53 protein-coding genes and 6 pseudogenes (1 of these 59 running past the window's edge) are annotated in these 57,671 nt (G+C 38.2%); 29 read left to right on the top strand and 30 right to left on the bottom strand.

All coding sequences use genetic code 11. The annotated features are described in order from the left end of the window. Positions 1-436: 436 nt before the first annotated feature. Positions 437-832, bottom strand: a complete 396-nt coding sequence (locus F6K06_RS09200; RefSeq protein ID WP_161564387.1) for a hypothetical protein — start codon at positions 830-832, stop codon at positions 437-439. A gap of 100 nt (positions 833-932) precedes the next feature. Here F6K06_RS09200 and gcvT point away from each other — a divergent pair, with 100 nt between their 5' ends. The 4 genes from gcvT to F6K06_RS09220 all read left to right on the top strand — a co-directional run bounded on the left by gcvT (position 933) and on the right by F6K06_RS09220 (position 4,239). Then, complete coding sequence (gcvT, locus tag F6K06_RS09205; protein WP_287245258.1) at positions 933-2,087, top strand: glycine cleavage system aminomethyltransferase GcvT; 1,155 nt, start codon at positions 933-935, stop codon at positions 2,085-2,087. Between the two features lie 411 nt (positions 2,088-2,498). Continuing rightward, positions 2,499-2,951, top strand: coding sequence for an ATP-dependent zinc protease (locus tag F6K06_RS09210; protein WP_287245261.1), 453 nt, complete (start codon positions 2,499-2,501; stop codon positions 2,949-2,951). 27 nt (positions 2,952-2,978) lie between these two features. Next, complete coding sequence (gene rimK, locus F6K06_RS09215) at positions 2,979-3,884, top strand: 30S ribosomal protein S6--L-glutamate ligase (RefSeq protein WP_287245263.1); 906 nt, start codon at positions 2,979-2,981, stop codon at positions 3,882-3,884. Between the two features lie 103 nt (positions 3,885-3,987). After that, positions 3,988-4,239 (top strand): hypothetical protein, encoded by a 252-nt coding sequence (locus F6K06_RS09220; protein WP_287286734.1) that lies wholly within the window; start codon positions 3,988-3,990, stop codon positions 4,237-4,239. A 165-nt stretch (positions 4,240-4,404) separates the two neighbouring features. Here F6K06_RS09220 and F6K06_RS09225 read toward each other — a convergent pair whose 3' ends face one another. From F6K06_RS09225 to F6K06_RS09265, 10 genes are all read right to left on the bottom strand, one after another. After that, positions 4,405-5,271, bottom strand: coding sequence for a NifU family protein (locus F6K06_RS09225; RefSeq protein WP_124143867.1), 867 nt, complete (start codon positions 5,269-5,271; stop codon positions 4,405-4,407). 16 nt (positions 5,272-5,287) lie between these two features. Then, positions 5,288-5,512: a hypothetical protein gene (locus F6K06_RS09230; RefSeq protein WP_124143866.1), complete on the bottom strand. Its 225-nt coding sequence runs from the start codon at positions 5,510-5,512 to the stop codon at positions 5,288-5,290. A gap of 650 nt (positions 5,513-6,162) precedes the next feature. Then, positions 6,163-6,273 carry a zinc ribbon domain-containing protein gene (locus tag F6K06_RS33855; RefSeq protein ID WP_124143865.1) on the bottom strand — a complete coding sequence of 37 codons (111 nt, stop codon included), beginning with the start codon at positions 6,271-6,273 and terminating at the stop codon, positions 6,163-6,165. Further along, on the bottom strand, positions 6,266-6,556 hold the full coding sequence (locus F6K06_RS09235) for a hypothetical protein (protein ID WP_124143864.1): 291 nt from the start codon (positions 6,554-6,556) through the stop codon (positions 6,266-6,268). The genes F6K06_RS33855 and F6K06_RS09235 overlap by 8 nt, the downstream gene beginning before the upstream one ends. 13 nt (positions 6,557-6,569) lie before the next feature. Then, positions 6,570-7,568 carry a hypothetical protein gene (locus tag F6K06_RS09240; protein WP_124143863.1) on the bottom strand — a complete coding sequence of 333 codons (999 nt, stop codon included), beginning with the start codon at positions 7,566-7,568 and terminating at the stop codon, positions 6,570-6,572. An 890-nt stretch (positions 7,569-8,458) separates the two neighbouring features. Further along, positions 8,459-10,105, bottom strand: a complete 1,647-nt coding sequence (gene hcp / locus F6K06_RS09245; RefSeq protein ID WP_287243521.1) for a hydroxylamine reductase — start codon at positions 10,103-10,105, stop codon at positions 8,459-8,461. A 516-nt stretch (positions 10,106-10,621) separates the two neighbouring features. Further along, a complete protein-coding gene (locus F6K06_RS09250; RefSeq protein WP_124143862.1) occupies positions 10,622-10,948 on the bottom strand; it encodes a hypothetical protein in 327 nt (108 codons plus the stop codon). A gap of 290 nt (positions 10,949-11,238) precedes the next feature. Beyond that, positions 11,239-11,502: a hypothetical protein gene (locus F6K06_RS09255; RefSeq protein ID WP_124143861.1), complete on the bottom strand. Its 264-nt coding sequence runs from the start codon at positions 11,500-11,502 to the stop codon at positions 11,239-11,241. A gap of 273 nt (positions 11,503-11,775) precedes the next feature. Then, the gene (locus F6K06_RS09260; protein ID WP_124143860.1) at positions 11,776-12,237 is read right to left on the bottom strand and encodes a hydrogenase maturation protease; all 462 of its coding nucleotides are present in this window, start codon (positions 12,235-12,237) and stop codon (positions 11,776-11,778) included. Positions 12,238-12,817: 580 nt separating this feature from the next. Next, positions 12,818-13,840: an AraC family transcriptional regulator gene (locus F6K06_RS09265; RefSeq protein WP_287243507.1), complete on the bottom strand. Its 1,023-nt coding sequence runs from the start codon at positions 13,838-13,840 to the stop codon at positions 12,818-12,820. 271 nt (positions 13,841-14,111) lie between these two features. Here F6K06_RS09265 and F6K06_RS09270 point away from each other — a divergent pair, with 271 nt between their 5' ends. Together F6K06_RS09270 and F6K06_RS09275 are read left to right on the top strand one after the other, a co-directional pair. Further along, complete coding sequence (locus F6K06_RS09270; RefSeq protein WP_287243508.1) at positions 14,112-15,779, top strand: hypothetical protein; 1,668 nt, start codon at positions 14,112-14,114, stop codon at positions 15,777-15,779. 148 nt (positions 15,780-15,927) lie between these two features. Then, complete coding sequence (locus F6K06_RS09275; protein WP_124143858.1) at positions 15,928-16,167, top strand: hypothetical protein; 240 nt, start codon at positions 15,928-15,930, stop codon at positions 16,165-16,167. On the opposite strand, the gene F6K06_RS33860 is transcribed toward F6K06_RS09275, so the two are convergent. Both F6K06_RS33860 and F6K06_RS09280 read right to left on the bottom strand, forming a co-directional pair. After that, a complete protein-coding gene (locus F6K06_RS33860; protein WP_240038826.1) occupies positions 16,132-16,239 on the bottom strand; it encodes a hypothetical protein in 108 nt (35 codons plus the stop codon). The genes F6K06_RS09275 and F6K06_RS33860 overlap by 36 nt on opposite strands. Positions 16,240-16,252: 13 nt before the next feature. Continuing rightward, positions 16,253-16,566: pseudogene (locus F6K06_RS09280) on the bottom strand (AAA family ATPase); the annotation flags it as partial. 311 nt (positions 16,567-16,877) lie between these two features. Here F6K06_RS09280 and F6K06_RS09285 point away from each other — a divergent pair. The 6 genes and pseudogenes from F6K06_RS09285 to F6K06_RS09310 all read left to right on the top strand — a co-directional run. Then, the gene (locus F6K06_RS09285) at positions 16,878-17,153 is read left to right on the top strand and encodes a hypothetical protein (RefSeq protein WP_124143857.1); all 276 of its coding nucleotides are present in this window, start codon (positions 16,878-16,880) and stop codon (positions 17,151-17,153) included. Between the two features lie 107 nt (positions 17,154-17,260). Next, on the top strand, positions 17,261-17,479 hold the full coding sequence (locus F6K06_RS09290) for a hypothetical protein (RefSeq protein WP_124143856.1): 219 nt from the start codon (positions 17,261-17,263) through the stop codon (positions 17,477-17,479). 308 nt (positions 17,480-17,787) lie between these two features. Beyond that, positions 17,788-18,009: a hypothetical protein gene (locus F6K06_RS09295; RefSeq protein WP_240038825.1), complete on the top strand. Its 222-nt coding sequence runs from the start codon at positions 17,788-17,790 to the stop codon at positions 18,007-18,009. Further along, a complete protein-coding gene (locus tag F6K06_RS09300) occupies positions 18,006-18,899 on the top strand; it encodes an SUMF1/EgtB/PvdO family nonheme iron enzyme (protein WP_124143855.1) in 894 nt (297 codons plus the stop codon). The genes F6K06_RS09295 and F6K06_RS09300 overlap by 4 nt, the downstream gene beginning before the upstream one ends. Positions 18,900-19,532: 633 nt before the next feature. Further along, positions 19,533-21,875: a TIGR03032 family protein gene (locus tag F6K06_RS09305; RefSeq protein WP_124143854.1), complete on the top strand. Its 2,343-nt coding sequence runs from the start codon at positions 19,533-19,535 to the stop codon at positions 21,873-21,875. Positions 21,876-22,049: 174 nt separating this feature from the next. Continuing rightward, a pseudogene (locus F6K06_RS09310) lies at positions 22,050-22,238 on the top strand (IS1634 family transposase); the annotation flags it as partial. 16 nt (positions 22,239-22,254) lie between these two features. On the opposite strand, the pseudogene F6K06_RS09315 reads toward F6K06_RS09310, so the two are convergent. The 3 genes and pseudogenes from F6K06_RS09315 to F6K06_RS09325 all read right to left on the bottom strand — a co-directional run bounded on the left by F6K06_RS09315 (position 22,255) and on the right by F6K06_RS09325 (position 25,337). After that, positions 22,255-23,593: pseudogene (locus F6K06_RS09315) on the bottom strand (IS701 family transposase). A gap of 380 nt (positions 23,594-23,973) precedes the next feature. Further along, on the bottom strand, positions 23,974-24,705 hold the full coding sequence (locus F6K06_RS09320; RefSeq protein WP_161564386.1) for a tetratricopeptide repeat protein: 732 nt from the start codon (positions 24,703-24,705) through the stop codon (positions 23,974-23,976). A gap of 41 nt (positions 24,706-24,746) precedes the next feature. Further along, complete coding sequence (locus F6K06_RS09325) at positions 24,747-25,337, bottom strand: hypothetical protein (RefSeq protein WP_287323224.1); 591 nt, start codon at positions 25,335-25,337, stop codon at positions 24,747-24,749. A 1,004-nt stretch (positions 25,338-26,341) separates the two neighbouring features. Here F6K06_RS09325 and F6K06_RS09330 point away from each other — a divergent pair. The 3 genes from F6K06_RS09330 to F6K06_RS09340 all read left to right on the top strand — a co-directional run bounded on the left by F6K06_RS09330 (position 26,342) and on the right by F6K06_RS09340 (position 27,394). Beyond that, complete coding sequence (locus tag F6K06_RS09330) at positions 26,342-26,509, top strand: hypothetical protein (protein ID WP_205127273.1); 168 nt, start codon at positions 26,342-26,344, stop codon at positions 26,507-26,509. 82 nt (positions 26,510-26,591) lie between these two features. Beyond that, entirely contained in the window at positions 26,592-26,762 is a 171-nt protein-coding gene (locus F6K06_RS09335) for a hypothetical protein (RefSeq protein WP_161564385.1), read from the top strand. A gap of 437 nt (positions 26,763-27,199) precedes the next feature. Then, on the top strand, positions 27,200-27,394 hold the full coding sequence (locus F6K06_RS09340; protein WP_124143851.1) for a hypothetical protein: 195 nt from the start codon (positions 27,200-27,202) through the stop codon (positions 27,392-27,394). A gap of 456 nt (positions 27,395-27,850) precedes the next feature. On the opposite strand, the gene F6K06_RS09345 is transcribed toward F6K06_RS09340, so the two are convergent. Continuing rightward, positions 27,851-28,024, bottom strand: a complete 174-nt coding sequence (locus F6K06_RS09345; protein WP_161564384.1) for a hypothetical protein — start codon at positions 28,022-28,024, stop codon at positions 27,851-27,853. A gap of 110 nt (positions 28,025-28,134) precedes the next feature. On the opposite strand from F6K06_RS09345, the gene F6K06_RS09350 reads away from it, so the two are divergent. Continuing rightward, positions 28,135-29,535: a serine/threonine-protein kinase gene (locus tag F6K06_RS09350; protein ID WP_240038824.1), complete on the top strand. Its 1,401-nt coding sequence runs from the start codon at positions 28,135-28,137 to the stop codon at positions 29,533-29,535. A gap of 187 nt (positions 29,536-29,722) precedes the next feature. Then, positions 29,723-30,397, top strand: a complete 675-nt coding sequence (locus tag F6K06_RS09355; RefSeq protein ID WP_287243513.1) for a DUF1295 domain-containing protein — start codon at positions 29,723-29,725, stop codon at positions 30,395-30,397. A 37-nt stretch (positions 30,398-30,434) separates the two neighbouring features. Here F6K06_RS09355 and F6K06_RS09360 read toward each other — a convergent pair. After that, a pseudogene (locus tag F6K06_RS09360) lies at positions 30,435-30,791 on the bottom strand (hypothetical protein); the annotation flags it as partial. Here F6K06_RS09360 and F6K06_RS09365 point away from each other — a divergent pair. Continuing rightward, complete coding sequence (locus tag F6K06_RS09365; RefSeq protein ID WP_287243514.1) at positions 30,776-31,006, top strand: hypothetical protein; 231 nt, start codon at positions 30,776-30,778, stop codon at positions 31,004-31,006. The pseudogene F6K06_RS09360 and the gene F6K06_RS09365 overlap by 16 nt on opposite strands. A 70-nt stretch (positions 31,007-31,076) precedes the next feature. Here the strand turns inward: F6K06_RS09365 and F6K06_RS09370 are convergent, their stop codons facing one another. From F6K06_RS09370 to F6K06_RS09385, 4 genes and pseudogenes are all read right to left on the bottom strand, one after another. Continuing rightward, the gene (locus tag F6K06_RS09370; RefSeq protein ID WP_124143849.1) at positions 31,077-31,988 is read right to left on the bottom strand and encodes a spondin domain-containing protein; all 912 of its coding nucleotides are present in this window, start codon (positions 31,986-31,988) and stop codon (positions 31,077-31,079) included. 396 nt (positions 31,989-32,384) lie between these two features. Then, positions 32,385-32,558 (bottom strand): hypothetical protein, encoded by a 174-nt coding sequence (locus F6K06_RS09375; protein ID WP_287243516.1) that lies wholly within the window; start codon positions 32,556-32,558, stop codon positions 32,385-32,387. Positions 32,559-32,627: 69 nt separating this feature from the next. Then, positions 32,628-33,518: pseudogene (locus F6K06_RS09380) on the bottom strand (transposase). 2 nt (positions 33,519-33,520) lie between these two features. Continuing rightward, positions 33,521-33,724 (bottom strand): hypothetical protein, encoded by a 204-nt coding sequence (locus tag F6K06_RS09385; RefSeq protein WP_287308832.1) that lies wholly within the window; start codon positions 33,722-33,724, stop codon positions 33,521-33,523. 197 nt (positions 33,725-33,921) lie between these two features. On the opposite strand from F6K06_RS09385, the gene F6K06_RS09390 reads away from it, so the two are divergent. Beyond that, positions 33,922-34,050 (top strand): hypothetical protein, encoded by a 129-nt coding sequence (locus F6K06_RS09390; protein WP_282433592.1) that lies wholly within the window; start codon positions 33,922-33,924, stop codon positions 34,048-34,050. A 76-nt stretch (positions 34,051-34,126) separates the two neighbouring features. On the opposite strand, the gene ureC is transcribed toward F6K06_RS09390, so the two are convergent. From ureC to F6K06_RS09405, 3 genes are all read right to left on the bottom strand, one after another. After that, positions 34,127-35,836 carry an urease subunit alpha gene (gene ureC / locus F6K06_RS09395; protein WP_124143848.1) on the bottom strand — a complete coding sequence of 570 codons (1,710 nt, stop codon included), beginning with the start codon at positions 35,834-35,836 and terminating at the stop codon, positions 34,127-34,129. A gap of 305 nt (positions 35,837-36,141) precedes the next feature. Further along, positions 36,142-36,432, bottom strand: coding sequence for a hypothetical protein (locus F6K06_RS09400; protein ID WP_205127272.1), 291 nt, complete (start codon positions 36,430-36,432; stop codon positions 36,142-36,144). A gap of 35 nt (positions 36,433-36,467) precedes the next feature. Then, the gene (locus tag F6K06_RS09405; RefSeq protein ID WP_205127271.1) at positions 36,468-36,794 is read right to left on the bottom strand and encodes a lysozyme; all 327 of its coding nucleotides are present in this window, start codon (positions 36,792-36,794) and stop codon (positions 36,468-36,470) included. 716 nt (positions 36,795-37,510) lie between these two features. On the opposite strand from F6K06_RS09405, the gene F6K06_RS09410 reads away from it, so the two are divergent. From F6K06_RS09410 to F6K06_RS09420, 3 genes are all read left to right on the top strand, one after another. After that, complete coding sequence (locus F6K06_RS09410; protein ID WP_124143847.1) at positions 37,511-38,233, top strand: pyridoxine 5'-phosphate synthase; 723 nt, start codon at positions 37,511-37,513, stop codon at positions 38,231-38,233. 195 nt (positions 38,234-38,428) lie between these two features. Next, the gene (locus F6K06_RS09415; protein WP_124143846.1) at positions 38,429-38,770 is read left to right on the top strand and encodes an MgPME-cyclase complex family protein; all 342 of its coding nucleotides are present in this window, start codon (positions 38,429-38,431) and stop codon (positions 38,768-38,770) included. A gap of 293 nt (positions 38,771-39,063) precedes the next feature. Continuing rightward, positions 39,064-39,687, top strand: a complete 624-nt coding sequence (locus tag F6K06_RS09420; RefSeq protein WP_192901065.1) for a hypothetical protein — start codon at positions 39,064-39,066, stop codon at positions 39,685-39,687. Here F6K06_RS09420 and F6K06_RS09425 read toward each other — a convergent pair. From F6K06_RS09425 to folD, 3 genes are all read right to left on the bottom strand, one after another. After that, the gene (locus tag F6K06_RS09425; RefSeq protein ID WP_124143844.1) at positions 39,677-40,132 is read right to left on the bottom strand and encodes a divergent PAP2 family protein; all 456 of its coding nucleotides are present in this window, start codon (positions 40,130-40,132) and stop codon (positions 39,677-39,679) included. The genes F6K06_RS09420 and F6K06_RS09425 overlap by 11 nt on opposite strands. A 9-nt stretch (positions 40,133-40,141) precedes the next feature. Beyond that, positions 40,142-41,083 carry a geranylgeranyl diphosphate synthase CrtE gene (gene crtE, locus F6K06_RS09430; RefSeq protein ID WP_240038834.1) on the bottom strand — a complete coding sequence of 314 codons (942 nt, stop codon included), beginning with the start codon at positions 41,081-41,083 and terminating at the stop codon, positions 40,142-40,144. Between the two features lie 767 nt (positions 41,084-41,850). Further along, complete coding sequence (gene folD, locus F6K06_RS09435) at positions 41,851-42,714, bottom strand: bifunctional methylenetetrahydrofolate dehydrogenase/methenyltetrahydrofolate cyclohydrolase FolD (RefSeq protein ID WP_124143843.1); 864 nt, start codon at positions 42,712-42,714, stop codon at positions 41,851-41,853. A gap of 1,012 nt (positions 42,715-43,726) precedes the next feature. Here folD and F6K06_RS09440 point away from each other — a divergent pair. From F6K06_RS09440 to F6K06_RS09455, 5 genes and pseudogenes are all read left to right on the top strand, one after another. After that, positions 43,727-44,212, top strand: a complete 486-nt coding sequence (locus F6K06_RS09440) for a DNA-binding protein (protein WP_124143842.1) — start codon at positions 43,727-43,729, stop codon at positions 44,210-44,212. Continuing rightward, on the top strand, positions 44,199-44,639 hold the full coding sequence (locus F6K06_RS09445; RefSeq protein WP_124143841.1) for an NUDIX hydrolase: 441 nt from the start codon (positions 44,199-44,201) through the stop codon (positions 44,637-44,639). Before F6K06_RS09440 ends, F6K06_RS09445 begins: the two co-directional genes overlap by 14 nt. A gap of 240 nt (positions 44,640-44,879) precedes the next feature. Then, positions 44,880-45,032, top strand: a complete 153-nt coding sequence (locus F6K06_RS09450; protein WP_205127270.1) for a hypothetical protein — start codon at positions 44,880-44,882, stop codon at positions 45,030-45,032. Positions 45,033-45,184: 152 nt separating this feature from the next. Then, positions 45,185-45,364 (top strand): annotated as a pseudogene (locus tag F6K06_RS33865) (DUF4351 domain-containing protein); the annotation flags it as partial. Positions 45,365-45,462: 98 nt separating this feature from the next. After that, positions 45,463-45,750 (top strand): DUF4351 domain-containing protein, encoded by a 288-nt coding sequence (locus tag F6K06_RS09455; protein WP_124143840.1) that lies wholly within the window; start codon positions 45,463-45,465, stop codon positions 45,748-45,750. Positions 45,751-45,817: 67 nt separating this feature from the next. Here F6K06_RS09455 and F6K06_RS09460 read toward each other — a convergent pair whose 3' ends face one another. Both F6K06_RS09460 and F6K06_RS09465 read right to left on the bottom strand, forming a co-directional pair. Continuing rightward, positions 45,818-49,084 (bottom strand): AAA-like domain-containing protein, encoded by a 3,267-nt coding sequence (locus tag F6K06_RS09460; protein WP_287243519.1) that lies wholly within the window; start codon positions 49,082-49,084, stop codon positions 45,818-45,820. 119 nt (positions 49,085-49,203) lie between these two features. Further along, a complete protein-coding gene (locus F6K06_RS09465; RefSeq protein ID WP_240038822.1) occupies positions 49,204-50,799 on the bottom strand; it encodes an AAA-like domain-containing protein in 1,596 nt (531 codons plus the stop codon). A 224-nt stretch (positions 50,800-51,023) separates the two neighbouring features. Between F6K06_RS09465 and F6K06_RS09470 the strand changes: the two genes are divergently transcribed. Beyond that, the gene (locus tag F6K06_RS09470) at positions 51,024-51,323 is read left to right on the top strand and encodes a hypothetical protein (protein WP_240038821.1); all 300 of its coding nucleotides are present in this window, start codon (positions 51,024-51,026) and stop codon (positions 51,321-51,323) included. A 630-nt stretch (positions 51,324-51,953) separates the two neighbouring features. Then, on the top strand, positions 51,954-57,671 hold the 5' portion of the coding sequence (locus tag F6K06_RS09475) for a CHAT domain-containing protein (protein WP_287323226.1). Its footprint extends 2,151 nt past the window's final position; 5,718 of the gene's 7,869 nt are visible here — the first part of the coding sequence; it begins with the start codon at positions 51,954-51,956; its stop codon lies beyond the right edge, outside the window.

Here is a 57,671-nt window from a genome sequence, read left to right on the forward strand (position 1 = left end):
AGAAAAGTATCTGGAAAGCTTGGTCTTGACTTGAGCCAACTAAGTAGAGGCGCTTTGACAACGCCTTTAAGAGTTCATTTCTGGACGAATTAAGAATCTGCGCGTCTTTAGACCGCAGAGTGTCAAAATTATTGTCCTGCCTATTTACATACTTCCGATGTTGCGCTTACACGACTACACGGGACTCCTTAACCTGGGAAATCCCGACTGCTGGTTTGAGGTGAGGTGAGGTGGTATTCTCCCCCTGTATTTTTTTATGATCATAAAAAAATACCTCCTGCTTGTCAAGGGAAGCAGAACATTTTATTTTAGGAGGTGAAAAGTCCTCTTGATTCTTAGAATTTCAGTCTTATGGTTAAATCAAATACTAATGCTAAAGACTAGAACTACCATCAATCGAACGCAAAGCAAAATATAATAATGACATTGCTGATAATCACGGTATTCCTCTAAATAATTTCAATAAACAATAATAACCATAATAACTATGGCACAAACATTCAATCCGGCACAGGTCATTGCCGTTCAAGAAGACCTTGTTACCATTAAAAGGACATCCACTCATGCAAGACCTCTGATCAAAAATGAAGTGGTTTATATCTGTCCGCAACGACAAACGGAAGGTCGTGCCGAATCCAGGGGCAGCAACGACTGTAACCGCAGCATCAGCCTCCGCTACAGCTACACCAGCGCAGGCTGTACCATGATTACTATTTATTTCATACATACTATTTCGATGAGCACCATAACCTTGATCTGTATATAGTCTTCTTCCCCTAAAGTAGCCCCATCCGGCAAACTTACCTGGTGAATTGAAATCAGGATGATCCATGACTATTGACTCTTCCCTCCTGACTCATGACTCATAACCTCTGTAAATAACCACAATATCCTAAAATCAATAAAGTTTATTCTAAATTAGGGACATACCAGTGGCCAAATCAACAGAATCTAATACACAACCTCTCTCCCGCACCCCTTTATATGACCTATGCAGCGAACTCAAGGCCAGAATGGTAGAATTTTCTGGGTGGGAAATGCCAGTACAATACACTAGCATCAGCACTGAACATGAGGCAGTACGCACAAAAGCAGGAATGTTCGATATTTCCCACATGGGCAAGTTTATCGCTCAAGGTCACGATCTAATTAAGAAAATCCAATATTTAGTACCTTCCGACTTAAGCAGTTTAGAACCTGGTAGAGCGCAATATACTGTCTTATTAAACTCTGAGGGAGGCATTATTGATGACTTTATTTTCTATCGTCAAAGTGATGACCCCCTTACCAACGAAGCACGGGGTTTTATGATTGTGAATGCTGCCACTAAAGCTAATGATAAAGCATGGATATTAAGTCATTTAGAAGCTAGTGGTGTTAAATTTCAAGATGTCTCTGAGGAAAAAGTGTTATTAGCTGTACAAGGTCCGGAAGCAGAATCTTATGTGCAACAATTTGTCAAGGAAAATTTGGCAGCAATTGGATTTTTCGGACATTCAGATATTACTGTATTGGAGCAACCTGGTTTTATTGCTAGAACAGGTTACACTGGGGAAGATGGGTTTGAAATTATGGTAGATTCCTCCGTGGGTGTGGAGTTATGGCGCAGTTTGTTGAGTGCTGGCGTTACTCCCTGCGGTTTGGGAGCAAGAGATACTCTACGTTTAGAAGCAGCAATGGCACTTTACGGTCAAGATATTGATACTGAGACTACTCCTCTGGAAGCGGGTTTAAGTTGGTTAGTTCATCTGGATAAAAAGGGTGAATTTATTGGTCGTCAAGTATTGGAAACACAAAAAGCAGAAGGAGTCTCAAAACGTTTGGTGGGTTTGGAAATGCTCGATCGCTCTATTGCTCGTCATGGTTATCCTGTTTTGAGTGATGGCAAAGTGGTAGGGGAAGTTACCAGCGGTACTAAGTCTCCAAGTTTAGGAAAGGCGATCGCTCTAGCTTATTTACCTAAAAAATTAGCTAAGGTAGGTCAAAAATTGGAGGTAGAAGTTAGGGGTAAAAATTATGCAGCTATTGTTGTTAAGCGACCCTTTTATAGAAAGAATAGGGAACAGGGAATAGGGAACAGGGAATAGGGAAAAATTACAACTATATTTGGTAGTCCTGCATGGGTTTTGGTGAAGATATATATTTTTTAATTTCTCCCATACTCCCCTCCACGGTCGGGGTTAGGGGTGGGTCCCCTACTTCCCTACTCCCCTACCCCCTAATGCACAGTTTTAGCTGTATCAGTCCAGTAGGGTGCGTGAGGCGCAACCATGTAAATGTGGTTGTACTTCAAAACGTAAAATTGCGCCGTAACGCACCATCTTATGATATGAGTTAAAACTTAAAAGTCAAAAGTAATAGTATGTAGTAGAGTGACACAACTCAAATGGTGCGTTACGACGGATTGTTAAATGTTTTCGCAGTCTAAATTTTAACCGTCTAACGCACCCTACAACTCCTAATCCCTACTCCCTACTCCCTATTCCCTAAAACTCAAAATGAAACATCAAGAATTACCAATTATTGGCTGGCGCGAATGGATAAAATTACCGGAAATTGGCATTACTAAAATCAAGGCAAAAATCGATACTGGCGCTCGTACTTCTAGTTTACACGCTTTTGATATTGAGACCTTTGAAATTGATCATAAACCAAGAGTAAGATTTAAAATTCATCCTAAACAACGAGATACGAATCAAACGGTAATTGCTGAAGCACAATTAATAGATGAACGTCATGTTCGTAGTTCTAGTGGGCAAGCAGAATTACGGCCTGTTATTCTCACAGAAGTACATTTAATGCAAAAAAAATGGCAAGTTGAGTTAACATTAACTAATCGGGAATTAATGGGATTTAGAATGTTATTAGGGCGACAAGCAGTGCGAGAATTTTTCTTGATTGACCCAGGCAAATCCTATTTAGATAAAAACCCAAGAAATAGTCAAAAATAAGAGGAAAAAATTGTAGAAAAGAACAAAATGAAAATCGCTATTTTATCCACTGACCCAACTCTTTATTCAACTAAAAAATTGCTAGAGGCAGGGAAAAAACAAGGTCACAAAGTGCAAGTTATTGATTACTTGCGGTGTTATATGAATATTACTTCAATGAAGCCTCAAGTGATTTATATGGGTGAACCTTTGGAAGGATTTGATGCTATTATTCCTCGCATTGGTGCTTCTAAAACATTTTATGGAACGGCTGTAGTTAGACAGTTTGAAATGATGGGAGTGTTTACCCCAAATCCTTCTCAAGGCATTTCTCGGTCTCGTGATAAATTACATTGTTTGCAATTATTAGCTAGAGAAGGAATTGGATTACCTGTAACTGGGTTTGCTCATTCCACTAAAGATATTGATGGTTTAATTAATACCGTGGGAGGTGCTCCTTTGGTCATTAAACTATTAGAAGGAACTCAAGGAATAGGAGTAGTTTTAACAGAAACTTATCAAGCTGCTAAGTCAGTTATTGAAGCTTTTCGTGGCTTGGATGCTAATATTTTAGTGCAAGAATTTATTGAAGAAGCAGGTGGTGCAGACCTGCGATGTTTTGTAGTAGGAGATAAAGTAATAGCATCTATGAAAAGACAAGGAGCTGAGGGTGAGTTTCGCTCCAACTTGCATCGAGGTGGTAAAGCAGAAAAGATTAAATTAACTCCTGAAGAATGTTCAACTGCTGTGCGTTCAGCTAAAGCAATGGGGTTGAGAGTTGCTGGAGTAGATTTGTTACGCTCTAATCATGGCCCAGTGGTAATGGAAGTGAATTCTTCTCCCGGTTTAGAAGGAATAGAAGCAGCTACAGGAGTAGATGTTTCTGGCAAGATAATTGAGTTTTTAGAGAAGAATGCAGAAAAAGGTCAAGTGCGCGATCGCATTGAAGATTGACAAGTTGTAGTTATATTATGTCCGGATAATTAGCGACCGTAAAGTTATTAGGTGGTAGGTTTCAACAATTAATAATTAATAATTAATAATTAATAATTAGGGTTTGCTGAAAAAGTCTTTTGGCAGGGGTAGGAGTCAGAGTAGATATTCACCCTTAGGTTTACACAAACGATACCAACGGACTCGATCTCCCCATCTCCCCATCTCCTCACACTCCCCATCTCTCCATCTCCCCACCCACTACCCGCTTTTAAAATTAGATAACCAACTTTTAACTACTCTAGAAAATACTTTAGCTAGTCCAGAGCAGATCGCAAGTCGGTTAACTAATATCAGTGATTCTTCTCTCATCTAATTGCTAGATCAAGTGGTTTTCTAGGAGACATAATCTATAAAAATAGGGCACATAAATATTATTGTGCCCCAGCATTTCCTAAAATAATTGTAGGGACGCTCCTTGGAATGTCCTTACATTCTTTTTCACAGATATCTAATTTCAAAACTTGAAACTTTTCTCTACCTAAAACTTAATCAAAATTCGACCGCTTCTTATAGTTACCGGATACTGTTGCAAGGTCATTTCTGGAGCAGTCAAACATTGTCCGGTTGCTAAGTTATATTTAAAGTTATGAAATGGGCAAGTGAGAATACCTTCTATTACTTCTCCTTCATCTAAAGGTTTGGCTAAATGACTACAACTATTACGATAGGCAATAACATCATTACCCACACGAGTCAAAATTAATTTCAACCCATCCATATCAACAGCTAAAATACCACCTTTCGGTATCTGGTCAATATTTGCTAAAGCAACCCAACCTGTTTCCTCTTGTGCAGCAAAGGGACTGGCAATAGTATTGCTTGTTTTTCCACTAACTGGAGTATTGACCGAAACCACATTTTTGATTTCCGGACAGTGGGTTTTAATTGCCTGCTCGACTCCATCTTTCATGGTTAAGGTTGAAGCAGGACAATTACTACAGTTTCCCACTAATTTTACTTCCACGGTATCCGGTAGTTTTATGGCAAGTAATTCCACATTGCCATTATGACTTTGCAAACCTGGACGCACTCTATCTAATGCCTGTTGAACCCTGATTTCTAGAGAAGGCGTAGGTGGTTTAATCAATTCGTGGTAGCGCAGTAGACTATAAACTACTTCATCTTGCACTGCCTGACGCAATGCTGGCATAGATTCCTGTTTAACACTACGAATTAATCGGGTTAAAGCTTCTTTGTGTAATGCTTCTATGGCATTTTTCAACCCTTCAACCACTACTTTTTGATTTTCATCCCAATGAGCGATCACCTGCTCAAAATGATTAATATCAGATACTAGAGATTCTAGACTCACAGACTCTTGCAAGGGAAGTTTGGCTTGAGTCATTTTTATTATTTTCTTCCTATTGCAACTTCAAATCTTTCAGCAAAAATGGCATAGAGATTCCAGTTGCCAAACTAGAAATAATAATTGGAAACAATAGTGTTGTTCCCATTTGTGCCATTACTATTAGTAATAGAGCACCAAAAGAAGTACCTATGGCTACTTGTTTGAAAAAATAAAATGGATTTCGTAGTAGTTTTCCTTTGAATAATAATTTGGTACTAAACCAACCGACTTCTAGCATAATTGTTTATCCTTTTTTCAACTGTTAGTTATTGTAGGGTTGCACGAATATATTCATTTATGTTCATTGCATGGTTTGAAGTTTGTAACAAATACTCAAACATTTAGGTAGTGATGCATTGTAATGGTGGTCTATTTTAATTATTTTGGTCAAGGACAAAAGCAGTGGAAGCATCTTGCTTCCTTGCTCGTATCTTGCTCCCATGAAGCACCATTGTTCATCCCCATCTACCATTACACAAGTAGGACTACCTGATTGTCAAACCTGTCGTTGCCAACCACTAAAATCTTTTCAAAGATTTACAAATATGATGCAGCAGATTTGATATACGAATCCATCAGCGAGGGAGACGCTCAACATCTGTGCATCTTACCTAAATCAATGTCTTGCTGCTTCATAAAACCGATATAAAACGTCTCTCTTGGTGCGCGTTCCCTCTCTTGGTCAGCATTCCCTCTCTTGGTCGGCATTCCCTTGCGTCTGATGCCGACGCGGGTTCCGACCGCAAGCGAGCTGGCATCGTCGCGGGGTCTGACCACTTGCGTCTTGCGCCGACGCGGGGTCGCACCGCATAATTAGTGACATTTTAATGTTTACTTCCTGCTTTCCTACGGAATGCTATGCAAACAACTGAGACCGTTGGCGGTTACTCATACACAGGCATTGACGGTCAAGCGGACCGCATTTTTTAAATTAATACTCGCATTCAGATCGCGGTCTATAGATATCCCACACTCAGGGCAGTCAAAGCTCCTAAACAAATTTTAAAATTGCCAAGCCAACAATAACTGCCGGAATCACACCAGCAGGGCCAAACAATCCACCAATCATGGCAGCTAGACTATAACCTAAATCTTTTCCTGCCAACCATATTCCACCAATAGCACCAGCAATAATCGAAATTCCGCTAGCAACTCCTAGCCAGAATATGGCTGTTAGTATTGTAATCTCTCCAGTAACTAAGTTACTGATAAAAATTTGAAAGCTGGGTATAGCTTCCAAGTTTGTAATCAGAGTATTGACAACGGTAATTAGACCGCTCATTTTGTTTATTCTCCTATCTAGTAGTAACTGCTGAGTCAAAATCAAAAAGTGATAGTTCGCTTTCTACTGCTGCTAATGCTTCGGAAACTATTGTTGCTCTTTCTACTTGGCTATACTGACAAAAAATTGCTTGAGCTTCTTCATAGAGCATTTTTGCCTGGAGTAGATTTTGCTGATTTCCTGTTTCTGGATGTTTTGGATTATCTGGTAAGTTGTATAGCAGGTTGGCTTTATTAGAGATAGTGGCTGCATACTCTAATGGTGTATCTTTTGCTGTACGGACTTTCAAGGCTTCATTGTATGCAGTCAATGCCCGCAAATTATTGTCTATCGGATGCAGACTGGGGAGGTATTGTAAGGCATTGGCCAGATTGTTCTGCAACATCGCGTATTCGTTGGGATGTTCGATGAGGTTAACTACCTTTAATGCTTCCTCAAATGATTGTACTGCCATTGCTTGTCGCATACCCTCTCTTTCTGGAGATAGGGTCATCGAGAGATAAGCGATCGCGATGTTATTCTGCAATATGGCATATTCTTGTGGGTGTTTATCTGCGGTAAATATTAGTAACCCCCGCTGATATGCTTCTATTACCTGTTTCATTGTTGCCAAGTTAAAACTAACTAATGCTTGTAATACCAAGCCTAAATTCATTTCTGCTTCTGCAACTTCTTCAGGTATTCCTTCTTCCCTTAATATTTCTAGGGCAGTTTCATAAGCTTCTCTTGCCTCTAGCAATAGATCGGGTCCTTCTCCTGGCATAGCTCTTAAGGCTGTTGCCATTCCTACCAATGCTCTTGCTTGCAGCAGAGGATAATCGTTGCTGGATAATTCTATCGCTTGTTGATATAGGCCAATAGCATTATCCAGTTGTTTAGGGTCTTTTGGTTTTTGTTGCAACCCATTTGCCATTTCTATCAGCATCTGAATTTTTTCTGAAACATTTGCTGATTCAGATTCAATGGCATTCAGTGCTGCTCTAACGGAGGTATCACTAATAGTTTGAAGCACAATTTTTAATAAATTAGTATTTTTAACAAAAATATGTTGTTTTTTTTATGATTATCCAAGTTTAACTTTCAAGTTATTTTTATTTTATCAATATTCTTAATTCCCCTCTTATTGTTTATACTCTTTTTATATTTTTGCCGAATTTGAGTAATATTATCGATCGCATACTACGCTAAATCCGGCGTTCGACATAACCAATATTGATGAAGGTAAAGAAGAAGGCAGAGGGATTAGAGAGGAAGCAGAGCAGACTAATTTTTTGATGAAAACGATACTTTAAATACCATTTACTACTAAAAAAAACTGTTATCTTGGTTACTTATAGCAATGTGCGCTGGCATATTTACAAATGACAAGAGGTGTCCAATAGCTAAAAGCCTTATATTATCAGTTTTTTATTCCCCCTTCCGGAGCTGTTGCCTTCCGGAGCTGTTGCCTGCGCACAGCGCTATATTTAGATGAAAATAAAATTGGTATTAATAACCGTAGGTTGGGTAGAACGAAGTGTTAGCGGAGCTTATCCGTTAGGATAAACCCAACCTACATTTTTAGGTGTCTCGGTCCACTACCAATAGCTAACTCCTGACTCCTGATCTCTGACTCCTGATCTTAATACAGATATTCTATTAGACATCTCCAGAAAAGAGGCAACAGGCAACAGCCCCGGAAAGCAACAGGGAACCCACCCCGATCCCCTCCTGGGAGGGGAATAATTGATAATTTATGGATAAGAATTGATTTTATTTCTGATTTTTACCAGATGTCTATTTGAATACAAATTTAAAAATTCATGCTATTCAAATCCTTTCTTTACTTCTAACTACTAAATCCTGAATTCTGACTCCTGAGTTCTGACTCCTGACTCCTTAGCTATACGATAAACATCCCAGTCAACCTAAACAAGCAGCTAAATCTTCATCCGGAGTAGCGATCGCCTGTAAATTATACTTTTGGCTTAACAACTGGAACACATTGGGCGAAATAAACGCTGGTAAAGTTGGCCCCAACCGAATATCCTGAATTCCCAAATATAACAAAGTCAACAATACAGCTACCGCCTTCTGCTCATACCAAGACAAAATCATCGACAACGGCAACTCGTTCACACCCATATTAAACGCTTTTGCCAAACCTACAGCAATTTGAATAGCTGAATAAGCATCATTACATTGACCAACATCCATCAACCGAGGAATTTCCCCAATCATACCCATTTCTCGATCGAAAAAGCGGAACTTACCACAAGCAAGGGTCAAAACCACACAATCTTCTGGAACCTTTTCCACAAACTCCGTATAATAATTGCGGTCAGGTTTTGCTCCATCGCAACCACCTACTAAAAAGAAATGACGAATTTTTCCTTGCTTGACCGCCTCTACTACAGTATCAGCAACATTCAACACTGTATTCCGAGCAAAACCAACCATTACCTGTTTTGGTTCTCCATCTTCAGTAAACCCAGGCATCGACAACGCCTTTTGAATTACAGAAGTAAAATCAGGCATACCATCTGTTGTCGCATCTAAATGAGTCATTCCGGGATATCCCACCGGACCAATACTAAACAACTTATCCTCATAATTTTCATGGGGAGGCATCAAACAATTAGTTGTCACAATAACTGGGCCAGGGAATTTAGCAAAATCCTTAGTTTGATTCTGCCAAGCGGTGCCATAATGACCGTAGAAGTGAGAATATTGTTGCTTCAAAAGCGGATAACCGTGGGCAGGTAAAAGTTCTCCATGAGTGTAGACGGTAATGCCAGTATTCGCAGTTTGTTTTAAGATTTCTGCGAGTTGTCTAATATCATGACCGGAAACTAAAATTGCTTTTCCTGTCCGGGGGTTCAACGGTACGGTAGTGGGAACAGGATGACCATAGGTTTTGGTATGACCTGCATCTAAAAGTTCCATTGTTTTGAGATTAATTTCTCCCACTTTCAATGCTAGGTTTACCCAGTCATTAAGGGTAAGGTCTTGGTTATCCAAGGCAACTAATGCTTCGGCGATGAAGTCATAATTTTTTTCATCTTCTTCTCCCAACTCCTGAGCGTGGAAATTGTAAGAGGCAACTCCTTTGATGCCATAAATAACGGTGAGTTTGAGAGAGAAGATATCAACATTACTGCCAGACTGAGTAATAAATTTCAGGGAAGCATTTTCGCCTTGGAGAGATAAGCTTTCTGTATAGTCTGGTTGGTAGTTAGCTAAAGCAGACCATTGAATAGATGTATTAGTTTCTTGAATTTTGGTTTTCAGGTTTTCCCGGTGAGCGATCACCTGCTTGATATATTCAGCAAAACTTTTTTTGTTAAAGTTAACATTTGTCATTGTGGCAAATATTGACTCACAGATGAAAACGTCTATTTCTCTAGTGGGAATATTTAATTCTTTTGCTCGGAGTCTGACTTCTGCCAACCCACGCAAGCAGTAAACCAATAAATCTTGTATGGCGTTGATTTCTGGACTTTTGCCACAAGCTCCCCATTGATGACATCCTTGGCCACTGGCAGTTTGTTCGCATTGTTCGCAAAACATAGACATAATTTTTTTCTCCTATTTGGTGTTCTTTACTGTAGTTTCGTTTCGGTGCGTTACGCTACCGCTAACACACCCTACTGGACTACTGGACTGACACACTTTAAATGTTGCATTAGATGGGAGATGGGGGGATGGGGGATGAGGGGATCAAGACACCTAGAAACAAAAATCTATTGCACAGTTTTAGCTGTGTCAGTCTACTACTGACTAGCTGTATTGACTAGCTATAAACTATTATATTTCTTCAAAGGACTTAATTTCATTAAAACTTAATATTTCTATATACAACAAAATCAAGTTCGATGGATGTATTTTAATAGTAAAAAAATCAGAATAAATAACCGATTTCAACTATTAATATTCCCCAAGATATCGAACTTGATTTAGTATTTTACAGCAGTTTCCGAAGCTATGATGTACAGTTTTTTTATTCTTTTCTGTTCCCTGTTCCCTGTTCCCTGTTCCCTTAAACCTAAAATTTTGTACCTCATAACAACGGGAAACGCTGTATATTCAAACTTTTGCTGTTGCAGACATTTGTGAATTACGCTCAAAGCTAATCATATTAGCAATAGATTCTGGTAATTCCTGCAAATCATCTGTATCTTGAGAACCACTTAAAGGAGAGACAAAAGTATAACAAGGGTCACATTCACCCGTATCATAAACCTGAAGAATCCAATAATCAGGATATCCTTCTATTGCTACTTCCACAATATACCAATTAGGCTCTTGTTTCGTATTTCTAATAGTAAACCATTCTTGTTCTGTCTGGGGAATTTCCCAATCATTCCCCAAAAAATCAATGGCTAATTTTTCTGCTTCTGTCTGAGAAAACATAACATTAACTATCTACATGATCTTTATCAAAATAATATGGGTCGCGCAACCCCGCTTTTTAAGGCGAAATATTTTTGGAGCGAAGCTCAAATTCCCTACTTCCCCTCCTGGATCCCCTCCTGGGAGGGGCGGGGGTGGGTTGGGTTAGGGGGTGGGTTAACTTTTGACTTCATTAACCCTTATGGGTTTAATACCCCACCGTCACCAGGGGTGCAAATGCGGTTGGTGGGGTGAGAATACCCATCAACTCCATTCTCCTGACTCTTGACTCCTGAGGACTGACTCCTTCTTCAATGGGCAGGTGTTGTAGCAGCTTCAGGGTCAGGATATAATCCTAATTGTTTAGCTAATTCACGAGCAAGATGGAATAAAAATTTAGCACCATCTTGATTACCATGATGAATTTGTGCTTGACCAACTTGCATTAAAACTGACACAAAACCAGCATCAACTAATTCAATATTTTCATCTAAAACATCAGGTTCTTTTCCATTAGGACATTTCACTAATTTATCAATTAATTCATAATATTGTTCTGTTCTTTGTTCGTTCATGATAATTTCCTTGTGTTAAAGTAGTGGTCAGCAATTAGCCATCAGCTATCAGCTTTTTCTTTGGCTTTACTTGACTTTCAGAAAAACTGATAGATGGCTAAATTTAAGGAAGAAGAAATAAGCTAAAAAGACAAATTTTCCACTCCTAATTCTCAATTTCCAGTAATTGATAACTAAGTAAATAAGAACAATATTTGTATATTTACTACTCAGTTATATTTCCTGTTCTCTGTTCCCTCATGCCAAAATTTTAAATTAATTTTGCACGGGTACTTAATCAATTAAAGTTGATATAAGTTCTTGAAAAACCTTCTCAGCAGAATGCTGAACTACAGAAGAAAGTTCTAGACCAAAATCCAAATTTTCAGCTTCTATTAAATAGACAATTACATCTTGAGGAAAATCCTCTCGAAATATTTTTCGACCCACCGCCAAAGCATTATCCCAACGAAAATCATGCAAACTATAACTAGGTTCTGGCAGTGCTTCCAACTCCGAACTAGGAACTTTAAATATTGCACCTGGTTCAGAACCTGTAGCACTAGCATCCAGAATAATTAATTGCTGAGTTCCCCGTGCCTGAAACATCACTTCCATTCCCGCAGTACCGCAGTCATAAACCCGGACATTCGGATGAGGATGTTCAGTCAAATATTGCTGCAAGCGTTGAGCAATAATTACTCCTACCCCATCATCACTACGGTTAAGATTACCGCAACCAATAATTGTCAACATTATTTATTTGTTAGTAAGCATTTCCTCCGGAATGCTGCGCAAACAGCCGTCAGCACTTCCCTACGGGATGCTACGCAAACAGCCATCAGCTATTGCTTTGAGTTTGAGATCAAAGCTTGACTAATTGTCAGAATTTATACTTACTATAAAAACTGGCTGAAACAGTCTATATTCATTAAAGCCTCCTCATGAGAGCTGATAGCTGACCGCTGAGCGCTGACTGCTATTTCAAGTGGGGTATTAGATGTGCTGAAAAGTAGATTTTATCTAGATTTATTAACTTTACGTCCTCAACACTAACCCATTTTTTAAACTGTTTTTGTAATCTGGTAACATATATTTGAAGTCAGAATTGGTAGGGGCGTTAGCGGCAGCTCTGCGTCAGTAAATGGCCATTCGCCCGTACAGAAGTCAGAAGTTAATTTATTGCTGTGACTGAAGCAGGAAAATTTGAGAATATTCACGATCGCTCTGTCTACTGAATATATTGGGAAGCAAGCTATAGCATTAAATTGTTAAAAATATAATAATTATAAGAAAAACTTTAGATTTCGAATATATTTATCGCTCAATACTCAAGCTAACTTTTGCAGTGTTTTGCTAAAGTCTCTGAAGGCAACTCCCCAAACATGGCTTTGTAATCTCTAGTAAAATGACTCGGACAGTAGAACCCAAATTCATTAGCAAGGAAGACGATGGAACAATTTTCTGGTTCGCTTGCTTTCAGGCGTTGTCGCACTGCATTAAGTCGTCGTATCTTGAGATAGCGCATCGGACTCACGCCAAATAAGTCTTTAAAACCAAAAGATAACGCACAACTGCTAGAGCCTAAATTTTCAGCTAGTTGTTTTAAAGTCAGAGGTTTTTTCAAGTTTGCTAACATTTTTTGCTCTGCTTGGGCAATCAACTTTGCTCTTCGGGAAGGTTTGAGGAAAGACTTAGAATTTAACTTGATAGGAATCTGACTAATTAACAAAGGAACGAAATCATCAGTAATGAGTTTTTCAATATGAGGGTTTTGAAACCAAGTCGGTTGGTGTACTGCTAACCAAATCAGTGGTTTCAGATAATCTTTAATTTCTTTCATCCCAGTTAGAGGCAAATTCACATGATTTTTATTCCGGAAATTATCGTCTAGATCGTGGCGTTGTAGTTGGTCTGCATAAGTATCAAAAGTTTTAACAGGGATAATAATGTGTGTCAATGCTCCACCTTGAGGAAATATGTCGTGTGCTTCAGTGTTATTGAAACCAAAAACAGTCCTTTGAGGTGCGACAGGGTGACGGAAGGAGTAATATTCCTTTTCATTCTCAGACCAAAGTATCGCAAAAGATATGTATTCCTTTCTACCCTCACCTGAAAATTGAAATCCCTGGTTCACCTGATTACATACGAAAAATAAGTCACCAACCTGAATCGACAAAAACTCAGCTTTAACAGAACCAGGGGTGAGTTGTATTATTTCCTTATTTTTATACTCAAAAAACTCTTTGAAATTCTCCACATCTCTAAAGGATTTGGAGATAATCTTCGGATTGCTCATCCCAGGAGCATCTTCAGCTTGGACAATTCTACTATTGTTTGTATCTCTCAACACACTCATTTTTGGACTACCTTTTCAAAAAAATAATCAAACAACCTATAAGCAAAGCTAATTTTTTGAAAAAATTAGTTATTTAATTTATATAACTGAGAAAGTTATAATTTTCGCTCATTCACAGAGATAGCTTACTACTAAAGTAACTTTTAAGTCACAGAGTAGGGATGACCCACCGTGATTGAATTATGGCCTTGTAAGGCCAGGAAAATTAGCTTTGTTGAAAAGCTAAACAACAAAGTTTCCAAATATTAGTTTTGTTTATCAGGTTTTACCGATGATTTTGAATCGAATTGGGAGAATGATAGTGGTAGTGGCGATCGCTACCTCTCTCCTCCTGGGAAATATCATATTACCCACAGGCCCTGTTCTTGCTGAAAAAACAGAAAATACCTTTGATCGCGATGGAGATCCGGCCAGTGTCGGTCGGGAGTTTGACCCGGGCCTCCCGATAGAAAACTGTTTCTGGAAAACGACTCTTAGTGCCGACCCCTATCACAACGCCTTTTATCCAGATGCACACAGTGCCTATCCCGTTGCTTTATTTTCTCTGCCCGAGAACAGTCACGTTAAAATAACGGGTAAATTTCCTCACGCTCGTTCGATGACTTTTAGCGCCTACTTTTACGATCCAGACTCAGATACCTTAGTTAGCGGAGATCATCAGATCGTCGATTATGAGATCGAACCCGACGGCGGATCGACGAACCCTTTCAGAAAAGGGATGGATCGCACGGCCAAGGATCGTTCCTATACGATGACATGGAAGGCCGAGAACCTGCCAACATTCAAACAACGCTTTGCAGAGGCTTTCCCAAACTGGGGGGAAAAGTTGCAACAGATCCCCGAAAATTCTCCAGACTTCAAAGAGGCACTTGTTAAAGTCTTACCCAAGTTGGTTGAAAAATTGCCCAAGATTCCCGAGGATCTTCCTGAATTTGAAGAATTATTTAGCGATGCTTTCCCCGAGGCAGCAGAACAATTGAAGCTCGAACCCAATACTTTATACCTTGGGGAGAAAGAGTTCCCCAATATTGGGTATATCGTAGTAATGCGACTCTATGTCCCCGATAAGGGAACAAACCTGCTGGGGGATACGGAATTACCCGAGGCGAAAATTATCAGGGAAAATGGTAGGGTCATTGAGGGCGATGCACTCTGCAGAAACAAATACTCCAAGTTCAAAGGCAGTATGGGTAGTGTTTATCCAAGTCCAGCATTCGATCCAGTTGCTTATAAAGCAGAGCGCGATCGCACGGAGTGGTACAACCAAGACAGACCTGATACTTGGCCTGCCCAAGATCCTCCCTACATCATCCGCGAGTGGACTGCAAAGTATAATTTCTGTGCTAACTTTGAGCAAGGCCCCGATAACGCAGATCAGTGCCCTCAACCTACAGATCCGAATGTTGGTTCCGGCGGATTTATCAATTCGACAACGGTTTATCTGACGACGTGGATGGATCGCAATTTTGGGGAAATCTTGGTCTTGCGAGGCAAAAAACCTAAGACTCCCAAGACCTATTTTGGTAATAAAATCTTCAATCGCACGAGGGATGCTGAAATGCGCTATTTTTCTTGGTCTACAGACGAGCCTCTGTCTCGATCACGAGTTATTGATAGCGTCTTTGACGAAGAGATTCCAGTGGATGAAAACGGTTATTACACCGTAGTTGTCAGTCGGCCATCCTATCGTCCGAAGAATGCAAATTATGAATGTGGTTATGCCTGGTTAGAGTTTCCAGCCGCCGGTGATGGGTTTGGGGATATGTACCTAGGCGAGCTCCGGAACCGTTGGCAAATGCAGATGAATGAGTTTGAATACGCACCCCAAAATACCAAAATCCCTGGTGACGAACCGGAGGTTATGGGTGAGTATTTCCCCCAGGGTACATATTATAAGACTCCTGAACAGTTTGACAATGATTTTCCGTGTAAGTCATAACCAGTTCCATTACCTGTTAACTAGCGCGATCCTCTATCGCAATTGCTTGAACTAGCTTTGAGGGTGGGTATTGCCCACTCTCTTTACCAAGACAACATACTTTACAAAAACCGATCTTCAAACAATTTAGTTTTAGGACTTAAAAAGTATGACACAAACAACACAAAAGCTACAAAGTGCAGAAGTTGATTTTGCAACGGTTGCAAATGTCGTTGATTTAGATGTTCTAGTTAAAAATACTCATGAGGGAAAAGGGGTATTTGCAGCTCGAAATTTTCAGAAAGCAGAAGTTGTTGTGATTGGCAAACCTGTTAAGTTTGTTCCTGAAAGAACATGGTTGCAGGACTGCCACTTATTTTTTCCTTTGATCGATCGGTTTAGAAGTTAAAACTAAGTGTAAACGAGCATGAATCAAACTTAACTCCGCCAAACCTAAATCTAGACTGCCATCCAAAACCACCCCAGTATTAATGATAATGATGTTTCAGTTCATCCTCAACTTTTAATACGGTATGGATATAATTATCCACAACTTTTTTCCTAGTATATCCAGATTGATTACCTATTAAATCTGAGGTTTTAAATTCGTCATCCCCAAACATTAAAACAATGGGTTGACGACGTAGATGAGCAAGGTGTAATGCAAGGGTTGTTTTGCCTACTCCTGCGGGACCCCGTAAATGAACTGAATAGCCAGATTTTAAATAACGCAAAGCACGTTGAGCTACACGTTCAACACCGGGGGTGCTGACAAATTGTTGGGTGAGACATTAAGTACAGTAGTCATTTTCAGTTATCAGTTATAACAGGGAATAGAGAATAGGGAATAGGGAATAGTTATGAGATATAGGTTGGGTTGAGCGTTAGCGTTTCGCTGCGCGACATGAAAAGCGCAGCTTATCCGGAGGATAAACCCAACAAAATGTTAGTGGTGTTGGGTTTCATTCTTCAACCCAACCTACGTCTTCTAACAAAACCCCTATAATACCAACAATCAAGGATGAAAAACAACAAGTAATTATCAATTATCCATTATCAATTATCAATTATTTAGACGTAGTCTATAAAAATACTAAAGGATTAATCTATATTCAAGATTTGTACTCTAAAGGCAAAGCAAGTAATCTCTATACCCTAGATATAGAATCAGGAAAAACAGTCTTAATTGGTTCTATAGGTATGCATATAGTTGATATTGCTTTTTGTGTAAATATACTCTATGGTATTCGGTGGCGTGACCAAAAAACAACAGATTTAGTCAGAATAAATCCCACTACTGCCAAAACTACAATTATTGGTAAATTAGGTAATAGTAAAGTAGCTAGTTTAGCTTTTTCTAAACATAGAAAAACTCTCTATGCAATGGGCTATTAAATATTATTAATAGTAAATGTAAAGACTGGTGCAAGAAGAGTTATTAGGTCTGATAAATCTTATTCTCCTTATCTTGGTTACGTTGGTGGGACAAAGATGGTAATTTGTTGTTAACAGGAGCAGAAAGGGCAGAACTAGAAAAAGCTCGTGCTGAACAAGCTGAACAACAGGCTCAACAGGAACGTCAACGAGCTGAACAAGCTGAACAAGCACGAATAAATGCTGTTTCTCAACTATTAGCAACAGGAATGGATGTGGCACAAGTTGCACAAATTCTTAATTTCGCTGTTGAGGAAGTGAGAGAAATTTCTGACAGTTATAGCTGAAGTCAGAAACCAGAAGTCAGAAGTTAAGTTCTTTAGTTTAATAATCAGAACTTGGGCGATCGCTCTATTTTGAGGGTGAGTTGCCACCAAGTTAAATTTTCCTGTACCTAGAAATTATCCTGAAAATTAGAGTAATATAGAATCCTGCTGAAAAGTTGTCATTGTGATGATAGGAAGCAATCTCGCACAACCCCTGAGATTGCTTCCTTCCACGGAGTAACCGTCGCAATGACTTGGAATAACAAATCATCCGGATTTAATATGATGTCCTGGAATGGAATAGCAGTTAAATTTACCAAGAATTATATATGGCCACCAGATTAATTGAATTAGAAGATGGTATTTTAGTTGAGGCAGAAGTCCCAGACAATGAAGCCAAACCTATTTCTACTAATCTTATTAAAGAAGTTAAGTCTAGTTTTGCTAAAGTTAAACCTATATTAATTAGTATTAGTCGTCCTATTGCTGAAGCTTGGCAAGAAATTAATAAAGATATGGAAATTGAACAAGCTGAAAAAGTCAGAGAATGAGTAATTTAGAAGAATTTATTGTTTTAATTACCAGTGCTAGTGACAACTCTTTCAAAGCAGATGTTATTGGCACTGGATTTGCTTTTTATCGAGAGGATAATTATACTTATTTGCTAACCTGCGCTCATGTTATTGAGGATGTGGGTGGTGAGGAAAATGTTTTGGTTAATAATATTCCAGCAAAAGTTTTAGCAATAGGAGATATTACGGGTTTTGATTTAGCAGTGTTGGGAGTTGAAAAGCTGAATGTGCCACTTTTCCATTTAATAAGTTTATCTGAAGCAAAAAATCGAAACTTTCGGACAGCAGGTCATTATCTCTATGGTGAAGAGAAAAAAATCTTGCTGGAAACTGTTGATGGAACTTTTGGGAAAAAGCGTTTCGTTCGTCAAAATGATGAAAGAGTGGCAGTTTGGAATTTGTTAGTTGATGAAGGCGATCGCCTCCGTAGAGGTTATAGTGGCGCACCTGTTGTTGACTGGGGAACTGGTCATGTGTTGGGTATAGCTACCAATATGAAGAAAGATGGAGCGGAGGGGTTAGCTATTTCTATAGAAGCTTTGAAGAAAATTTGGCCTCAAATGCCTCCTGCTATTTCTTATTTTTACCAAGAAAAATTTGATGTGATAACGGTAAATAACAAAGGTGAAGAAATTGAGCGTCGTTCCAATGAAGCAGTATTTTTTACTGAAGATTTGGGTAATGGTATGGTGTTGGAAATGGTGGCTATTCCTGGTGGTACTTTTCTTATGGGTTCGCCGAAAAATGAAGTCGGAATATATGGCGAAAGTCCTCAACATAAAGTTACTCTGCAACCTTTTTATATAAGTAAATACCCTGTTACTCAAAACCAATATCAAGCCATTATGTTTGAAAATCCCTCTCACTAAATAGAAAACTGTTCCGGAACATATTTTGAAGTTGAGACAGCTATAGCTAATCTGCGATAGTAACCTGTTGCGATAAATAACCAAAAATAGAAAACTGTTCCGGAACATATTTTGAAGTTGAGACAGCTATAGCTAATCTGCGATAGTAACCTGTTGCGATAAATAACCAAAAATAGGAAACTGTTCCGGAACATATTTTGAAGTTGAGACAGCTATAGCTAATCTGCGATAGTAACCTGTTGCGATAAATAACCAAAAATAGAAAACTGTTCCGGAACACATTTTGAAATTGAACCAACTATAGTGGATGAGCTATAGTACCCTGTTCCAACAGAGATATTGCTTTGAATTTCAGCACAAATAAAGGAAGAAGTAATAAACAAATCGAGAAAAAAAGGAAAAACAATCGAAATTGGTATTATTAGGATTGGAGAAGTTATTTTTAGATATAATTTGCAGCCTTTTTTTGTAGCATTATTTTTTCACGCTTGGTATTAAGTGTTCTAGAAATTAAAAATCACCAAATTTTATATAGGAATTCGTCTGGAGTTTGGTAATAGTCCGGATTCAGAGTTATTTTTATTGTTTAATATAGTTATACCTATTTTGACCCTAACTTTAGATCACCTGACAATGAATAATCAAACTAATGCTCCTGTTAATACCGACAATTATTTATTAAGAAGCGTACACACAAATAACTTCCCCAAAATTTTAGACCAGTTAGGCATTTCTTTAGTTGTCTCCACTTATCAAGCAGGTAAATTAATCGTATTGCGTGCCGATAATGGGGTAATTAATACTCATTTTCGCACCTTTAATAAACCCATGGGATTAGCAGCAACTCACGAAAAAATTGCCTTGGGAACTGCTTATCAAATTTGGGATTTTCGCAACGTTCCAGCAGTAGGAGAAAAATTAGAACCTGCTGGTAAACATGATGCTTGTTATTTACCTAGAAATATTCATGTGACTGGGGATATTGATGTTCACGAAATGGCTTGGGTAAAGGATGAATTATGGTTTATTAATACTCGTTTTTCTTGTCTCTGTACTCTTGGTCATCCTAATAGTTTTGTACCTAGATGGAGACCTCCTTTTATTAGTGGATATGACTTAACAGACCGCTGTCATTTGAATGGATTATGTTTAAAAAATGACCTACCAAAATATGCTACAGCTTTAGGAGAAACTGATATTGCTGCTGGTTGGAGAAATAATAAAGCTAATGGTGGGATATTAATGGATATAGAAACAAATGAAATATTGATGCGGGGTTTATCTATGCCTCATTCTCCTAGATGGTATCAGGAACAATTATGGTTATTAGAATCAGGAAATGGGAGTTTGGCAAAAGTTAATTTAAACGAGAGAAAATTAGAAACTATTGCTAAGTTGCCTGGGTTTACTCGTGGTATAGATTTTTGGGGAAATTTAGCATTTATTGGTTTATCACAAGTTAGAGAAACTGCTGTTTTTACTGGGATGCCAATTACTCAACTTCAGGAAAGAATATGTGGGGTATGGGTAGTAAATATTTTAACTGGAGAAACTATTGCTTTTTTAAGATTTGAAGAAGGAGTTCAAGAAATATTTTCTGTGGCAGTTTTGCCGAATATTCGCTTTCCTGAAATTATTGAATGGGATGAAAATTTACTTGCTAGTTCTTATGTTTTACCGGATGAAGCTTTAGCAGAAACAGTACAACCAGCTTCAGAAATAGCCAAATCGGAAACTCATTTAATCAAAGGAAATCAGTTCTATCAAGAAGGTAAATTAGTAGAAGCGATCGCTGAGTATCAAGAATGTTTGAAGTTACAACCGGATTTGACGAGAGCTAAATATAATTTGGGGGTAGCTTTAGGAGATAATCAACAGTATGAAGCAGCAATTAATGTTTTACAACAGGTAATTAGGACAGAGCCAGATAATGCGGATGCTCATAACAGTCTTGCTTATGCTTATAGTCAAAAAGGTGAATTAGCAGCAGCAATTAAACATTATGAAGAGGCAATTAATCTTAATGGTAGTTTTGCCAAAGCTCATTTTAATTTAGGCATGACATTGTTGAAAAATGGAGATTTTAAACGGGGATTTGCTGAATGTGAATGGCGTTGGAAAACTTCAGAATTTACTCCCTTTCAATGTCCTCATCCCCGATGGAAAGGGGAAGATATTATGGATAAAACTTTGCTAATTCATACCGAACAAGGAGTAGGAGATGCTATTCAATTTATTCGCTATATTCCTCTAGTGGCAAAACGCTGTCAACAGATTATTTTAGTATGTACGCCAGAGTTAATTCCTATTTTTAAAAGTGTTCCAGGAATTGATAAATTAATGCCACCAGGAGAACTAAAATTATCAGAATTTGATGTTTATGTACCCTTGATGAGTTTACCTTATATTTTTGACACAACTTTAGAAACAATTCCTGTTGAAATTCCTTATTTAAGATACCCCAATACTAACTCTATTAACCTTCCCGACGCGCTATATAAAGTAGGTATTGTTTGGGCAGGGAGTCCTACTCATAAAAATGACCATAATCGTTCCTGTAAATTAACTGACTTTTTACCAATTTTGCAAGTACCTGGAGTAAAATTTCATAGTCTGCAAAAAGGAGAAAGAACTCAAGAATTAACTAAAATATCTGCCAATATTCAGATAGAAGATATGAGTTCTCAGTTAAATAATTATGCTGATACAGCAGCAGTAATAGATCGACTAGATTTGGTAATTACTGTTGATACTTCTGTGGCACATTTAGCAGGAGCATTAGGTAAACCTGTATGGACTTTATTATGTTTTAATGCTGATTGGCGTTGGTTACAGGAAGGAGAAAATACTCCTTGGTATCCAACAATGAAATTATTCCGTCAGTCTCAGTCAAGGGAGTGGCAAGAAGTAGTTGAACAGGTACAAGTAGAGTTATGGGAAATTATGGGAAAAAAAATGATTATAAGTGTGAAGTAGAACCTTAAATTAAGAGATGGGGAGATGGGGAGATGGGGAGATGGGGAGATGGGAGCATTTTTCTACCTGCTTGGTGCGCTACTAGGTGCGCCGTGCGACATCGCGGGACTGCATCCCCTTTTTCCCCTATTCTCGTTCTTGAATTTCCGAAACTTGTGAGGACTGAGGACCCCTGGATATTCAAGAGATAAACGACCCGATTTAAAGCAATTTATCATGGATTTAATTTGCGCAAACGATGGAGATGTACCATTGTGGATGAGAATTGGGTCGGGAAATGAATCTGACCAAAAACAGTTTGTACTAGCCATGAAAGAGTTTAAAAATCAGTTAAATTTTGACAGTTTAATGGTGGCAGATAGCGGGACTTTAGCAAATTTCAAACCCAAACAAACCCCAACCTCTCTTTATGAGCGGTAAATACGTCGATGTTTTCATCTAACCACTTGATAAAACGGTAAGATATCGCTGTATGAAATGCTTCTAAAGTATCAGTAAAGGTCTCTAAAGTTTTGTTAGCCCAACGCCTTCTTATGCCTCCTGTTAACTGATGCCAGATAATAAATGTATAAGCACAAAATACTAAAGTAAAATGCCTTTTCAAGCTTCTTTGATCTCTGACTTGATATTCTCTTAGCCCTAGCCATCCTTTGGCTTCTAATCACGAAAACTTCCACCCAATTTCTCTGAGAGTAAGTAGAAAATATCCAATCTGAAGTTACACATTTGTGTTCTATATTAGTAATATAATAGTTAATATTAGTGGCATCAGAAAAACTTTTGACATTCATAACGATAGCTATAGTTTTTTGACCTGACATCCGAGACAGTTCTACTTTTAATGTGGCCACCAAAACTTCTGTAGTATGATTTGTACTTAGTTGAACTAAGTGAAAAGCTTTTTGAGGTATACTTTATGCTAGCTTGTCTAATCTAATTTCTTCTTTAATGTTATCCTGTTTTTTGATGATTACTTTTCTATTTTTAGCTAATCCTCCTATATAAGTTAAATTTCTTTTCTCTAGTTGATTTAAGAATGATGTATTGTTATAATAGCCTCCATCAATTAACACAATTTCTGGTTGGTTTCCTCTAGACAAAAATTGATCTACTAGAGACATTGCTAAGTCTGGTTTCTTGACAAATTCTGGGTCTTTTTTCCCTTTGGAAAAGAATCAGCTTTCTGATACAAAGCTATGTCTAAAGGTAGACTTTTAACTCCATCATAAAGATGAGTTGTCACCACGACTATACTATTATCTGTTTTTCCTATTTCTCCTATATATTGTCGCCCTACTCCTGCAGTTAAATTACCACTTCTTGCTCCGTCTTTACGCCGAGGTTTCCTCGGCGCAGGCGGTGCGCTTTTTCTGTGGCCTGAATCGTCTATAATTAAAGCAAATGAACGAGAAGGTTTTGTTTGGCGACATTCCCACATCACTTGAAGACGACGCTCCCATACCAGCATCTACTGACCAGTTGGCTCGAACTAGGAAATGTCGTAATTTGTGGTATGACAGACCTATCGTGTTGTTTGATATCTGAGACAAGTTTTTTCTCTGGCTTTCTCCTAATAATCCTCCTATATAGTTTCTAAACCCTGTTTTTTGAGCTTTTGTCTTAAATACATTGTTAAAGTGATTTGCTTACGCAACGCTACCGCGAACGCACCATCCATGGAAACAAGAGGGCATGGCCACTGAAGTTGTTTCTTTCATTGGACTTTCCCCAGGGAGTAATTAACGTAAAAGACTTGTCAGGTATATATTATCACCTTTTTTTTACCTTTTTTTCACTAAAGTCCCGGCTTCTTACCCTATACTATAAGTCTAAATACTTACTCAAGTTTCCCTCTCTTTATGTACTACATTTTGTCGTGGGGAATGTGGGTTTTAGATTTAATCAGCAAGCCCTAAATATAAATACTGAGAAGTCTGACATTTTTGACTCTGTCAGAACTTCAAAATAAGATGCGTTTACCCTGGTCTAAACTCCAGCTTAGAACTGCCAAGGGTTCCAGGGGTCAAATTCGGTATAGACGATCATCCCCCAAGCGATAGCACTTGTAATGGGTGAAAAAACTAATAGCCAGCGCACATCAAACAGATTCAGAAAATCGAATATCATTATCCTCTCCTTGTTCTTGAGTAATTTTTTGTAACTGGTGTAAAACAACTGCTCGATTCCGTTGGGCACCTGCATAATTATGACTAATTGCCAACGCGCGATCAAACGAACTTAACGATTCCTGATAACGTTTCAGGTTAAATAAAACGTCTCCTTTGTTATTCCAAGCTAAAGCAGCTCCTCGTATTCCCCAACGACCATCCCCCTTAAGGGCTAATTCACAAGAGACAAGAGCTTGATTATATTCCCCTAAACGACTTAATACACCACACCGATTAGCTAATCCAAGGGAATATTCTGGATTAATTAACAGTGAATGATCGTAAGCCATAAGAGCTGCCTTATCACGTCCTCGAACAAACAATTTTTGCCCTAAATTATTCCAAGCCACAAAATCAAATGAATGGGCAATCACTGCACAATAATTGTCTTCAATTTCTGTCAGATCGGATGATTCCAAACAATCGCTTCTTAGAGTATTAACAAAATCAAACCGATCTTCTATAAATGACTCTTTTAATTGAGACAAATTTTCTTCAGATAGGCGAGAAATAACTACCTCTGAATTTAAGTCATTTGAGAAGAAGTGATGAAAGACTTGAGCATTAATAACTTGAGCATTGATGGCTTGAACGTGTGAAGTGAAAAATAACCATAAACTTACTGTGAGTGGCACTATCCATGTTCCTGCAATAGTTCTCATCAGAAACCCCATAATTATTACATAAAAAATACAAACAGGTTCTAAGGTTTCAACACAAACTTTATCGGTCGAACCCTTTTATAGAGTACATAACCCATCTCATCTTTATCATATACATTCAGCTTACCAAATAGAGAATCTACTGTGCTAGAAAAAACTCTGGAATCAACTGACGAAATCTTAGATGAAACACTACTCAACTTTTCAATGCACGAACTAAAATCAACAAATTCTGGCTGACCTCCAGACAGCGCTAGCGTTGGTTCACCTCCCCCAGTCAAAGGTATATCTTGAAATTCACTGATATCGTAAACTTTCTTATCGCACAGTGTTTCCTCAGTATGTTCAGCTCCAGAATAGGGAGAAACATACTTAAATGTGAACTTAGCTCCTTCAATCCTACTCAAGGGAATAGGCTCTCCTAACCCTTGCTGATCCGACATCTCACGCAATGCTTCCTGTAAAGCTGTATCACTGAATATAAGTTGACCTGTTAGGAGGCCGTCTCGCTTCATATTCCCTTCTGTTTTAAATGACAGGGTTTTTGCAGATGCAGATGTAATATCCAGTGTCAGACACAATACTAAAGAAATGGCAATCGCAAGCAATCTCCTAAAGCATCGACTAAACATACTTTAAAAGTCTCCACAACTCATTATTTCAATTTCCTCAAGTGTTTCCTCGACAAAACTAGGTTTGACGAATTCAACGATCGTTCCCCTGCTGACAAAGATAGATTCTAAAGGTTAGGCTGAACCCATCAAACCAAATATTTACCGAAACTTCGGATATTAAGTTATCTTTCAGGAGGCACAAGTTACCAATCCCCGCGACGACGCCAGCTCGCTTGCGGAATGCTGACCAAGAGAGGGAATGCGCACCAAGAGAGGCAACAGGCAACAGGGGGAATAAATTGCCGTTTGCGCAGCATTCCGAAGGAATAATATAAAACTTTTAGCTATTTAACCCCTCCTGCAATTTGTAAATATACCAGCGCTCATTGCTATAAATTTGAATAAAAAGGGAGCAGGGAGTAGAAACATAGAGGAATGTCTGCTTCCTGATTACTATAATTTTAGAACAGTAATGTCAGCAGATTATTTTGGTATGTACGAATGCTGATTGGCGTTGGTTACAAGAAGTAGAAAATATCTCTTGGTATCCCACAATGAAATTATTCCGTCAATCTCAGTCAAGGGAGTAGCAAGAAGTAGTTGAAAAGGTACAAGCAGAGTTATGGAAAATTATGGAAAAAAAAATGATTATAAGTGTGAAGTAGAACTTTAAATTAAGTATTAATTTTAAGTTTTATAGCAATTCCTATACTGGTGAGGTACAAAATTTTAGGTTTGAGGGAACAGGGAATAAAAAGATAAAAAGATAACCGTATCTCACTAATTTGAGAAACGCTATATATTATGTCCGCTTAACTAATGAGAATAAAGTTCTAAAGTTCTGAGGTATTATACCAAAGTGTAGATATCCCTACCTTTTGAACGGCTATACCGACCTTGGCAATAACCAAAAACTTTAATTAATATTTTGTTATCAAGATTTACAGCTTATAGCTGAGTAAAACTGTGTACCAAAATATTACTTCTAAAAATTTTCATCTCAGGACTTAGGAGATTTTTATATGCGGATTTCTCAAGTTACTCCTTTATGGGAAAAAATTTTTCCCGTTGGCTATAGTGGCATTGAATTAATAGTAGCTTCCTTGACAGATGAATTAGTTTGCTGTGGGCATGAAGTTACTCTATTTTCCCCTGTTCAAAAATTAATAAAAAAGAAGGGGATTTACTAAAAATAAAATTTTTTCTTCTTTCATTTTTTAAGCTCTATCTTTAAATTAAACTTCATATTTGATATCTAAAGGAGTCTTTATTATGTCAGCAGAACATGATTGGAAGATACTTTATCAAAAAACACAAGAGCAGATTAAACAGCAAGAATTATTACTCTATGCACTGTATCAACAACGTACTTTTATCCGGTCACAAATTTTAGAACAAGCACTAAACAAAAGTAATGAAACAAATAATTCTTTTAAGTGTTAAGTAAAAGCTTAAGTCAAGTATTAAGTATTAGGTAGTGAGCAGGGATATTTCATAGAACATCCCTACATTATACTAACGTAAGCATTCAGCTATTAGCTGTCAGCTAGCCTCCTCCGGAGGAACTGCGGACTTCAGCAACAAGACTCTCTCATATAGGACAGTGTTTAAATTAATATAGACTTTAAGGATAAGGAAGGCAACTTTTGTAGTAAGACAATGAATAAAGCTTTGATCCTAAACTAAAAGCAATAGCTAATAGCTGATGGCTGACCGCTGAATGCTTACATACTAACTTTTACAGAGAGAAAGTTTAGGGTAGATGAGAAAAGGTTGAATCTTGCATCCTCATAAAGTATCTTTGATAACCGAATCTGGTATGACCACTCAGCTTCTCTACTGAGTCTAAATTCCTCAATACAAAGAGATAAATATTAAGTATGAAGAAAATTAAAGCCAAGAAAAATCAAAAAATTAATCAAGTAGAGAATGGTTTAGTGGCATTACAAGAATATGAACTAGAAAGTGTGGTCGGAGGATTTCTTCCTCCAGATTTAGAAGATTTAATGAATAAAAGTAAGGAGAATCCAACTTCCCCTAGTATTGAAAGTAATAGGTGGCGGAATTTAGCTTAATATTTACCGAATAATTAAAGTTTAATATAAAATCCGGATAATTAAATTTACTTCCCAAAAACAGAAATAATGCTATTAACTGAACTGTATTATTTACCGAATAATTAATAATTAATAATTAAATAATTATGGTTTAAAGCCTCCCCTTTTAAGGGGAAAAAAGCGGTTGAGGGATGGCGAGGTCCCCTCACCATATCCAATCACGGTCGTTAGCGTAGCTTCCCGTAGGGTGGGATGGCGATCTTCGGAGCGGATCTGTCAAGAGCGGGTCTCGGAGCCATATCCAATCGAATCAAGAGAAGAAAAAATTTTCCCTACTGCGTCAATCATCTTCTTTTCAAGGAGAGGTAATTATTAATTATTAACTGTTAATTATTAATTTTTGAATGTTGCCCACCACGAAGCATAAGTAATTTTTTGTCGTAGCAAAAACCATTGTAAAGCAGTTAAAATTACTCAAGTTATCAAAATTTTCAAGAAATAACCTAATGGTAATGGGTATGGAGGCCAGTCATTTTCTTGTAAAGGCACTTCAAAAATAATCACAAATGCAGCAAAAGTAACGACCCCCAAAATAGATAAACCTATAGGCAAAGCTATAATATTGGTAATTACCCATTGCCATACCAAGGGATATCAATATCTCATAAACCATGCTTGTATTCAGATGTTGGCCAAGCATAAAGTTAATATTGGGATTATTAGTTACCCTTCTTCCTTATTCCTTCGAGTTAATAAATATGACTACTTGTACAAACTGTGGACATAACAATACTATTGCCTCTCGCTTTTGCTCTAACTGTGGTGCTTTTCTAGAGGAAATAAAACCCTTTCAAACAGCATCTACGGAATTAAAACCAGGAAGTAAATTAAGAAACCGCTACATAATTATTCGTCAAATAGGTCAAGGTGGATTTGGCAAAACTTACTTAGCAGAAGACACAGGTAGATTTAAGCAAGCAGTAGTTTTAAAACAATTAACACCAGGAAACCAAGGCACTGAATTTATACAAAAAGCGGAGGAACTTTTTCACCGAGAAGCAATGATATTACATCAAATTAATCATCCTCAAATCCCCCGTTTTTGGGAATTTATTCGGGAAAATAAATGTTTGTTTTTGGTGCAAGATTTTATTGAAGGGCAAACTTATGAATCTCTGCTTAGTCAACGTCGGCGACAAGGTAAATTTTTTAGCGAAGTTGAAATAATTGACTTTATTCGTCAAATATTACCAGTTTTAAATTATCTACATAGTCGAGGAATTATTCATCGAGATATTGCTCCTGATAATATTATTTGTCGGGCAGAAGATGGGTTACCAATTTTAATTGATTTGGGTGGAGTAAAACAAATTGCTGCCGAAGTTTCTCACAAAGCTGATAGTTCCGAAAATGTTGTTTATTCTGGCACTAAATTAGGTAAATTTGGTTATGCTCCTGACGAACAAATGCGGTTAGGAATAGTTGCTCCACATAGTGATTTGTATGCTTTAGGAGTGACTTGTTTAGTATTAATGACTGGTAAACTTCCCTCAGAGTTAATTAATACAAAAACAATGCAGTGGCAATGGAGTAAAGAACTAAAATTAAGTCCGAAGTTTGATGGTATTTTAAATAGAATGTTAGCTTTTATTCCTGGCGATCGCTTCCAGTCAGCGGAGGAAATATTAGTACAGCTACAACCTCAAGAACCGGAAATTATTGCACTAACTCAAATCAGTAAAACTGAGTCAAAGAATCAAAAAATAGAGACAAAAACAGCCATAGCTTCTATTCCAAAACTCGGAAATATTATTCATAGTTCAAATGACGTACCAGCAGAAATTATTGGTTGGAATTGGGGGGCATTTTTATTGCCTGGTTTTTGGTGTTTAACTAATCATGTTTGGATAGGATTAATTGCCTGGATTGATTTAAGTTTTGTTACCTTAGGTATGGGATGGTTGCTGACAGGAATAATTTTAGGTCTTAAAGGAAATGAGTGGGCTTGGAAAAGCCGGAAATGGAAAAATGTTGCTGAATTTAGAAAGCATCAGAGAATATGGTCGATTATCTCTTTATTATTAATTTCAAGTGTCGTAATTATTGGGATTTTAGTGATTTTATTTCTGTTTGTTATTGCTGCTTTTATTGCTGGTTAGAAAGGTGGGTTTTCTCTAATATAATTTGACTTTTAAATTAATCCTATGTATTATATAGTAGGGAATAGGGAATAGTGGGAAAAACATTTCCCCTAATTCGGATCGTCATCACTCTATGTCGGTGTCCTACCTCTCTATTCCTATATAAGCTATAAGCAGTTTTTTAAAAAGACAAATAGCACTAATTATGAAAGTAAAACATCCAATTAATCTATCTAAAGCGACAACTTTTATATTTATATTGACGCTGATGATAGCCTATCAAAATTTTTCTTTAGTTGCGTGGGTATATCTATCCCTACATGGTACTTATGGAATTTTATGGTTACTGAAAGACCGTATTTATCCAGATAAGCAATGGGAACAAGAAGTTCCTTTTCTACAAGGTATTATAATTTTTGGAATAGTCTGCTTATATTGGATAGCTCCCTACATTTTAATTAGTAGTGGAAGTGAACCTCCAATATCATTAGTAGCTGCTGCAATTTCTCTAAATATTTTTGGCATTTTCTTCCACTACACTAGCGATGCTCAAAAATATTATACCCTCAAATATAAACCAGGATTAATCACAGAAGGATTCTTTGCTCGCTGCCGAAATACTAACTATTTAGGAGAAGTATTTATCTATCTTGCTCTTGCAATGTTAGTTCAACATTGGTTACCTTATTTACTTCTAGGAGTATTTTTTGCTGGAGTATTTATTCCCAATATGCTGAAAAAAGATAAGTCTCTATCTCGCTATCCAGAATTTGCAGAATATCAAGCTAATTCTGGATTAATTATCCCTCAACTATTTAGCAAAAATTCTCTGACTTCGGAAGCCAAAAAATTTGCAGAAAAAAATGGCTTTGTTGCATGAAAGTAGCGTTCGTAGAAACTCCCTTAGTGGAAGTTAACTAGCTCTCAACTTTGTAGCTTTTGGGTTTGCCAGTTTGAATCATACGCTTGGGCATGGCACATTGTATGAATAACTCTACTGCCTGACTATCAAATTTTCGTCGTCGCAATTGTCCTCCAAATATCACTTTGAGCCTAAACATAGTAGTTTTCCTACGGAATGCTTCCCTACGGGATGCTACGCAAACGCAAACAGATAGGGAACGTCGATGGTAGCCACTTTCACGCTTCCATTTCTTGCGGCCACAGATGCGAATGCACCTCAAGTTTTCATCTCTGGGATGGGGAGTCCCTTTACAGTTGCCATGTTGCCAAATCACCGCATTTTTTCGCGGTGGAATTGTCGTTTTTGCCGACTATGGTGAGGAGACGCAATATCAGTTATGGAACTCAGACGATTGAAGGGACGAGAGCTTGGGATACTTTTATGTCCCTTGTTACTACGACTCGTAAACTGGGATTGAGCTTTTTTGAATATGTACGCGATCGCATTTTGAGGAGAGGGAATATTCCCTCTCTGGCAACTATTATTTATGATCGCTCTTCTGTTAATTCTCTTGGTTGGTCTTAGCAGCTATCATAATTGCCTACCCCATCATATTGAGTGGATACCATAAAGATATGTTATGTGTCGAGAAAAATTAGTTAAAGTGATGATTGCGACGACGTAAACCACCAAAGACGAATAATCCGACCATGGCCATTAAGCCCACAGTGGTAGATGATTCGGGAACGGATTGAGACTCCACACTAATGGTGATACTAGCAATCCCATTGGGATAAAGAGTTGTATCATTGAAATCGAGGTCAGCAAAAGCCGTATCAAAATTAGTTGGTCTATTGAGGAAATTAGCATAAGGATCGGCAACATTGGCATTAACTCCATTTTCATCAGCCCCCTGATTTTGTCCGCCTTGTCCGGCAGGTAATTCTGGAAACAAACCGTTACCGGCAGAAGTAGAAAAATTATTGACTTCTGTTCCAGCATCATTAACGGTTCCGGGGAGTCCAATGTTAAAGGAAATTTGGCTTTGATTTCCTGTAAATAAATCCATTAAATCCCAAGCAAAGGGATTACCATTGGCAACATAATAATCATTAGAAGGAAGAACCATCGATACATAAGAGAACCATCGATTAGATTCATCGGGGGTTACGTCAAATGTACTCATAGCCATAGTTTCTGCGGTGATAGGACCACCACCAATGGCACCATCAACACGGGTTCCCACTTGAGTTGAGTCGAACACTCCACTCATACCACCTTGAACATAGGTTTTATTGGCGAGAAAGTCTATGGAGATGGGCATAGTATTGCCATCCTCAGCAATTCTCTCTAACCCTTTCTCGGAGGGAAGTCCCCCGTTATAACTATCAAAGCTACCGTCATGAAATCCCACCCAAACAGGGGTCAAGGCCACACCACCATCGAGACCGAGATTTTCTACTTCTACTTTTAAGGTTAATGCTTGCGCAACAGATGCTGTAGTGATAACAGAACTAACGCTTACAAGTGTTAATAATGCTTTACTATTTTTGAATAAGTTGGTCATGGCAGAATTAATTCACAATCTAATCAATTATCTCGTCATCAGTCTAATGAGACTATCTGAGAATTCTCTGAGAGATTTATAAAGTTTTTCTCAGTTCTCCGCTGCTTATAATACAATTAAACTTTTAAGAAGGTCACCCCTGTTAATAAATTCTTAATATGTTTCATATGTTTCATTAGCAAAAGCAACCCCACATTTAAAATCTTTACTGAATCTTCATAAAACTCTAGTTTTTTATATTTTCTCTGTGATTACAACGAGTTTTACTCATCTTTAAAAAATTAATATGTATAGATTATATAAAGTATTATTTTTTTTATCCTCTCATTATAATTCCAAAAAATAGATAGGTTAGTGGTAAGCATTCAGGTGTAGGGGTTGACAAAATTATCCCAATTACTCAGAGATAGGAATGAGAGATAATTCGTGAGAACGCGATCGCATTGCCAAAGAAAGTGATCGCCTCAATAAATCAAGAACAGAGCGACCCTGAGCGCGACAAGACTGTATGACGCTCAACAATGTTGCCGAACGACGAAACCCAGGCCAAAAGCGAGAAGCACCAGCCACTTTACGCTTAGTGACGGCTTTGTTGCATGAATGTTGCGATCGCAGATAACTCCCTGGGGAGATGCAGTTCTAGATGTGTACTTGATAACTTTCGGGTTTACCATTCTGTATCATGCGGTTGCTGGCTAGCGCATTGAATGAATAACTCCACTGCTTGATTATCAAATGATCGTCTTCGTAACTTCCCACAAAATAAAACTTTGAGCCTAAACATAGTGGTTTTCCTACGGAATGCTTTCCTACGGGATGCTACGCAAACGCAAACAGATAGAGAGCGTCTATGGTATCCACTTTCATGCTTCCATTTCTGGCGTCCTATTTTACGAATTCGTCTGAGGTTCTCATCTCTGGGAGCAGGTAGGGCTTTACAGTTGCCATGCTGCCTAATCACAGCATTTTTACGCGGTGGAATGGTCGTTTTTATCCCTCGTTGGTGAGCTGTCTCATAGCACTTGTATTTGTCATCAGCCCCATCACCTGAAACTTGGGCTATTTCACCTTCTACTCCATCTAATAGGTCAGAAAATACTTGGTCTCACTCACATCATTGGTTGTGACAACTGCTGTGACAATCTCTCCGGTCGCCTCATTCACACCTAGATGTACTGGTATTGCAATATTTAGTTTTCTGACCCTACGGCATACAGTGTTATGGTCTGGTACTGGTAAATCTAGTCCCATCAAGTCAAATATAGATTCCACAAATCCCTCTGTCTGTCGTCCTGCTAATCCAAATAAGCTGCTGAGAGCCACCATTAATTCAATAGCCACATCACTATAGGTTTTCGATGCTCCCCTACGTCCGGTCTTCTTGTGGTTGACCCACTGCTCTATTACCTCGTCAGTGAGCCAAAATGTCAGACTCCCTCTTTGCTTTAAGGAAGCATCATACTCAGACCAGTTACTGACTCGGTACTTAGACTTGGACCTAGACTTAGACTTAGATTGGGACTTACTCATGTCTACGTTGATATAGGTTTGTTGTGCCACGCACTGTTATTTTTACCCTCTAAGCTCTCTTTGTGCAACAAAGCCCCTTCTACTGGGGGTTTCTTATTCTTTCTTCCCTTCTGACTCGGTCTGACTGACTTCCCCTCCTGGGAGGGGCGTGCGGGTGGGTTGACTCCTAAGTAATTAGGATTAATATCATACACGCACTTCAGCAACGCCTAAATATCTAGTATCTGAACTCAAATAAAATATACTACAATTAAAATGATAGTCGTTTAAGTTTTTATGAATAGGAATAGAATCAGCAAAGCTGGGCGATCGCTATAATCTTGTAAGCGATCGCGATCATTTAGCATACGCTATATATAGTGTCTTTGCGTAATATTATGTCCGGTTGAATACTTATAAATAAATGACGGAGTCCTCAGGAGTCAGGAGTCAGGTAGGGGAGCTGTCGGATTGGCGACGTACAGGAGTTAGGAGGGAACAAAGAAGAAGGAAGAGGAAGAGGAAGAAAAAGAGAAAGTTTTTTTATCACTAATTATCCGGACATGATATAAGTCCTGATAATAAGTATTCAACCGGATTTGATATAACAGCCTTTTTGAGCGAACCTCCTAAAACAGAAAATATCGCTGTGCCATGGGTAAAACTGTTGCAGGTTCACAAGTCAACAACTCCCCATCAGCTCTAACTTCATAAGTTTCCGGGTCAACTTCTATTTCTGGCAAAGCATCATTTAATTTCATCTCTTGTTTGCTAATTTGCCGAGTATTTACCACTGCAACTGCTGACTTTTTCAACTGTAGTTGAGCCACAATATCAGTTTCCAGAGCAGCTTGAGAAACAAAAGTCAAAGAAGTAGCAGCGATCGCTCCCCCAAAACTACCAAACATTGGCTGCATAACCACAGGTTGTGGAGTAGGAATACTTGCATTCGCATCTCCCATCTGAGCATAAGCAATAGCTCCTCCCTTAATCACAATTTCCGGTTTCACCCCAAACATAGCAGGTCGCCACAAACATAAATCTGCCAACTTTCCCACTTCCACCGAACCCACATACTCAGCAATACCATGAGCGATCGCCGGATTAATCGTGTATTTTGCCACATAACGTTTAGCACGCAAATTATCATTTTCCCCAGACTCTCCATTCAAAGGTCCGCGCTGAATTTTCATTTTGTGAGCTGTTTGCCAAGTTCTAATAATAACCTCTCCCACACGTCCCATGGCCTGAGAATCAGAAGCAATCATACTAAACGCTCCCAGATCGTGCAGTATATCCTCAGCAGCAATAGTTTCTCGACGAATGCGAGACTCTGCAAAAGCCACATCCTCTGGAATATTTCGGTCTAGATGATGACACACCATCAACATATCCAAATGTTCTTCCAAAGTATTGAGAGTATAAGGACGAGTGGGGTTAGTAGAAGAAGGTAAAACATTTGCTTGACCGCAGACTTTGATAATATCTGGAGCGTGACCGCCTCCCGCACCTTCAGTGTGATAAGTATGAATTGTCCGGTTTTTAAAAGCCTTTATGGTGGTTTCTACAAACCCTGCTTCATTGAGAGTATCGGTGTGGATAGCAACTTGCACATCGTACTCGTCCGCAACATTTAAGCAGGTGTCGATCGCCGCCGGGGTAGTTCCCCAATCTTCATGTAATTTTAATCCCATCGCCCCTGCTAATACTTGTTCGACTAGAGCTTGGGGTTGACTGCTGTTACCTTTGCCCATGAAACCTAAATTTACCGGGAAAGCTTCAGCAGCTTGCAACATTCGGTGAATATTCCAAGGACCGGGAGTACAGGTAGTCGCATTAGTACCTGTGGCAGGACCTGTTCCTCCACCTAATATAGTTGTGATACCAGAAGCGATCGCTGTTTCGATTTGTTGAGGACAAATAAAATGAATGTGAGCATCAATGCCACCTGCTGTTAAAATCATGCCTTCACCCGCTACAGCTTCAGTTCCCGGACCGATGATAATATCTACATTATCTTGGATGTAGGGGTTGCCTGCTTTACCAATTTTGCAGATTTTACCATCTTTGATGCCGATGTCTGCTTTGACAATACCCCACCAGTCGAGAATGAGAGCGTTGGTAATAACTAGATCCACTGCGCCGTCAGCATTGGCAATGGGAGATTGCCCCATACCGTCACGGATGACTTTGCCTCCACCAAATTTTACTTCATCGCCGTAGGTGGTATAGTCTTGCTCGACTTCTATGAATAATTCTGTGTCAGCTAAACGGACGCGATCGCCTATTGTTGGCCCATAAGTTTCAGCATAGGCACGACGGTTGATTCTATAAGCCATATTTATTCTTTACTAAATTGAACAACCTACACTCATAGATTAGTTGTTCTCCGTAGAAATAACTACGCTAACAGTGTAGGTAGATGATGCCTGTTGAAAATACAGAAAATTGAGAAAAGGAAAATTAACTAGCTATTAGCTATTAGCATTTCCGTTTTTAGCAGCTCTGGGTTTAAATCCCCGGTTTCTATAAACCGGAAGGTTGAGGAAGGGTTGAAATCTCCTTCTAAACATTTACTGCTGAGTGCTGAGTGCTGATTGCTGATTGCTTATTTAATCTAAGGTTTAGGGCAAGTCCCTAATTTTCAGTCAACATAAAGACCGCGAGGGTCTGTGTCCCTGAGCCAAGTAATGAAACTTTTATAGTCATCTATATTGTAGGTCGCGATACAACCCACAGTGCCAGGCGAGCCATAATTGCGATTCCAGTCAATATGAATTTCGATTGCACTTCTTTCTGTAGTACCAGGTTCTAAATAATCTAACGGAACAGTTACTGGACCTATACCACTCTGAAAAATATTACCATAATAATTATCTCTCCCATCAGCCCAGATAATATCGTTAACGTACCATTTACTGCTCCATTTACCCAACGTGGAAATTTATTTGCTGCTCCTTGATAGTCTCCTTAGTTGAGCTTTCTTAACATGGTACTACTTTCAAAAGCACCAGTTCCAACGTTATAACAGAAGCATACAAGAGCATCAAACTGATTTTGATTCAGAGGAACTTGAACCAGCCTCAAAACTACTTCTGCTGCTTTGTCGCATTCATACTTTAAATAGAATTCTGCATTTCTTTCTGTAATTCTTTCTCCTAGCTGAACTTTTTTTCCATTGGGGTAACGAATGGTTCCATACCCAATGGTTGGTATTCCTACTGGGTCTAGATCAGCATTCAGAAAAAGTCCTTCCCATTTTTTGACTAAGTTTAGACTATTTTGTAATATTTCCATGCTACAGCTCCAATTTACAACTAAACAGTCATATTTTATGTTAGTTATAGCTGTTTGCAATTTTAATTAAGTACCAAATTATTGAGTTTATAACTAATACATTGATTCCAAACTAATATATTAGTTTCTATAGAATATAAGCTTTCAATTTACAGTTTTTGAATCTTTATTTATATAGTCATAAAAAATCTAAATTTTCATCAATGCTTAAATTGATTTAGCTAGCCATAAATTAACTGATATGCAAACAGCAATCACATTTTTTAGTCTATAGTTGATTTAAAGACTAATCATTGACTGCTCTGTGAATTAAATTTACAGGGATTCTAATAAGTAGGCATAAATCAATATAAAACTAAGATATAGGTGTGAAGTGGGAGAAAAATTTAAGCCTCATCACAATTATTTTATTTATATATTAGTTTGACCAAAAAAATAAGGTCTTAAGCCTCCTCTTTGAAAAGGATAAAAAGCGGTCGTTAGCGTAGCTTCCCGTAGGGTGGGATGGCGAGGTTTCCTCGCCATATCCAATCAACCAAGAGAAAAAAAAATCTGTATCTTCTCGCATCCCTATTGCCGGAGGTAATGAATTGACTTACCTATGTAAAATTTTTAAGTGCCTGGACAGCAAGATTCCTGAGAAACAGTTGCTCAAGTGAACATTTCCAACTAAACTAATATGGCAAATTGACTTACATAATCAGGAGAATCAAAAATTGCCCACTCTAGGTGTCAACATTGACCACGTTGCCACAATTAGACAAGCGCGACGAACTGTAGAACCAGATCCAGTAGCAGCAGCAATTTTAGCTGAACTTTCTGGTGCTGATGGTATTACTGTTCATCTGCGGGAAGACCGTCGCCATATTCATGAACGAGATGTCCATATTCTGCGACAAACGGTGCGGACTCATTTGAATTTGGAGATGGCACCTACTACAGAAATGGTGGCGATCGCTCTGGATATTAAGCCTGATTATATTACTCTTGTACCAGAACGTCGCGAAGAAGTAACAACTGAAGGTGGTTTGGATGTTGCTAGTAATATCCCTCGTATGAGAGAGGTAGTAGCTCAGTTGCAAGGAGCAAATATTCCTGTCAGTATGTTTATTGATGCAGAAAAAGCCCAGATTGAAGCTTCCGCAGAAATTCAGGCTAAGTTTATAGAACTCCACACAGGATGTTATGCAGAAGCTACTGATGAGGCCACTCGCCATCAAGAATTGACGATTTTGGCAGATGGCTGCAAAATAGCGATCGCTGCTGGACTCCGAGTTAATGCTGGACATGGCCTCACTTATGGGAATGTTTATCCAGTTGCTTGTCTAGAAGGTATGGAAGAACTCAACATTGGTCATACAATAATTTCTAGGGCGGTACTTGTGGGTATGGAGCGAGCTGTCCGCGAGATGAAACAAGCCATTAATGGTTTTCATTAATGGATAATGGATAATGGATAATGGATAATGGATAATGGATAATGGATAATTACCTCTCCTTAAAAGTCAGAAGATTGACCAATAAGGAAAAAGTTTATTTTTTCCCCCTTGAAAGGGGAGGCAGAGTAAGCTGAATTGTTTAATTATTTAATTATTAATTATTCGGTAATTACTAATTTTTGTTTATTGATTGAAATGCAAACCTATTATTATGTTTTAGCTAGTAAAAAATTTTTACTAGAGGAAGAACCCCTGGAAGAGGTTTTTAGAGAACGCACCAGAGATTATCACGAAAAGGAAAAAGAAATAGATTTTTGGTTGGTTCCTCAACCTGTTTTTTTAGAAGCTCCAGAAATGGCTAATATTAAGGCTAAATGTCCTCAACCTGCTGCAGCGATTATTTCTACTAACCCTAAATTTATTACTTGGTTAAAGTTACGTTTGGAATCTGTAATTACAGGTGAATTTCAAGCACCTTCAGATTCTATCCCAGAACCTTTAGCTTCTGTTGAGGATGCTTCTGTGAAAGATTCTTGAAGAGAGAGTTAGGAGTCGGGGAGTCGGGGAGTCGGGGAGTCGGGGAGTCGGGGAGTCGGGGAGTCGGGGAGGTTGAATATTGAAGTAATTATAGAATGATCAACACATACGATATAACCGGATTATATAAAAATGATCTTCATCTATCTTGAGAATATATCAAATTATTCCCTCCTCTGTAGGGACATTGCATCCAACGTCTTTACTATTCCCTACTCCCTAATTTGTTTTTGGCCATGAATCAGACTCAAATGCAACTCAATAAATTCTGCTTGGGGGGCTTGAAAACTTTTATGGCCTCAGCTTTTTTATTTTTGTCATCCTTGACAATTGATGCTAACTATGCTTTTGGTGTAGAAACTTGTCAACCCCCTGCTAATGACGAATACTTACTGGTAATAATTACAGAGACATCAGCAGCTCAAGATATAGTTAGACGGAGTTTACCGCCAGATATTATCATCGAAGTCTGTCGCTACATCGACCAGACTGTTAGTAGTATCCGAGGTTTTGATGACAAAGATGTGGCTAGTGATTGGGCGCGTTATATTCAGGACATTGTAGGGTTGTCTGCTTATGTGGTGAGACCTAGTGAAGAAACAACTCTATCAGATACTTCATTGCCAGCGCCTCCAGAAATAGGATTTAATCCTCAACCCCTGGGTACGGGTTTTGCAGTTTTAGTCGATTATAATAATCAACCAGAAATTGCTCTACAGTTAGAAAGAAGTTTAGGGCGTAATGTAGGTTTAGTTGCCTATGGACAAAAACCTTTCTTATTGGTTACATATACTAAGAATAGGAGAGCTGCTACAAACAGTTTGTTCAACTTAAGCGATCGCGGATTTTTAGCTTTTGTTGTGGATAGTAGTCGGGTAACATTAATTAGTCCTAGAATTAAATCAATCAATAACTAAAACTAGCAATCCAAGATACAGCTACTCCTAGAACAAAACCTGCTATTACCTGTACGGGAGTATGGCCTAATAACTCTTTGAGACGGTCTTGACTGAGATGGTGGTCTTCTTGGAAAAATTCATCGATAATTTGATTGAGAATTCGTGCTTGTAGTCCGGCGGCTTGACGAACTCCTGCTGCATCATACATGACTATGATGGCAAAAACTAAAGCCAGTGCAAACTCTGGACTCCCCCAACCTTTGGCTTGACCCACTCCTACTGCCAGTGCAGCTACAAATGCAGAATGAGAGCTGGGCATTCCTCCTGCTGTGACTAAAGCCTGTAAATTAATCTTACCATTTTGAACTAACTCCACCACTACCTTGACGACTTGGGCTATTCCACAAGCTAGGAGAGCAACCCATAGAACATGGTTATCCATGATTTCGCCAATATTTTGCATATTGTACTCCTAGTTACTGCGACTGACAATAAAATCTGCTAAGGCTATTAATGGCATGGCCTTTTCTCCAAAAACTTCTAACTCTGCCTTGGCATTCTCAATTAGTCTTTGAGCTTGACACCTAGATTCTTCTAATCCCCAAATAGCAGGATAGGTAGCTTTTTGAGCTTCTATATCCTTTCTGGCGGTTTTCCCTAGCTCTTCTGTAGTGGCAGTAATATCGAGAATATCATCAACTATTTGAAAAGCTAGACCAATATTTTGAGCATAACGGGAAAGTCTTTGTAGATTAGCTTGGGAAGCATTGGCAAGTATTGCTCCACAGACTACGCAAGCTTCTAAAAGAGCACCTGTTTTGTGAGTGTGGATAAAATGTAGTGTTTCTTCAGATACCTCTGAAAGTCCCTCTGAAGCCAAATCTACTACTTGGCCTCCGACTAACCCTGCTGCTCCCACAGCTTTTCCGAGACGAGCTATTACTTGTAGCACTTGCTGGGGTAGGACGTTCTTAGTTTGAGTAGCTACAAACTCAAAAGCGTAACTTAACAGACCATCCCCTGCCAGAATAGCAATATCCTCACCATAAACTTTATGATTTGTTAATTTACCTCGGCGATAGTCGTCGTTATCCATTGCGGGTAAGTCATCGTGGATCAATGACATAGTATGGATCATTTCTAATGCACAGGCAGTGGGCATTGCCATCTCTATATTTCCGCCTGATAACTCACAACTAGCCAAACAAAGAATTGGACGTAACCGCTTACCACCTGCTAATAGGGAATAGCGCATTGCCTCATAAATTTTGTCTGGATAGACTACGGTAATAGAATTGTCCAGAGCTTTTTCAACCAGAGCTTTTCGCTTTGCTAGATAGGTAGATAAGTCAAAAGTTGTATCTATTTGAAATTGAGGGAGCATGGGATTAATATTATGGCCACTATTTGGCATTAGCACCATAGATTATACACTTTATTGGTGGAAATCCTGAAAATTTATTTGAAGAAGGTTTTAGGTAGTAGTAGACTGACACAGCTAAGATGGGGAGATGGGAAGATGGGGGGATAAAGATACCTAGAAACAAAAATCTATTGCAAAGTTTTAGGTGTACCACTCCAGTAGGTGGGTGTTATACAGAATCCGGTTATACAGTATATGTTGATAGTTCTATCCACACTCCCCTACTCTCCCAACTATATGACAAATTCTATAGTAACTGCCTGGTTGGTGTTTGATAATTAGGGCTTACCGTTCAAAGATAAAAGCATTGATATATAAAGGTTTTAGCTGTTTTTGCTTGAAAAAAGTGCGCCTGTTTTCGCTCAAGAAAGCTCAAAAAACTAGCATTTTGTGCAAGAGTTGGGCAGAAAAATTAAGGGACAAAACTTAGCTCCTACCTCCTCGCTCATTCCCATTTCTCCCCTCCACGGTCGGGGGAGGGGCGAGGGGTGGGTTGTCTCCTGTCTTCCCCTCCACGGTCGGGGGAGGGGCGAGGGGTGGGTTGTCTCCTCCCCTCACCCATAAGACTTTTTCAGCAAACCCTAATTACCCGATGTCCTAACTATAGTGGTGAATGCTATAAATAGCAGGATTCAATAGCGTTAAGAGCGATTATTCGCCAGTGAATGTATATTATTCTTATGTTTACTACTCCCCTGCTCCTCTACTCCTCTACTCCTCTACTCCCCACTCCTCTACTCCCCCACTCCCTTACTCCCCTACTCGAGTAAACTACTCCAGCGTTCTACTGTATTTTGTAATAATATTGCTACAGTCATCGGGCCTACTCCACCAGGCACGGGAGTAATAAATTCTGCTACCTCCGCTACGGAGTCAAATTGAACATCTCCTACTAACCGACTATTACCTGCCTCATCTGTGACTCGATTAATTCCTACATCTATTACTGTTGCTCCTGGTTTGACCATCTCCGCCGTAATCATTTCTGGCCTACCAACTGCTGCTATCAGAATATCTGCATTTCTGGTTATGGCCTCCAAATTCTGAGACCGAGAATGGGCAATAGTTACTGTACTATTAGCTTCTAATAACATTAATGCCATTGGTTTGCCGACTAAAATACTACGTCCTAATATCACTGCTTGTTTTCCCTGTAATTCTATTTTGTATTCTTGCAACAAGCGCATCACTCCCGCAGGAGTACAACTGCGTAAACCTTTTTCACCTCGAAGCAGTTGACCTAAATTCATGGGATGAAGTCCATCTACGTCTTTACTGGGGTCTGTTTGGTAGAGTAAAGAGGTAGAGTCTAAGTGTTCTGGTAGAGGTAGTTGGACGAGAATACCGTCTACTTCTGGATTTTGGTTTAATTGTTGAATAACTTGTGTTAATTCAGCTTGAGATGTTTGGGCCGGAAAATGTTTGCCAAAGGAGGATATCCCTACTTGACTACAGGCTTTTTCTTTGTTGCGGACATATACTGCACTGGCGGGGTTGTCTCCTACCATTAATACTGCTAACCCTGGAGGACGACCAATTTTGCTTTGCAAGGTCTGAACTTTTTGTTGGAGTTCTGCTTTGATTTTTTTGGCCAGTGCTTTACCGTCTAATTTTTTTACCATTTTTATTTCTTGTTTGAGCTTTGCTTTTAAATTTCTGTATCGGAATAGATTTCTTTATTTTTATTTTTGATTTTTAAAGTATATTTTCTTGTCAACATAAAAATAATAGTATGGTTATTAGTATCTAAAAGTAGATTTTGTGATGTTTTAAGTAAATAAAAATATTGTTGAATTTTGGGCGCTAAAAAATTCAATATAGAGTTAAATATTTTATTGGTATTATGGAACTATAAAGTATTTTTATTTGAAGACTAATATTTTAGTGGAATCTAGGGTAATTTCAGTTAAAATTTAACAGTTATCAGTATCTCAGGTTTAAGCTTGAGGCTTGAAATACTGAATTTTCTTTTTTTATCTTCTTGAAAGGACAGGTTTGATACCTTATTTCTTTAGTCAGGATGAAAGAATTCAACAATTAATAATTAACAATTACCGAAAATTTGTGGGTATGCGCCTCTCTTTTTAAAGGGATAAAAAAAAGAGACTATTCCTTATATCAAGCCTCTTTATTGCTGAAGGGCGCAGTTCCTCCGGAGGAGGCTAACTGATAACTGATCACTGATAACTGAAATTACTTCTCCTTCAAAAAAGATGTTTTTTTCTTTTTTATCTTTGATGGGTAGAGGCTTTAAAGCTTAATTTTTCGGCGATATTAAAAAAAATTATAGCAGTCAAAGCAAAGGTTAGGATAGAACTAAAGCTGAAAACTCAGACAACGCCAGATTTCTTATTCTTACTTCTTCCTTCTTTCTTCTGCTATAACTCTAAATTTTAAGTATGATGAAAGTGATGGAAATAAATTTTATTTTTTTTAGTAATAATTATAAAACAATAGTTGAAATAAGGAAAAAAAGTTTTGATGAGAACCAGGGAAGCCATTAAGGAAGTCAGAAGTCAGAAGTCAGCAGTTAGAAGTTATTTTTGTAACGGGAATTTGAGCCCCCTTCCAAAAAGATTTCGCCTTAAAAGGCGGGGTTTTAGACCCAATTATTTTGATAAAAATATATTGAGAATGAATTTATTAAGAATATTGCAGAAGTTTCCATTTAGCTTTCTGTTTATTCGTTATTTCTGCTTAAATCCATTTTTTAATAAATTCAAAACTATTCTAATTCTGCTGTTAGTAACAAGTTTAATTAGTTGCGGAAAAATTACAGAAACAGCGATTAAATTAAGTCTAAATGTGAGTCGAATTAGCAAAATTCAAACAAAGGGTAAAATCGATCGCCAAGTATATTTGAAAGGAACTGTAGAAAGTAAAGCTCCTTTCTTAGAAACTGGTGCTTATGAATTAACAGATGATACTGGCAGTATTTGGATATTTACTAAAGCAGAATTACCAGAGGTGGGAACGGAAATAACAATTAAAGGGAGAATAAGTTATCAAAGTATTGTGGTTCCTGAATTAGGTAACCAGGATGTGGGAGATTTCTATGTAGAAGAAATAGAACGAGTAGAAGTTGAAAATCAAAATCAAGAAGAAAATGAACAACAATAATTTACCTCATGTAGCGATCGCTATTCTTTACCGAGAAGGAAAATTTCTGATGCAACTCCGGGATAATATTCCGACTATTTTTTATCCTGGTGTTTGGGCTTTTTTTGGAGGTCATATCGAACCTGGAGAAACAGCAGAAGTGGCTCTGAAACGAGAATTAGCAGAAGAAATAAGTTATATTCCTGAGACAGTTTCGGAATTTGGTGTTTACTCTGATGTTAAAGTTGTTCGTCATGTATTTCATGCTCCTTTAACTGTGGAATTAAAAGATTTGGTTTTGGGAGAAGGTTGGGATATGGGGTTATTAACTCCAGCAGAAATTAAGGCAGGTAAAGCTTATTCTGAGAATGCTGGAATGGAGCGATCGCTTGGTGAATTTCATCAAAAAATTCTCTTAGATTTTATGAATAAATATGGCATTAAATAATAGGAGTCAGGAGTCAGAATGAATGGCTTTAATAGCAGTTTTTCTGATCCACCAATTCCCTATAGAATGCTCAAATATTGGACGTTGCTTTATGGGAAATATTGGTGTGATATTGAGCAAGTGGTTATCTTGTTAAAAGAGATTGATTCAGAATTGGCTTTTCAAAATAAATTTTAAAGGCAAAATACTCGGCATTCTTATCGAGTAATTCGACTTTGGGAGGAGGAGTCGGCACCTTTTTTGGCTGATAATGCTTTATTACCATTAGCAACTTTAACTCGTAGTGAAAGTCCGACAGCTTTATTGTCACAGGTAGCAGAAAGAATTGGTAGAATAGAAGAGTCAAATCAACAAAAAAATATTTCTGCTGCTGCGGAAATACTAGGGGTTTAAGGTTTGATAAAAATTTAATTCGTCAACTTTTGAGGGAGGAGATAATGAAAGAGTCTGTAATATATCAGGATATTCTTCACAAAGGAGAAAAAATTGGTGAACAACGTGGCGAACAACGTGGTTTGTAAACAGGTTTAAACCGAGGTAAACAACAGGGAGAAGCTGAAATTATTATCACATTAATAACTCACAGATTCGGAGATATTTATGAGGAAATAGAAGCTAAAATTCGGAGTTTATCTATTTCTCAGTTGAATGAGTTAGCGATCGCCCAATTGAATTTTACTTCTATGGATGATTTGGTTAATTGGTTAAATGAATCTGAGAATTAATTAGTAGTTTTGTCAATCTGGATTTTGAGGAATTTGATGACTGGAGAGTTTAATGTTCTGATTCAAATTCCTTTTTTATTTGAATAGAAGGGTAACAAATGCAAGAATCTGTAATTTATCAGGATATTTTCCAGACAGGTTTTGAACGAGGTTTCCAAAGAGGTTTTGAGCGGGGTTTCCAAAGAGGTTTTGAACGGGGTTTAAAGCAGGGAATAGCTAAAATAATTATCCGTTTTCTAACTCGTAATTTGGGAATTATTTCTGAAGAAATGGAAGCTAAAATTTGGAGTTTATCTATTTCTGAGTTGGATGAACTTGTGGATGCTCAGTTCAATTTTACTTCTATGGATGATTTGATGAATTGGTTAAGTCAATCTCAGAATTAAAAAGCTGGTAGGGGTGGTTTTGAGGAATAAATGACCAATTTTTCAAGAATTTTAGTTAAACCTGTCCTTACTTACTTTTGACTTCTGACTTCCCGTCGCCAACACCATCACATAAATGTTTATCGCTTTCACTCACATCAGGGTTATTTTCTAGGTAGTCGCGCATCCAGTTGCAAGCCCACTCATGGAAGCTAAACTTCCAACCATTCCACAATTTTACTGTTTTATCATAACCAGCGGAAGCAATAGTCTCTCCATCAGGACTAAATGCTACACCATGGACCCAACTCTGATGATCCTCCAGAGTCCTCAATAATTGTCCTTTCTGGTTCCATAACTTTACTGTTTTGTCAGCACTTGCAGTAGCTATAGTCTCTCCATCAGGACTGAATGCTACATCATTGACCCAATCCTCATGACCGATGAGAGTATGCAGTAATTTCCCCTGACGATTCCACAATTTCACTGTTTTATCATAACCAGCAGAAGCAATAGTCTCTCCATCAGGACTAAATGCTACACCACGGACCCAATCCTCATGGCCGGTGAGAGTCTGCAATAATTTCCCCTGACGGTTCCACAATTTCACTGTTTTGTCACCACTGGCAGAAGCAATAGTCTCTCCATCGGGACTAAATGCTACACCATAGACCGAACTCTCATGGCCGGTGAGAGTCTGCAATAATTTCCCTTGACGGTTCCACAATTTTACTGTATAGTCACGACTTGCAGAAGCAATAGTCTCTCCATCAGGACTAAATGTTACACCATAGACCGAATTCTCATGACCAGTGAGAGTCTGCAATAATTTCCCTTGACGGTTCCACAATTTCACTGTATATTCATAACTTACAGTTGCTATAATCTCTCCATCAGGGCTAAAGGCTACATCCCAGACGAAATCCTTATGCTTGGTGAAAGTTTGCAATAATTTCCCTTGACGGTTCCACAATTTTACTGTATAGTCACGACTTGCAGTTGCTATAGTCTCTCCATCAGGACTAAATTCTATATCATTGACCACATGCTTATGACCAGTGAGAGTCTGCAATAATTTCCCCTGACGATTCCACAATTTCACTGTCTTGTCGGTACTTGCAGTTGCAATAGTCTCTCCATCAGGACTAAATGTTACACCATTGACATAATCTTTATGGTCACTGAGAGTATGTAATAATTTCCCCTGACGGTTCCACAATTTTACTGTATAGTCACGACTTGCAGAAGCAATAGTCTCTCCATCAGGACTAAATGCTACACCATTGACCCAACTCTGATGACCAGTGAGAGTCTGCAATAATTGCCCCTGACGGTTCCACAACTTCACTGTATTGTCACGACTTGCAGAAGCAATAGTCTCTCCATCAGGACTAAATGCTACACCATTGACCCAACTCTGATGACCAGTGAGAGTCTGCAATAATTTCCCTTGACGGTTCCACAATTTCACTGTTTTGTCACCACTGCTAGAAGCAATAGTCTCTCCATCGGGACTAAATGCTACACCATTGACCCTACTCTCATGGCCGGTGAGAGTCTGCAATAATTTCCCCTGACGGTTCCACAACTTCACTGTATAGTCATCACTTGCAGAAGCAATAGTCTCTCCATCGGGACTAAATGCTACACCATTGACCGAATCCTCATGCCCCCTCAGAAGATTACGCTCTCGGTATCTTTGAGGATAGATAGATATTATGACTTGCCTTAAAGCACCTTTTATCTGCTTCCTGTTATTAGCCTGGGGTTGGAATATGATATTAGGACTCGGTAGTTGTTTTGCTGCTCTTAAAGCTTGCAGGATTGCTTCCCTATACTGATTTGAATTAAAAAATAATTGAGAAGTAATACTTTTACGCACTGCTTCCACTTCCGCAACCTCGAGACTTGCTCGCAAAAAAATCACTCCAGTAAAAGCTGCTGTCATAAAGGATAGTGCCAATAGTCCAAAACTTATCCACAGCCACTTTTCTACTTTCCGCTTTGCCTCATCTAGTATCTGATTTACCTTCGACTGAGCATCCAACTTTACCTGCATTTCCAACTTTTCTCCTTCAATAGCCTGTTTCTCCAAATCCTGAGAAGCAGCCAAAAAGCGATAGTCGAGAACACTCAAACTTTTATCCCCCGCCCACACTAAAGCATCAGCTAAAGTTTTACCTCCCAACAGTCGCGACTCATCTTGACATCCCGACTTTTGCCAAGCAGTAAACGCCTCAGAGTAAGGTCGTAACTTGGCTAACTCCTGTTCTACCCACTGAAGATTAAATACTTGTTGATAGATATAATTAGTGACCTGTAACTTGCCTTGACATTTGACAACCAAACCTGTGAGGCGGAGTTCCATTTGTTCAGAACTGTCATTTGCTCTTATTCCCTTATAAGACGAGATTAAAACCTGCTGATACAAACCCAACAACCGACTTGCTCGTTTTTCATTTACCAAGACGCGATCGCGAATTGTCCGTAAGTGTTCTGGGTTATCGTGAGATTCCCAATTATTAATAATATAAGTCCGAACTAACTCTCCCACATCGGGAGTACTACTATTATTATTTTGAACAATTATTTGACACAACTTTTGAGTTAAAAAAGGTTGCCCACCAGTCCATTCTAAAACTTCAGCTAATACCTGTTCTGCATTTTCTACCCTATTTTTTAAGCCAGGAGTTAGGAAATCTTTGGCTTCTGCGAAACTAAAACCTGTTAACTCTATCGCCCTACCAATATTAAAAGGAGTCCGAGTTTTATCAGCTATTAAATTAGAAGGAGTTGCCACCCCAAATAAAGCAAAAGATAATCGTTGATATTCTGGATTTTCTGCCCGTTTATTATGGCAAGCTCGAATCAGAGCAAAAAAATCATCGGTGGGAAAATCTAGACTAATTAAACTGTCTATCTCATCAACAAAAATGACAGTATTTTTCCCAACTTCTCGCAGCAAAACTTCTCTTAAAAAATCTCTAAATTGTTGTACAGGGGATAAATCTTCTCTTTCTTTTAACCACGTTCGCCGATTAATACTCAAGTCAAAAGTGCTAACCAACTCTTGAATAATACCCCGATACCATTGCTTGACATTAATTTCTTGACTACCCACATCAGTTAAGTCAATTACAGCACAGGCAAACCCTTCTTTTTCTAATCTGGCCTTAGTACGTAACATTAAACTTGACTTTCCCATTTGTCGGCAGTTCAACACATAACAAAATGCTCCTAATTTGAGGGCATGATAAAGATTTTCATCTGCTTCTCGTTTCACATAACTAGGTGCATCAGCAGGTAAACTTCCTCCTACTTGATATTGATAATTTTGGTTTTGTTTTGTGTTCATGGATAGACCGTTTCACGGAAGTCAAAAGTCAAAAGTAATTTATGATTGAGTTTTCGTTGTGGAAATCCTCCGAACAGGATTTACTAATTTCCGCGCCCTCAATGGATAGTCCTATATCATTATAAGCGTTCATAAAAATATTGCCGATATAATTCACATCTAGGAATAACATTATTACCCACTAATTTTACTAATCCTAAACTATACAATTTATAAGTCAACATGGACTCTAAATTTACACATTCTGTTGCCATAACAACTTTATGAAAAGCTGCTTTTAGTTCGGGATTAGTTTCTAAAATTGATAATAATTCTTGCAGATGACTGCGATAAATTCCCTCATTAGTTGGTGCTTTTTCTAGTAATTCCGACAAGGTTAAATTCTGACGAATTGCTAAATAAGACAAAGCCCGGTCTAATAAAAAAGGATGCCCTCCCATAACGTCAGTTAACTGCTTCACTTTTTCAGCCTGCCAATTTAATTGATAATTTTCAGTAAGTTTCCTTACTTGCTCCAAATTAAACTCTGGTAACTCAATAGGTTCGCCCACATTAAAAGGAGATTGATTAATATCTAAAGTAATATAAACTTCTGTGGAATGAACTACTACTAAGCGTAACTTTTTCCAGAGATTTTTTCGTTTTGCTGTCTCATGCCAAGAACGTAATAATCCCAAAAAATCCTCAGCAATTGGATGTGGAAAAATCAAGTCTATATTATCTATACATAAAACCAATGCTTCTGTTACTTTTGGCAATAAGCATTCTTCAAAATAAATCTTACAATTAACCTTACTACTATCTTCCTCATCCCAAGATTCATTTAAAATTTCTTTTGGCACATTTAATTCACGACCTAAACCACGACAAAACCAGCGCAAAAATTTATCTAAATCTTGAAAATCAGTAGTATCAGCATCTAATAAGTTAATAGATGCCGCTTGGTAGTTATGTTTTTTCCCTTGTTCTAAAATTCTATTAGTGAGAAAAGTTTTTCCCATTTGTTTAGGAGCTTTAATTCTGATTAAAGAACCTGGTTGTAATAAAGTTTCATAACAAATAGATTCAATAGGTGGTCGTTCAATATAAATGGCATTTTCTATTTTTCTTTCCCTTTCTGGTGTTTGAGCTATCGCTTGCCAATCAAGACCTAATTTCTCACATATTTCGGTAAAATGTAAGAAATATACAGGTCTACAATTAAGGAAATTAGAGACAGTTGAAAGAGCAATACCTAACTCAATAGCTAGATTTTTTTGACTAGGAAAATTATTACTCTTAACAGCCGATTTAACTTTTTCCAGATATTCTGGTGCGACTCTAATAGAGCTAATGGGTTGTCGTTCTATATAAATAGTCTTTTCTACTTCTGTTTCTTTTTTCGGTATAGGAATATTAACTGAAAAATTGTTTTGTATTGTTGATAATTCTTGTTCATCCCATTTCCGCTTCAAAGCCTCTCTAAAATTTTTCTTAGACACCTCCTCTCCTAATGCTTCTGAAAGTTTATCCCATAACTTTTTGCCATAATCCTTACTCAAAGTATTTGGAGCATAATTACAAGATTTTGCCATTTTCTCGTAAGTATAATTATCCCAAGCACCTTTAATAATTATTTTTTCAACATCACTGAGGTATTTTCCTGTCTTTTCAAATACAGCTTTATCTGCAAGTTTTTCTGCTATATCCCAAGTAAATTCAACTTTTAAGTTCATGGATAGTTTAGAAATCTAGACTTTTTACCAAAACTATCATATAAATTTATTTACTATCCAAAACACATAAATCCATACTTTTCCATACTTTTCCATACATTTTTGTGAAACTGCATAAATTTACCATATTTTATACATCAATTATTTCCTTACCTTTTCCCATTGTTAGTCTCATTATCAAATGTCAATATAGGAGACAACAAAGTAATAAAGGAATTTCAAAGATGACTACATTTAATAATAATCAAAACCCTACCCCTACCACAATGGAACAACTCGTAATTAAAGAACGCCTGCGTCAAGCAAAATTAAGCTTTAATATTGCTCTAACTTTAACTGTAATTAGTGCCATTATCAGCGTAACAGGTGCGGGACTTTTACTATCAGGAAAAACTTCTGAAGGAACAGCCACAACAGCAGGCGGACTTGCTTCACAAATTGTCAGTATCGGTTTACTAAAAATGACTAAAGATACTAATGAAAGACTCGATAAAATAGCAACTGAATTCCAAGACGAAGATTAGAAGAAAGCAAACATTGAGTGGGCAAATATTCTCTTACTCTACTAAAATTATCTGATACCAAATTTTGATGAAGCTGCATATAACTAGAGCTTATAAAAACATTGCCTTGCTTAAGTTTATTCTGTGCAACTTCACATTAAATTGGTATATAGCGTTTCTCAAATTGGTGAGATACAGTTTTAGATCCCCCCTAACCCCCCTTAATCAGGCAGGGCTAATTCATTGTCGCCAGAGAAAAATATTGAGGAGTACAATGATTGGTGTCAAGTATTGAGTGAAGCCAAATATTCTCTATTTAGGGCTTAGATAGAAATGAACTNCCCAATAATACTGAAACCTTTACATTTCTGGGCTTTGATAGTTAATCAGCAAGCCCTAAATAATCACAGAGGTGGCTAAAAGTGAATAACGAATGAGTGCGCCATTCGATTTTTCTGGCGTTGCGACTATAAACCTCTCCCCACACTCCCTATCTCCCCACATTCCCCTCCTGGGAGGGGCGAGGGGTGGGTCCTACTCTCCCAATCTCCCTTCCGCATTATTAGTGAGGTGTACCAATTTGAGAAAAGATATACTGGAGTTAATCATCATTACATTTGTGAGTTTTACCATTAACTCTCAGTCCACAACATGAAACTAATCACATTACATCTTTGTCCTCTGATGAGCTTCGTGTCTCTATTGGGAACAGTAGCTCTTCCTGCTTATAGTCAACCTATTACTCCGGCAAATGACGGTACAGGAACTACCGTAAATCAAAATGGCAACCAATTTAATATTCAAGGCGGTACTCATAACGGCACTAACCTCTTTCACAGCTTTGGTAAATTTAACCTCAACTCCGGTCAAACAGCAAACTTCATCTCCACCCCAAACACCCGTAATATTCTTGGCAGAATTACAGGTGGAGACCCTTCTAGAATTAATGGCTTAATTCAAGTTATAGGCGGTAATTCCAACCTTTTCTTAGTGAACCCTGCCGGAATCATGTTCGGCCAAAATGCCAGTCTCAATATTCCTGCTTCCTTCAGCGTTACTACTGCCACAGGTATAGGTTTCAACAGTAATAATTTCTGGTTTCAGGCAATAGGAACAAATGATTACTCGAACTTAGTAGGCGACCCCAGTGGCTACAATTTTAATGTCTCAAACCCAGGCGCAATAGTTAACGAAGGAAATTTAAGTTTAAATCCTGGAAAAGACTTAACTTTAGCAGGTGGCACAGTTATTAACACAGGTGAACTATCTACCGCAGGTGGTAATATCACCATCGCTGCAGTTAATGGTGGAGATACATTGAGAATATCTCAACTAGGCCATTTGTTGAGTTTAGATGTATCACCTACTTCTAATAATTTATCAGGACAGTCAATTACACCGATATTATTACCAGAATTATTGACAGGTGGTGACATACATCATGCCTCATCTGTGGTTATAAATGCTCAGGGTAATTTGGAATTGACCGATACAGCAGGAGTAGCGATCGCCTCTGGAAATATTGATGTATCAGATACCTCGACGAATGGAAGTGTTGGGGGACAGGTGAATGTGTTGGGCGATCGCGTAGCAGTTATCGATGCCAACATTAATGCCAATGGTTTAAATGGAGGGGGCACAATATTAATCGGAGGTGACTTTCAAGGTAATGGAATTGTTCCCAATTCTCAGCAAAATTTTGTTAACAATAACTCAATTATTTCTGCCGATGCTATTAATAATGGAGAAGGCGGTAAAGTCATAATTTGGTCGGATAATACGACTAATTTTTCCGGTAGTATTAGTGCTAAAGGCGGAGATTTTTTGGGGGATGGAGGATTTGTTGAAATCTCTGGAAAAGAAGAATTAATATTTGATGGAAGTGTTAATGTTACGGCAGCATTTGGAGAAGCAGGAACAATATTATTTGACCCTAAAAATATAATTATAGGAGAGTCAGAAAATAGCAACGAGTCACCGGAACAAAATGAAGCTGATAACGTCACACTTTCTTTAGAAGAATTAGAAGGTAAAATAACTCTTCAAGCTGATAATGATATAACTGTTAATGAAAGAATAGAAACTTCAGAATCAGTAGAATTAAAAGCTGGGCGAAATATAAATATCAATGCAGATATAGATACATCTCAAGGTAATAACAATATTTCTCTATTTGGTAACGACAATAGTGCAGATATTAATAATCGCGACCAAGGAGCAGGTTCGATTAATCAAAGAGAAGGTACAACATTAAATTCTGGTAATGGCGATATTACAATTAGACTAGGAAATTCAGGTACAAATGGCGATATAAATTTAGCTAATTTAACTACTACTGGTCAACTATCAATTAATGCTAACCAGGGGAATATTAGACAAGTTTCTCCTAACTCTTTAATTACTGCCGATAGAGCAATATTTAGAACTCAAAATTCTGGTGGCATAGGTTTAGCTGAAACACCTTTGCGAATAGATGTAAATAACTTAGAAGTATTGACAGGGGAACAAGGAGTATTTATTAATTCAATCAGTAATTTAACTATTGGTGGAGTTAGCGAAGAATTAACAGGAATTTCTACTAGAGGTGGCGGTAATATTGAACTAAATATTGATGGGAATTTTACTGCAATTGAAGAGGTAGTTACATCAGTTCCTGACAGGCAACCAGGAACAATTACTATTTCTAGTACTGGGAATATTGATACTACTCAAACCACACTTAAGTCAAATTCTGAATCAATTACAGGTGGCGATATTTCGCTCACTGCTGATGGCAATATTCAAATAGGAGATATTAATGCTTCTACCATGGGTAATGATAGAGGAGGGAATGTCACTATAAATAGTGGTGGTGAAACTGATACAACTGTGGGCAATATATTTTCGGCATCTTCTCAAGGAGATGGTGGGAATGTTTCTATCACCAGTCAGGGTAATATCGAAACTGGTCATATTGACTCTAGTTCAAATGGTAGTGGTAGGGGAGGCAATGTTACTATAAATAGTGATGGTGAAACTAATACGACTGCGGGCAATATATTTTCGGCATCTTCTCAAGGAGATGGTGGGAATGTTTCCATCACCAGTCAGGGCAATATCAAAACTGGTTATATTGACTCTCGTTCAGATGGTAGTGGTAATGGTGGGAATATTACTCTAAAAACTACAGGTGGTAATGTTGATACCAGTAGTGAAGAATTAGCATCTTTTTCCGTTAGGGGAAATGGGGGAAATGTCAGCATTACCAGTAATGGCGACATCAAAACAGCAGATATCTTTTCTTCCGCAGGCGATCCATTAGATATAGAGGGAGACTTAGCAAATTTATCACCATTCGAGACAGATAACACTGACTCAAATAAAACTCAGAATACAAACGGTAGTGGGGGAGATATTACCCTGAAAGCAGAAGGTTTTATTGATACTAGCAAAGGAACTATCGAATCATTTTCTCGTTTAGGGGGTGGAGGTAGTATCAGCATTACCAGCAAAGGCGATATTACTACGGGGGAAGTTTTTTCCACTGCTGGAGACCCTGATGTAGGTAACTCTGTAGATAATAACCCTACAAAAATACAGACAGAAATAAATAGTAGCAACAGTGGTGATATTACTATTGAAAGTAAAGAAGGGGCAGTAACTATCACAGCAGAAATAGATACTGTTGGCGAAGCAGGAAATGCTGGAGATCTTACTATCAAAGCTTTTGGAGATATTAATACTGAAAGTATTGAATCAAGGACAGGTGGTGGTGAAGGTGGAGATATAACTATTGAAAGTATAGGTGGTACGATTGATACTATTGGAACTGGCACAGAAACAGCAGGAATATTTTCTGCTTCTATTAATGGAGATGCAGGAAACATTACCATCAAGAATAATGGGAAGTTGACCACAGGTAATATTGACTCCACTTCACTGAATGGTAAGGGTGGAAATATTAACCTAGAAAGTACAACTGGAAATGTTGACACCAGTCTTGGTAACATAGCTTCTCTGTCAGAAACTGGAAATGCTGGAAGTGTAACTATCAAAAGTCAGGGCAATATTAATACAGGTAATATTGATTCCCAGACACAAGGAGGTCAGGGTGGAAACATTAGTATTGAAAGTATAGGTGGTAGTATTGAAACCTTGGGAACAGACCAAGATGTAGCAGGAATATTTGCTGATTCTGAGGAGGGAAATGCTGGAAATGTTACCATCACAAGTAATGGCAATTTGATTACAGGTAATATTGATTCCCGCTCAACTAATGGTCAAGGTGGCAATATTACTCTCAAAAGTCTTGCCGGAAATATTGATACCAGTGCTGCTGAAGTCAGATCTTCTTCCCGTAGGGGTGATGCGGGAACAGTGAGTCTTACCAGTCAGGGCAATATTACAACAGGAAGTATCCTTTCTTTTGCAGGTCGAGGAACAGATGAATTGGAAGATTCAGAAGATTCATCTCAAAACGAGAGTGGTAGTAGTAATGGGGGAGATATTACCCTGAAAGCAGGAGGAACTATTGATACTACCGCAGGAACTAATGATCGATCTAAGTTAGAGTCATTTTCTCGAGAAGGTTTAGGTGGTAATATTACTCTGGAAGCTAAGGGTGAAATTACTACAGCTAAAATACTTTCTACCGCAGGCGACCCCCAAGCAAGTAACCCTGAAGATAATGGTGATATTACACCCCTAACAGAAACAGAAATAAATCAGCGCAGCAGTGGTAATATCCGCATTGAAAGTATGGAAGGTGCAGTAACTACTACAGAAGAAATAAATAGCTTTGCCACTTCTGGTAATGGTGGTAGTGTAACTATTAAAAGTCGTGGCAATTTAACAATAAGTGATATTAACTCCCGTTCAGATGTTAATGGTCGGGGTGGTAATATTACTCTCGAAAGTACAGATGGAAATATTGATACAACTAATGGCGATCGCGGCATATCTTCTTTTTCAGAATTAGGAAATGCTGGAGATGTGACTATTACCAGTAATGGCAATTTGACTACAGGTGATATTGACTCTCGTTCAGACGGTGATGGTCAAGGTGGCAAAATTACCCTCGAAAGTCTCACCGGAAATTTTGATTCCAGTCAGGGTAGATTATTTTCTTTTTCAGAATTAGGAGATGCTGGAGGTGTGAGTATTACCAGTAGTGGCAATTTGACAACAAGTGATATTGACTCTCGTTCCAAAGGTAGCGGTCAGGGCGGCAAAATTACCCTTAAAAGTACTGGGGGAAATATTGAGACAACAAGTGGTGAATTATCTTCTTTTTCCGAATCAGGAAATGCTGGAGATGTGACTATTACCAGTAGTGGCAATTTAACAATAGGTGAGACTAACTCTAGTTCCAAAGGTAGTGGTCTAGGTGGCAATATTACTCTCGAAAGTACAAGCGGAAATGTTGATACAACAGGTGGTGAATTATCTTCTTTTTCCGAATCAGGAAATGCTGGAAATGTGACTATTACAGTGAACGGCAATATCCAAGTAGGAACTATTGAATCATTTGCTGGAGGTAGTGGTAAAGGTGGAAATATATCTATTACTGCAGATGGCGCAATAGATGCAAGTATTGGCGAATTAGTCTCTAGTTCTCAAACAGGGGAAGGTGGAAATATTACTCTCAGTGCAACAGGAGATATTAGTACTGGTTTGATCGAAAGCTTTAGCGGTGCGGGAGCAAGAGGTGGTAATATTACTTTGGAAACAATTAATGGAAATATTGACACCACTGCTGGATTTTTAGGTGAAGAGGCAAATATTCCTACTGATGCTGATGTATCTTCAGAAAATGTGGCGACTATCTTTGAACAGGAACGCGCTAACCTGAGTTCTTACGCTCCAGAGGGTACTGGAGGCAATATTGTAATTATTCAGCGGGGTCAAGGAGATATTACCACTAGCAATATTAGTTCTTTTGGGGGGGAAAGTAGTGGAGCTGTTAGTATTACTAACTATGACGGTAATATTAACACGGGTGTAATTTTTTCCACTGCTATTAACGGTACAGGCGATCGAATATCTATCGAAACTGTGAATAATGGTGACTTAAATATTAATCATATTGCTACTTATTCTACTGCTGACGATGGTACTGGGGGTCAGATTGAATTGAATGCTAGTGGTGTTGTCAATATTAATAACGTAGCATCTTTTGGTAATGCAGGTAGTGGAGATGTAAGTATTGCAAGTAATAGCGGTAGTATTAATACCGGAACTATTCAGACCCGCGCTCCCAATGGCACCAGTGGTAATATTACTCTGAATACTTTTAGCACTCAAGGGGATATTAGAACTGCAAATGTTAGCACTGAAGGGGGAGAAGCGGCTGGACAAGTTGAAATTATTGCTCCTGATGGCTCGGTCACT

Origin of the sequence: Okeania sp. SIO1H4 (genome assembly GCF_010672695.1) — a bacterium.
GTDB lineage: Bacteria > Cyanobacteriota > Cyanobacteriia > Cyanobacteriales > Microcoleaceae > Okeania > Okeania hirsuta.

What these genes read in the sequence shown, in the direction of transcription:
- F6K06_RS09230 (WP_124143866.1), bottom strand. Translation starts at nt 5,512, where the DNA reads ATGCTAGAAGTCGGTTGGTTTAGTACCAAATTATTATTCAAAGGAAAA.
- F6K06_RS09225 (WP_124143867.1), bottom strand. Translation starts at nt 5,271, where the DNA reads ATGACTCAAGCCAAACTTCCCTTGCAAGAGTCTGTGAGTCTAGAATCT.
- F6K06_RS09355 (WP_287243513.1), top strand. Translation starts at nt 29,723, where the DNA reads ATGAAAGTAAAACATCCAATTAATCTATCTAAAGCGACAACTTTTATA.
- F6K06_RS09440 (WP_124143842.1), top strand. Translation starts at nt 43,727, where the DNA reads ATGAATTTATTAAGAATATTGCAGAAGTTTCCATTTAGCTTTCTGTTT.
- F6K06_RS09200 (WP_161564387.1), bottom strand. Translation starts at nt 832, where the DNA reads ATGGATCATCCTGATTTCAATTCACCAGGTAAGTTTGCCGGATGGGGC.
- F6K06_RS09425 (WP_124143844.1), bottom strand. Translation starts at nt 40,132, where the DNA reads ATGCAAAATATTGGCGAAATCATGGATAACCATGTTCTATGGGTTGCT.
- F6K06_RS09325 (WP_287323224.1), bottom strand. Translation starts at nt 25,337, where the DNA reads ATGTTTAGTCGATGCTTTAGGAGATTGCTTGCGATTGCCATTTCTTTA.
- F6K06_RS09210 (WP_287245261.1), top strand. Translation starts at nt 2,499, where the DNA reads ATGAAACATCAAGAATTACCAATTATTGGCTGGCGCGAATGGATAAAA.
- F6K06_RS09370 (WP_124143849.1), bottom strand. Translation starts at nt 31,988, where the DNA reads ATGACCAACTTATTCAAAAATAGTAAAGCATTATTAACACTTGTAAGC.
- rimK (WP_287245263.1), top strand. Translation starts at nt 2,979, where the DNA reads ATGAAAATCGCTATTTTATCCACTGACCCAACTCTTTATTCAACTAAA.
- folD (WP_124143843.1), bottom strand. Translation starts at nt 42,714, where the DNA reads ATGGTAAAAAAATTAGACGGTAAAGCACTGGCCAAAAAAATCAAAGCA.
- F6K06_RS09390 (WP_282433592.1), top strand. Translation starts at nt 33,922, where the DNA reads ATGACGGAGTCCTCAGGAGTCAGGAGTCAGGTAGGGGAGCTGTCGGAT.
- ureC (WP_124143848.1), bottom strand. Translation starts at nt 35,836, where the DNA reads ATGGCTTATAGAATCAACCGTCGTGCCTATGCTGAAACTTATGGGCCA.
- F6K06_RS09465 (WP_240038822.1), bottom strand. Translation starts at nt 50,799, where the DNA reads ATGAACTTAAAAGTTGAATTTACTTGGGATATAGCAGAAAAACTTGCA.
- F6K06_RS09420 (WP_192901065.1), top strand. Translation starts at nt 39,064, where the DNA reads ATGGCCTCAGCTTTTTTATTTTTGTCATCCTTGACAATTGATGCTAAC.
- F6K06_RS09350 (WP_240038824.1), top strand. Translation starts at nt 28,135, where the DNA reads ATGACTACTTGTACAAACTGTGGACATAACAATACTATTGCCTCTCGC.
- F6K06_RS09260 (WP_124143860.1), bottom strand. Translation starts at nt 12,237, where the DNA reads ATGTTGACAATTATTGGTTGCGGTAATCTTAACCGTAGTGATGATGGG.
- F6K06_RS09340 (WP_124143851.1), top strand. Translation starts at nt 27,200, where the DNA reads ATGAAGAAAATTAAAGCCAAGAAAAATCAAAAAATTAATCAAGTAGAG.
- F6K06_RS09235 (WP_124143864.1), bottom strand. Translation starts at nt 6,556, where the DNA reads ATGAGCGGTCTAATTACCGTTGTCAATACTCTGATTACAAACTTGGAA.
- F6K06_RS09255 (WP_124143861.1), bottom strand. Translation starts at nt 11,502, where the DNA reads ATGAACGAACAAAGAACAGAACAATATTATGAATTAATTGATAAATTA.
- crtE (WP_240038834.1), bottom strand. Translation starts at nt 41,083, where the DNA reads ATGCCAAATAGTGGCCATAATATTAATCCCATGCTCCCTCAATTTCAA.
- F6K06_RS09270 (WP_287243508.1), top strand. Translation starts at nt 14,112, where the DNA reads ATGATTTTGAATCGAATTGGGAGAATGATAGTGGTAGTGGCGATCGCT.
- F6K06_RS09470 (WP_240038821.1), top strand. Translation starts at nt 51,024, where the DNA reads ATGACTACATTTAATAATAATCAAAACCCTACCCCTACCACAATGGAA.
- F6K06_RS09335 (WP_161564385.1), top strand. Translation starts at nt 26,592, where the DNA reads ATGTCAGCAGAACATGATTGGAAGATACTTTATCAAAAAACACAAGAG.
- F6K06_RS09250 (WP_124143862.1), bottom strand. Translation starts at nt 10,948, where the DNA reads ATGTTTTCTCAGACAGAAGCAGAAAAATTAGCCATTGATTTTTTGGGG.
- F6K06_RS09445 (WP_124143841.1), top strand. Translation starts at nt 44,199, where the DNA reads ATGAACAACAATAATTTACCTCATGTAGCGATCGCTATTCTTTACCGA.
- F6K06_RS09300 (WP_124143855.1), top strand. Translation starts at nt 18,006, where the DNA reads ATGAGTAATTTAGAAGAATTTATTGTTTTAATTACCAGTGCTAGTGAC.
- F6K06_RS09460 (WP_287243519.1), bottom strand. Translation starts at nt 49,084, where the DNA reads ATGAACACAAAACAAAACCAAAATTATCAATATCAAGTAGGAGGAAGT.
- F6K06_RS09415 (WP_124143846.1), top strand. Translation starts at nt 38,429, where the DNA reads ATGCAAACCTATTATTATGTTTTAGCTAGTAAAAAATTTTTACTAGAG.
- F6K06_RS09275 (WP_124143858.1), top strand. Translation starts at nt 15,928, where the DNA reads ATGACACAAACAACACAAAAGCTACAAAGTGCAGAAGTTGATTTTGCA.
- F6K06_RS09305 (WP_124143854.1), top strand. Translation starts at nt 19,533, where the DNA reads ATGAATAATCAAACTAATGCTCCTGTTAATACCGACAATTATTTATTA.
- F6K06_RS09265 (WP_287243507.1), bottom strand. Translation starts at nt 13,840, where the DNA reads ATGAGTGTGTTGAGAGATACAAACAATAGTAGAATTGTCCAAGCTGAA.
- hcp (WP_287243521.1), bottom strand. Translation starts at nt 10,105, where the DNA reads ATGTTTTGCGAACAATGCGAACAAACTGCCAGTGGCCAAGGATGTCAT.
- F6K06_RS09330 (WP_205127273.1), top strand. Translation starts at nt 26,342, where the DNA reads ATGCGGATTTCTCAAGTTACTCCTTTATGGGAAAAAATTTTTCCCGTT.
- F6K06_RS09405 (WP_205127271.1), bottom strand. Translation starts at nt 36,794, where the DNA reads ATGGAAATATTACAAAATAGTCTAAACTTAGTCAAAAAATGGGAAGGA.
- F6K06_RS09455 (WP_124143840.1), top strand. Translation starts at nt 45,463, where the DNA reads ATGCAAGAATCTGTAATTTATCAGGATATTTTCCAGACAGGTTTTGAA.
- F6K06_RS09320 (WP_161564386.1), bottom strand. Translation starts at nt 24,705, where the DNA reads ATGAGAACTATTGCAGGAACATGGATAGTGCCACTCACAGTAAGTTTA.
- F6K06_RS09295 (WP_240038825.1), top strand. Translation starts at nt 17,788, where the DNA reads ATGGCCACCAGATTAATTGAATTAGAAGATGGTATTTTAGTTGAGGCA.